Origin of the sequence: Stenotrophomonas sp. A3_2 (genome assembly GCF_036624925.1) — a bacterium.
In the GTDB taxonomy this organism is placed as follows: domain Bacteria; phylum Pseudomonadota; class Gammaproteobacteria; order Xanthomonadales; family Xanthomonadaceae; genus Stenotrophomonas; species Stenotrophomonas hibiscicola.
The window spans coordinates 1-55734 of record NZ_JAZKVY010000257.1 but is presented as its reverse complement, the minus strand read 5'-3'; the positions used below and the strand labels follow the sequence as shown (position 1 = coordinate 55734).

Below are 55734 nucleotides of genomic sequence, written 5' to 3'. Positions count from 1 at the left end.
GCCCGGTGGATATTGCCAGCACCAACATCACCGCGCTGCACACCTACGATTTCAACGACGCCTGGCAGTCCCGCGTGTCGGTCGGCCACAGCCGGTCGGTGATCGATGACAACGTCGCCTTCGCCTACGGTTGCTACTACGCCGTGCAATGCGCCGATGGCAGCGTGCCGGGCAACTACTTCGCGCCCAACGGCGACTACGACGTCTACGACTACCGCAGCCCGGACGATACCCGCCGCAACCAGCAGGCCCGTGCCGAGCTGCGTGGCCGTTTCGAGACCGGCAGCGTCGGCCATGAGCTGACCCTCGGCGCCGACTACTTCCGCCGCACCGTGGACAGGCGCCCGAGCGTCAACGAGTACGTCGGCACCACCAACATCCACGAGGCACCGGTGCCGGTGTTCGAGCCGTCGCCGAAGATGCCCGGCCCGTCCGCACGTCGCCTGGACAGCCGCCAGACCGCGTTCTTCGCGCTGGACCGGATGAGCTTCGGCGATGACTGGCAGTGGCTGGCGGGTGGCCGCTTCGTGCGCCTGGACGAGCGTGCCTACGACAAGCGTGGCACCCCACAGCGGCACAGCCGCCTGTCGCGCTTCCTGCCGCAGACCGCCGTGGTGTGGAAGGCCACCGACCAGCTCAATGCCTATGCCAGCTACGTGCGCGGCATTTCGTTGGGCCAGGAAGCGCCGTTCTGGACCAGCAACGCCGACACCTTCCTGCCGTCGGTGCAGTCGCGGCAGCTGGAAGTGGGCGTGAAGTACGTGCCGGTCGAAGCACTGACCCTGGGTGCAGCGGTGTTCCGCATCTCGCAGCCGTACCAGTACGCCAGGCCGGACAACAGCGACGTGGGCTACACCTTCGTCGAGGAAGGCACCCAGACCCACACCGGCCTGGAGCTGACCGCCAACGGCCAGCTGACCGACGCATTGCAGATCGTGGCCAGTGCCAGCGTGCTGCAGGCGCGTGCGCGCGACACCGGCACGCCGGCTTATGAAGGCCATCAGCTGGTGAATGTGCCGAAGGTGCGGGCCAACGTGCATGTGGCCTATGCGCTGCCGTTCGTGCAGGGCCTGGATGTCACTGGCGGCTGGCGTTATGCCGGTGCCAACGTCGCACGTGCCGAAGGCGGCGTGCGCGCACCGGACTACTCGGTGTTCGACGCTGGTCTGCGCTTCCAGCATCGCCTGCACGAGCGTGCGGTGACCTGGAACCTGTCGGTGGACAACGTGTTCAACCGCTTCTACTGGCGCGATACCGGCAGCAGCGGCGGTGACTACTACCTGTTCCCCGGCGCACCGCGACAGGCCCGCCTGTCGGTGACGTTCGCGCTGTGAGCGGCGTGATGCTCGAGTGGACCGCCGCACTGTGCAGCATCCTTGGCGTCTGGCTGATGGCCCGGCGCCGGCTGGTGGCGTGGCCGGTGGGCCTGCTGTCGGTGACGCTGTACGGGCTGGTATTCGCCGAGGCCAAGCTGTACTCGGATACCCTGCTGCAGGTCGCCTTCGGTGGCTTCCTGGTCTACGGCTGGCTCAACTGGCGGCAGCATGCCGCCGATGAGGGCAGCATCCGCATCGTGCCGCTGGCGCGCGGCAAGCTGCTGCGCGACCTGGCCATCGGCCTGTGTGGTGGCGTGGCGCTGGGTGCAGCCATGCACAGCTTCACTGATGCCGCCCTGCCGTGGTTGGACGCGCTGCTGACCGGCCTGAGCCTGGTCGGGCAGTGGTGGCAGGCGCGCCGCCACGTGGCCTGCTGGTGGGTGTGGATCGCGGTGGACGTGGTCTACGTGGGCGCGTACCTGTTCAAGTCGCTGCACGTGACCGCCGCGCTGTACGTGTTCTTCCTCGGCCTGGCCGTGTTCGGCCTGCGCGCATGGAGCACCGCCGCGCGCGAGCCACAGGTGGCAACGCAGTAGAGCCACGCCATGCGTGGCGGGCTACCGGTAGTCGCCAACCCGGGTTGGCGCGCGCCTGCCGACCAAGGTCGGCATCTACCCACCACATCCACGCATGGCGTGGATCTACTTCGGCTCCAGCACCAGCCCCAGCCGCAGCGGCTGGCGCATGTCGGCCGGCGGGGCTGCCTGCAACGGCGCGCCCTGCAGCGTCGCGCGCAGGTCGGCGTCGACCTGGGCATCGCCCAGGCTGTCGAATTCCAGCTTCGAGATGCGGCCATCCGCCGCGATCCACACGCTCACCGGCAGCGGCGTCGGTGCGTCCGGATGTGCCTGCAGCCATTCCAGCACGCGCTGCGCCTGCGGGTCCTGCTCCTGCTGCAGGCGCTGCTGCAGCTGGCCACCGACCGCAGCGGCGTAGGCCATCCAATGCGCAGGGGCTTCCTGCGCGGACACCGCCGCGCTCCCCAGTACCAGCGCACCGAACACCGCGGCCAGCGGCCGCCACCAGCGGCGTGCACCGGTTGTGTTCCTTGCCATCGCCATCGTCCGCCCCTGCGCTCTCATCCAACGGCTGATGGTCGGGGCGGTAGATGACAGGCAGATGGCGGCACAGTAGAGCCACGCCATGCGTGGCTGCTACGGGCAACGTGCGTACCATCCACGCGTGGCGTAGATCTACTGGAACAGAGCGGCCAGTAGCATGCGCAAGGACGAGAGCCGCGATCAGTCGCCCAGATCGGCCAGCACTTTGCGCGAGGGCGCGAAGAAGGTCACGCCGGTGGTGGCGGTGGAGAAATCGAGGATGCGGTCGTGCAGCGGCGCGGGATTGCCGATGAACATGCGCTCGAGCATCTTCTCGATCACCCACAGGCGGCGCGTGTAGCCGATGAAGTAGGTGCCGTACTCGCCACGGCCCGGGTTGGCGAACGGCATGTTGTCGCGCAGGATCTCGTGCTCGCCGTCGGCATCCTCGATGGTGCACAGCGTCTTGTGCGACTTCTGCGCATCGGCCGGCGCATCATCCAGCTCGATGTTGTCGTGCTTGGTGCGGCCGATGATCGCTTCCTGCGCCTCGGTCTTCTGCGCGCGCCAGGCGTTGAGGTTGTGCAGGTACTTCTGCACCACCACGTAGCTGCCGCCGGCATGCTCCGGGTCTTCCTCACCCACGATCGTGGCTTCCGGCAGCGACAGCCCTTCCGGGTTGGCGGTGCCATCGACGAAATCGAGCAGATCGCGGCCATCGAAATAACGGAAGCCAGCCACGTCATCGACCGCTTCCACCGCATCGCCGAAGGCCATCAGCAGGTTGCGCTCGAACGCCACGATCAGGTCCATGGTGCGTGCACGGATGTGGTACAGCAGGTCACCCGGCGTGGACACGGCGGTGTGGGTCGCGCCCTTGATCTCGCGGAACGGCTGCAGCTCACGCGGCGGCGTGGTGCCCACCAGCGGCTTCCACACGCGGTGACCAATGGCCACGTTGCAGGTGAAGGTGCGCTCGATCTCGCGGATGGCGGTGTTCTTGATCAGATCGTCGGTACTGGCCAGCACCTCGCGCGCCTTGGCGATCGACGCCACGTCGTCCTTCACCTTCAGCACCAGGAACGCCGCCGAATGGGTGAGTGGCGCGGTGATCTGCTGCGGCTCGTTGTCGAGCGTGTGGTTGAGGGCGGTGATCTGGGCGGGCTGGGTGTTCACGGTATTCCTGCGGGCTTGAGGCGGGCGCGTCGCGTGTGGCGATGTGCGGGCGATCATAGCGGAACCGCCTGACCGTGGACGGAGCGGTTCTCGTTCCGTCCACCAGCGAAGGTACGAAGACCTCAATCCACATCACTCCAGACCGCCAGCTCGTAGCCATCCAGGTCGCGGAAGTGGAAGCGGCGGCCGCCGGGAAATGCGAACACCGCCCGCACCACCTCGCCACCGGCAGCGACTACGCGCTGCTGCGCGTCGGACAGGTCCGCGCAATACACGATCACCAGCGGCCCTCCGTGGACACGCACCGGCACGTCGGCCACGAAGCCGCCCTTCAGGCGGCCATCGTCGAATTCGGTGTAGGCCGGGCCATAGTCGGTGAAGTGCCAACCGAACACCTCGCCGTAGAAGCGTTTGCTGCGGGCAATGTCGGCGACGTTGAATTCGATGTTGTCGATGCGGCGTTCGGCATCGCGGGATGCGGCGTGGCTCATGGCGTGGCTCCGTGTTGGGAGCCCCAGCTTCAATCAACGTGGCATCGCGGTCTTGAACGAAACGGCCATCATTGGCCCCATTCCAGGCGCAGCTCGCGTGCTGTCATGCTGGCAAGCTCACGTGCCTCGCGGCTGAGATGGGCCTGGTCGGCATAGCCGGCCTCGGCGGCCAGCATCGCCAGGGAGTGCTGCGGCAGCGCGCGGCTGTGGCGCAGAAAACGTTGCAGCCGCAGGATCCGTTCCAGCGTCTTGGCGCCGTAGCCGAACTGCGACTGGCTGAAGCGCCGCAGGCTGCGCGGACTCAGGCTCAGGCGTGCCGCCAGCGTATCCAGCGTGGCGTCACCAATGGCGAGCGCCTGGAACAGGGCATGTGCACGCTGCGCCGGGGTATCGAGCGCGGACGCACCCATATGCTGTTGCAGGCAGTGCGCCATCCGCTGCAGGCGCTGTGCAGGCGCGGTGTCACCAATGGAGGCCGCCGCCTTCCTCGCCCACGCGCCCTTCAGATCGGCCAGTGGCACGGCCTGGCCGATGATCCCGGCCAGGGGCAGGCCCAGCGCGGCCAATGCCTGGCCGGGACGGAAGCGTGCCCCCAGCACCTGCGCACCGGGTGCCAGCGCCGGGTGCGCGGCCACGCGGTCCGGGCCGACCACGAACAACGCACCGTCGCGCCAGAGGATATCCACGCAACCATCGGGCAGTACGGTGATGTGCCCATCGGCATCGTCAGGAAGCTGGCTCTGCCACAGCTGACCAAAGTGGCCGCGCAGCGGCGCAGGCGCCGGATGCTCCTGGTAGGCCGTGCCAGTACCTGCGAGGGGGGAAGAGTCGCCCATGCCGCATTGTCGCGCTACAGGGCCCATAAAAGTGAAGCCCGGCGCGAGGCCGGGCTTCGGTTGGCGTGTGGGAGAGAGAGAGAGAGAGTCACACGCCAGCACAACACGCACTAACGACAGGCGTTTGTTACCAGGCGAAGCGCGGGCCCACGAACCACTCGCGGTCGCCGGCCTTGGCCAGCTTCACTTCGCCGCTCAGGCCCCAGTTCTGGTTGAACTTGGCGGTGGCGCCGACACGGCCGTAGAACTCGCCGTCCGGGTTGTAACCGTGCTTCTTGCTGAAATCTTCGTAGCCGGCCATCACGTAGCCTTCCACGTACGGGTTGAACGCGGTGCGCACGCCCACTTCGGTGGAGTAACCGTTGAAGTCCAGGCCGCGCTTCTCGTCGTACTTCTGGTACGCAACACGGGCCACCAGGTCGGTGTTCGGTGCGATGCCGTAGTTGTAGCCGACACCCAGGCGCCACTGGTCGACGTCATTCTTGAACTTGTCGGTTTCCTGGGCGCTGTAGTCGCCAAAGACGTGGAAGTTCGGGTGCACCGCAACGGAACCCTTCACCTTCCAGCCATCGGCGTCGCCGCCCTTGGCATCGGTGTTCACGTAGCCGCCTTCAACGTAGTTGTACGACAGGCCATCGGTTGCCGATGCAGCGAACGGCAGGGCAGCCAGAAGACCCAGGGCAAGCAGCGAATTCTTGTTCATCGGGACACACCTTTAATTATTTTGGTTTCGTCGGCCGCCTCCCGGGAGGGGGAGAGAGAGGAGGCGATCGACAGGTGTGAATTATCCGTTAGGGGGTCTAATCAACCCTGAATATTGAACTGACTGGTATATAAATATGGGCGACGTTCAGGGAACTCCGCATGCCGCACACATAGACGGGCAACCATAGGTTTGCGTTTTGGCTGAACCTATGGTTGCGCAAGGGCTGAGAACCTATGGTTGCAGTGACTTAGGGGCAGAGCTGACGTCCGCGGCTGATTGGCCCTCGCCAACAGCCCAGGAGGCAAGCGCCGCCGTGACATCGGTCCAACCTTGTCGGTCCTTAACAAGTAAGGAGCCCCTTTAGGTGCCCTACGAGGGTTCGCGGGGAGTCGGACGAAGCATGCGGTTGGCCTTAGCGACTCAGGACTAGTAGTGGTCGACATCGCTAGAGTCTCGTCCGCTACGGGCCGTACGCTGACGCGCCTCGCTCCTCTTGAAGTTCACGGCTGCTTCATGCCAGAAGCTGACATCGCTAGGCTACCTCCGACGCTTCTCAGAGGCCTTAATATCAAGCCCGCCTTAACGCTGCATGCGGCTAAGACCGGCGGCACTCCATCTACTAAATGGGCCCTGCGTCGGGCCGGCATTGTGGAGCGCGTTGCCGAAGGGCTATGGAAGGTGCCGGACGACCTGGCCGAGCGTGGCCGCCAGTACGACGCGCAGCGCCTGGGCGGCGTGGCCGTGGAGCTGAAATCGCACTTGCCCATCGAGCGGCAGGCCCGCGTGATCGGGGCCACGTGGCTCGACCAGCAGTTGATCGGCGGCGGCTCGGGCCTGGGCGACCTAGGCTTTGGTGGCGAGGCCAGGCCATGCAACAGCGCGCCGACTTCCTGGCCGAACAGGCGCTGGCCGAGCGGCGCGGGCAGCGCGTGATCCTGGCGCGCAACCTGCTGGGCACGCTGCGCAACCGGGAACTGGCACAGGCCGCGAAGGACATTGCCGCTGAAACCGGCCTGGAGCATCGCCCGGTGGCCGACGGGCAGCGTGTGGCTGGCATCTACCGGCGCAGCGTCATGCTCGCCAGCGGGCGCTACGCGATGCTGGACGACGGCATGGGATTCAGGTTGGTGCCGTGGCGGCCGATGATCGAGCAGCGGCTGGGGCAGCATATCGCCGCCGTGGTGCGCGGTGGCGGCGTATCTTGGGAGCTTGGACGGCAGCGCGGGCCAAGTATTTCTTGAGACCCTTCATCTACTTGTCGAACGGCCGAGCGCCTTCATCAGCCCCGGCTTCTGGCTCGCAAAGGTGCCATAGAAGACCTCATTACCGATGAGCGTGATCGGAGCCACGCGCACGCCGGTTCGTGACTTGGCTTCCGCAGAAATCTTCGGGTCGGTCAGGTCGCGTTCTTCAAACACGATGCTCTGCTGGGACAGCCACTCCTTCAGCACCCGGCAGTCCGGGCAGGCTGGAGTGCTATAGATGATGATGCGCGGGGTGCTGGCTTGGTTCATGGTCGTGCCTTCACTTTCCCCGAGCGGCAAGCCAGCTCTTCATCATGGCGATCTCTCCTTCCTGCGCAGAGATAACCTCCTGAGCCAACTCGCGGACCTCCGGGTCCTTGCCGTACTGCAACGCCACCTTGGCCATGTCGATCGCGCCCTGGTGATGCGGGATCATGCCGCGCATAAAGTCCACATCGGCATCGCCGCTGAAGTCAATCATCATGTCGGCGTGCATGCGGTCATTGCCGGCACGGTAGGCGGTCGTCGAGGCGTCGCCCGAGCTGCCGGTCCCCGCCTGTTGGCCGCGTTCTCCAAGCCACTTATTCATCATGGCGATCTCGCCTTCCTGCGCAGAGATAACCTCCTCGGCCAACTTGCGGACCTCCGGGTCCTTGCCGTACTGCAACGCCACCTTGGCCATGTCGATCGCGCCCTGGTGGTGCGGGATCATGCCGCGCATGAAATCGACGTCGGCGTTTCCAGTGAACTGCGCTCCCATCCCCGCGTGCATCTGGTCGTTCACGGCGCGATACGCGGTCGTGGAAGGACTGTCATTGGCCGAGGCGCTGGAGGGCATCGCGTGCCCATGGTGACCTCCGCTCGCATTGGCCTGCATCACTTCACCCGACGGGACCACCTTCTTCTGAACGGCCCTCAGGCCGATGGCGACCACGACGGCGCCCGCAATGAACAACAGGCTGAACTTGTTGACTCTCATGAAAAACTCCTTGAATGAGGTTGATGGAGTCACTGTAGGGCCTCCCATTGTTGGAAGGTCAAGGCCCTCATTTCGCCGTTGATGCCGATGAAAACCCTCGGCGCAAGATCCAGTCCTTCACTTCCGCCGCCTACGACAACGCGCTGTCGAAGCTGCAGCGGTGGAGGCAGGTGATGTAGCGCCTGAGGTGACCGCTAGATGGAACACCTTCCGCATCGGCCCGATCAGCCCGGACCTAGCCGCACCGGCTTTCGCGCGGTCTGCCACAGCAGCGGCACCAAGATCAGCGCCAGGGCCGGGAAGATCATCCAGTTGACCGCCTGCCAGCCCGAGTTGTGCAGGATCGATCCCGCGAGGAACGACACGGCTGCCGTGGCGGCGAAGACGAAGAAATCGTTCATGCCCTGCGCCTTGCTGCGCTCGGCCGGGGTGTGGCAATCGGTGACCATCGCCGTCGCGCCAATGAAGCTGAAGTTCCAGCCGATGCCCAGCAGCGCCAGCGAGCCCCAGAAGTGGGACAGGCCGAGCCCGCCCAGGGCCACCACCCCGGAGGCGGCGAGCAGCACCATGCCCACGGCGGTCACGCGCTCCTTGCCGTAGCGCACCATCAGCCGCCCAGTGAAGAAGCTCGGCCCGAACATCGCCAGCAGGTGCCACTGGATTCCCAGGGCGGCGTTGTCCACCGAATGCCCGTGGTTGACCATCGCCACCGGCGCGGCGGTCATCACGAACGCCATCACCCCATAGGACACCACGCCTGCGGCCACGGCCAGCGCGTAGCGCGGCATCGCCAGGAGCTGCAGCACCGTGCGGCCGCTGTCGGCGGCGGCTTCGGCCGGGGTCTGGCGCGGCGTGCGCAGCATCAGCAAGATCGGCAGGGCGATCAGCGGCAGCAGCGCCTGGCTGAGGAAGCTGCCGACGTAGGGCGTGCCCGCTACCGCGTCGCGCGTGAAGATCACCAACTGCGGCCCGATGATGGCACCCGCGAGAGCCCCCACCATCACCCAGGAAATCGCCTTGGCCTTGAGCGCGTCCTCGGCGGTGTCGGCGGCTGCGAAGCGGTAGCTCTGCACATACGCGCCGTAGAAGCCCGCCAGGAAGGTGCCGGCGCAGAAGATCCAAAACGAGGCCAGCATGATGCCCAGCGCGGCGATCAGGCCCGAGGCCACGCCGAAGCCGACCCCGACCACGTATCCGTTGCGGCGGCCATGGCGCCGCATGATGAACGCCGCAGGCAAGGTGCCGATGGCAAGACCCAGGCCGAACAGGCTCACAGGCAAGGTGATCGAGGCCGAGTCCTTGGCAAGCTGCTGGCCGACCAGCCCGCCCAGCGACATCACGATGGGCGCGCTGGCGCCACCGAGCGCCTGCGCGGCGGTGAGAACGCCGATGTTTCGGCGCGTGATGCTCTGGTCGGTCATGGGCGGTCCTTCTTGTTCGTTTGTCTGGCCGGAATTATTACACACATGAATATATGTTCAGTTATTAGACCATGATTCGGCCATACGATGCTCATGAACCGCCGCAGCCTGGTCGCTCCTCGCAAATCTCCCGAGCGGCAGAAGAAACAGCCTGCCGTTCCAATGCGAGCAGGTGCTCTTTCACCCGGGTCAGTTGCGCCATGCGTTCCTCGACACAGGCGAGATGGTCCCGGACAGCCTGCGTCAGCAGCTCGGGTTCCGGGGACTCGCGATGCGTCCAGCCCAGCAAGTTGCGCATGTCATCCAGGCCGATGCCCGACGCGCGGTAGTTGCGAATCAGGTAAAGCCGCTCGACATGGGCCGGGCCATAGCGCCGGTAGTTGTTGCGGGACCGCTCGGGAGCGGGCAGCAGGCCCTCCCGTTCGTAGAACCTGATGTTCTCAGGGGCGTGCCGGTCAAGCGCGCGAGTTCACCAATCCTCATCCAGCTCTCCGCGCGCAGCGATGGGGGACGCCACCGCTGCGCGCCGGCCCTCATCCCGGCGACCGGGCGGGCTGCTGCGCCGTGGCGCCCGATTGCACCGTGTGCTCAGTCCAGCCGCCGCCCAGCGCCTTGTACAGATGGATGAGGTTGTTCAGCCGCGTCAGGCGCGTGCGCACCAGGGTCTGCTGCGTGCCGTAATGCGTGCGCTGCGCGTCGAGTACAGTGAGGTTGTTGTCCACGCCCTCCTGGAAGCGCTGCTCGGCCAGCTCGTAGGCCTTCTGGCTGGCCGCCACCAGGAGCTGCTCCGCGCGGATCTGCTCATCGAGCGTGCGCTTGCCCGCCAGGCCGTCGGCCACCTCGGCGAAGGCCGCCTGGATGGACTTCTCGTAGTTGGCGATCTCGATGCGCTTCTGTACGTGCGCCACGTCCAGGTTGGCGCGCAGCGCGCCGCCGCGGAAGATGGGCAGCGTGATCTGCGGCAGGAAGCTCCAGGCCCGCGAGCCCGAATCGAACAGGCCGTCCAGCGAAGCGCTGGCCGTGCCCGCCGAGCCCGTGAGGCTGATCATCGGGAAGAACGCGGCCCGCGCCGCGCCGATGTTGGCGTTGGCGCCGATCAGCATCTGCTCGGCGGCGCGGATGTCCGGCCGGCGCGCGAGCAGTTCGGACGGCAGGCCGCTCGGCAGGCCGGTCGGCACGATGTCGTCCGGCAGCGCCATGGCCTCGTCAAGCTGCCGGGACAGCTCCGGCGTCAGCGGCTGGCCCAACAGCAGCACCAGCGCGTTGCGGTCCTTGGCCGCCTGCCGCGTGTAGGCGGCATGGTTGGCCTCGGCGGTGCGCAGCGCGATCTCTGCGCGGCGCAGGTCGAGCTGCGTGGAGTTGCCCACTTCCACCAGTTGGGTGGTCAGCCCGTAGGAGCGCTTCTGCGTGGCGAGGGTGTCGCTCGTCAGGCGCAGCAGTTCCTGGTCGGCACGCAGCGTGAGGTAGGCGCTGGCCACCTCGGACACCAGGCTCATCTGCGTGGCGATGCGGGTCTCGTCGAGGGCCAGGTAGGACGCCAGCGCCCGGTCGCTGAGGCTGCGGACGCGGCCCCACAGGTCCAGTTCCCAGGCGGCCGTCACCCCGGCCACGTCGTAGCGCCGGAGCACGTCGCTTTGCCCCGTGGTGCTGAGGTCGGCCGGTGCGCGCTCTGACGCGCCGCGGGCGGAAACGCCCAGGTTCGGCAGCATCTCGGCACGCTGGATACGGTACAGCGCCTGAGCCGCCTCCACGTTGAGCGCGGCCTTGCGCATGTCGCGGTTGTTCTCCAGTGAAATGCCGATCAACTGCTGCAGCAGCGGGTCGCGGAAGAAGTCCCGCCAGCCGATCTCGGCCGTGATCGCGTCGTCGGGCGTCGCGGCCGCCGGTTCCACATAGGCCGCGCCCGAGGGATAAGCCGTGTCGATCGGCGATGCGGGCCGGTCATACTTCGGTGCCATGGAGCAGCCAGTCAACGCCGTCGCGAGGGCGAGCGGCGCCAGCGTCCTGGCGGGTCGTGTGAATGCGAAAGATGTTTTCATGTCGTATGTCCTCCTGGCCGTCATGCGTGCTGGTCGGTCATGCCGACACGGGCATGGCGCGCTTCGCGGCGCAGCGCCAGCTTGCGCACCACGACGTAGAACACCGGCGTCAGCACCAGGCCGAATACCGTCACGCCCAGCATGCCGGCGAACACCGCGATGCCCATGGCGTGGCGCATCTCGGCGCCCGCACTGCTGGCCAGCACCAGCGGCACCACGCCAGCGATGAAGGCGAACGACGTCATCAGGATCGGGCGCAGCCGCAAGCGCGCGGCTTCAAGCACGGCTGCCAGCGGATCGGCCCCTTCGCTTTCCTTCGCGCGGGCGAACTCCACGATCAGGATCGCGTTCTTGGCGGCCAGGCCGACCAGCACCACGAAACCGATCTGCGTGAAGATGTTGTTGTCCCCCCCAGAGAGCCAGACGCCGGCGATCGCCGAGAGCAGCGCCATGGGTGCAATCAGCAGCACAGCGAACGGCAGCGACCAACTGTTGTACTGGGCCGCCAGGAACAGGAAGGCGAGCAGCACCGCCAGCGCGAAGATATAGATAGCAGTATTGCCAACTCGCTTTTCCTGGAAAGTCAGGTCCGTCCATTCGTAGGTCATACCGTCCGGCAGCGATTCGCTCACGATCTTCTCAATCGCGGCGGTGGCCTGGCCGGATGAGTAGCCCGGCGCTGGCCCGCCGCTGATGTCGGCCGAGGGGAAGCCGTTGTAATGCATCACCCGGTCGGGGCCGGAACTGCGCTCGATGGTCGCGATCGCGCTCAGCGGGATCATGTCGCCCGCTGCATTGCGCACCTTGAGCATGCCTATGTCCTCAGCCTGCATGCGGAACTGCGCATCGGCTTGGGCCATTACCCGGTAGGTGCGACCGAAGCGGTTGAAGTCGTTGACGTAGAGCGAGCCAAGGTTGACCTGCAGGGTGTCGAACACCTCGGTCAGCGACACGCCCTGCGACTTGGCCTTCACCCGGTCGATGTCCACCTGCAACTGCGGCGCATTGGTCTGGAAGCTGGCGAGCATGTTCGCCAGCTCGGGCGCCTGCATGGCCTTGCCCATGATCTGGCCCTGTGCTTGTGCAAGCGCCTCGGGACCCAGGCCCGCCCGGTCCTCGATCTGCAGCTTAAAGCCGCCCATAGAACCCAGGCCCGGCACCGGCGGCGGCGGGAAGATGCCGACGAAGCCGTCCGGGATCTGGCTGAACTTGCCCATGAGCTTGCCCTGGATGGCGAAGGCCGACAGCGACGGGTCCTTGCGCTCATCGAAGGGCTTGAGCATGGCGAACATCAGCGCGGTGTTCGGCTGGTTCACCGGTCCATTGACCGACAGGCCCGGGAAGGCCACCACGCTCTCGACGCCCGGCTCAGCCAGTGCGATCTTGGTCATCTCCTTGACGACCGCCTCGGTGCGATCCAGCGAGGCGCCGGTCGGAAGCTGGGCGATGCCCACGAGGTAGTACTTGTCCTGGGCGGGCACGAAGCCCGCAGGCACCTTGTGGAAGCCCAGCCAGGTCAGGCTCAGGAAGCCGACGTAGAGCAGCAGCACGATGGCGCTGCCGCGCACCGCGCGGCGCACGCCCCCGACGTAGGAATTCGAGGCGCGGTCGAAGAAGCTGTTGAAGCGGCGGAAGAAGCCGCCGAACACGCCATCGATGATGCGCGTGACGCGATCGGGCTTGGTCGCGCCGTGGTGCGGCTTGAGCAGGATGGCGGCCAGCGCTGGCGACAGCGTAAGCGAGTTGATCGCCGACAGGATGGTCGAGAACGCGATGGTTAGCGCGAATTGGCGATAGAACTCGCCCTGCAGCCCCGACAGGAACGCCGAGGGGATGAAGACCGCTGCCAGCACCGAGGTGATGGCCAGGATCGGGCCAGTCACTTCATCCATCGCCTTGCGCGCCGCGTCCTTGGGTGATTCGCCCAGCGCTATGTGGCGCTCCACGTTCTCCACCACCACGATGGCGTCATCCACCACGATGCCGATGGACAGCACCAGTCCGAACAGCGACAGTGTGTTCAGCGAGAAACCGAACATGTGCATCACCGCGAACGTGCCGACCAGCGAGACCGGCACGGCGATCAGCGGGATGATCGACGCGCGCCAGGATTGCAGGAACAGCACCACCACGATCACCACCAGGAAGATGGCCTCCAGCAGCGTGACGGCGACGGACTGGAGCGAGGCGCGCACGAAGACCGTGGGGTCGTAGGCGACGCTATACTCAATGCCGTCGGGGAACTTGGCTTGAAGTCGGTCCATTGCCGCGCGCACCGCGCTAGACACATCCAGCGCGTTCGCGCCCGGGCTCTGGATGATCTGTATCCCCACCGCCGGCTCGCCATTGAGCAGGCTGCGCAAAGAGTAGGAATCGGCCCCCATCGAGATGCGGGCGACATCCCGCAGGCGAGTTACCTGGCCGTCGGCGCCCGTCTTCACGACGATCTCGCCGAATTGCTCCTCGCTCGACAGTCGGCCCAGAGTGTTGACCGTGACCTGGAACGCCGCCGAGGCATCCGGCTGCTGACCAACCGAACCAGCGGCAACCTGTATGTTCTGCTCGCGGATGGCGGCAACCACGTCGCTCGCGATCAGCCCACGAGCAGCGACCTTGGCGGGTTCGAGCCAGACCCGCATCGAATACTCCCCGGCGCCCCAGACTAGGACATCGCCGACGCCTGGCGTACGAGCCAGCTCATCCTTCACATGAAGTGTGGCGTAGTTGGAGACGTACAGCGGATCATATCGACCTCCAGGCGAAAGCAAATGCACCACCATGAGAACGTCCGGCGACGTTTTCTCGGTGACAACACCGATGCGCTGAACTTCAGGCGGTAGGCGCGGCAACGCCCGCGAGACCCGGTTTTGCACCTGGATCTGCGCAATGTCGGCGTTGATATGCTGCTCGAAGGAGACGGTGAGCACCATTTTCCCGTCGGTGGACATCTGAGACTGCATGTACATCATGCCTTCTACGCCGTTGATCGCCTGCTCCAGCGGTGATGCCACGGTATCGGCGATCACTTGCGGGTTGGCACCGGGATAGCTAGCGGTGACCTGCACCGTGGGAGGCGTGACCTGCGGGTATTCGCTCAGCGGCAGCTGGAAGTAGCTGATCGCGCCCGCGATCAGCATCAGCAGCGACAGGACGATGGCGAAGACCGGCCGGTTGATGAAGAAGCGGGGGAAATTCATTTGCGGGCCTCCGCCGAGCCGGCCGCGCCGTCAGCCTTGGCGGGGTCCGCGCCGCCGGCCTTGGCAGGCGCCGCAGCGGGAGCCGGAGCGTTTGCCGCAGCCTTGGTCGCGCCGGCCGCGCCTGCGGCCGGTGCCGCGGGCGCCTGCATGGGCACCATGCGCGGCGTGACCGCCATGCCGGGGCGCACGAGGCCCTTGATGATGATCTTCTCACCGGCCTGCAGGCCGCCGTTGATGACGCGCAGCCCGTCCACCACCGGCCCCAGTTCGATGGGCCGGTACTGGGCCTGGTTGTTCTCGCCCACAACCAGCACGTAGTTGCGCCCTTGGTCGGTGCCCACGGCCTGATCGTCGATCAGGACGGCCTCGCGCGCCGCGCCGGTGGACAGCTTGGCCCGGACGAACATGCCGGGTGCCATGCGCCCATCCGGATTGGGCACAACGGCGCGCACGCGGATCGTGCCGGTGCTTCGGTCAATGGTGTTGCCCACGAAGTCGAGCGCGCCCCTGTGCGGGAAACCCTTGTCCGTGGTCAGCCCGACCTGCACGGGCAGCGAGGCCTTGCCGCCGGCGTCCGCAGCGGGCCGCGAGCGGCTCACGACGTTGAGGTACGTGGCTTCGTCGATGTCGAAGTACACGTGCAGCGGGTCGATGGACACGACCGTGGTCAGCAGCGTGGCCGCGCCGGCGACACCGCCGCTGACCAGGTTGCCCTCGGTCACGAGCACGCGGTCAACGCGCCCGGCGATGGGCGCCGTGACGCGGGCGTAGGACAGATCCAGCCGCGCCGCAGCGACGGCGGCCTTGGCCGCTTGCACCTGGGCCTGGCGCGCACTGCGCGCGGAGACGGCATCGTCGTAGGTCTTGCGCGCGACAGCGCCGGTCGCCACCAGGCGCTCGGCGCGGTCGAAGTCGGCCTGGGCCTGACTGGCCAGCACCTCGGCCTGTTGCAGTTGCGCCGCAGCCGTGTCGAGCGAGACCTGGAACGGCCGGGGGTCGATCTGGAACAGCAGTTGTCCCTTGCGCACCAGTCTGCCCTCGGGGACGCTCACAGCATCGACGGCGCCGCCGACCCGCGAGCGCAGCTCGACGGTCTTGGGCGCGGCCAGGAAGCCGGTGTACTCGGCCGATGGCGCGACCGTGCGGGTGATGACCTCGGCCACGGGCACCTGCGGCGCCATCGGCGCGTCCGCCGGGGGTGCCGCGGCCTTGCTCTCGTCCTTGGCGTCGCGGGCGGCAATCGCTATGCCCCCGACGGCTGCGATGAGGCCTGCCACCACAACGATTCTGATTTTTTTACGCATGGAAGTGCCCCTTTCTTGGATGCAGGACTCCGGCCCTTCCGAAGCGCTCTGCAGAAATTTGTGTGGAGGCTGGGCGTTACAACGAAGGCAAGGTCAAGCCCTTTGGGTTGCCCTAGCGGGCAGGCTGCATGGACAAGGTGGTGGGGAACCCCGCGTCGTCGCCGTGGCCACTCCGACATCCAGCTCACGAATGCCGTTATGCGGTTGAACCGGTCGGTCTTGTGGGTGATTGCGAGCGCGGGAGGCTCAGGCGTCCAAGCTGCCGCCGCCCATTGCTGTGCCTGCGCGGCATCCCGGCGCCCAGGCAGGGCCCGCGATTTAGGCTGTTGCGCCCAGGCCGCATCGAGGACGTCCTTGAGGCTAACCGGCGGCGTGGGTACCGGCGCCTCGCAACCTGCCATTCGCCTGGGTGCTTGGGCCTGGTCAGTCGTCGGCTTTGTCCTCGGAAATGTGGACCGCCATGTCCTGCAGCACCTGGCTGACGTGCTGGTCCGCGATGCTGTAGAAGATGTGCTTGGCTTGGCGTTCGCCGCGCACGAGGCGCGCTCCGCGCAGCAGCCGCAGGTGATGGCTGACCAGAGACTGCGACAGGTCGAGCGCTTCGGCGATGTCCCCCACGGCGACCGAGCCATGCATGCACTGCAGCAGGATCTTCAATCGCGATTGGTCGCCCAGCAGGCGGAAGGTCTCGGCCAGAACAGCGACGTCACTTTGCGACATTGCGAGGGCATCGGTCGCCGCGTCGTGGCTGGTGGTCGAGCATTGCGAGGTGTCGGCGCTGGTGGTTTCGCGGGACGTCATGGATGCAAATCCTCAAGTGGAGTGCGAGCCGGCTCGCGCGGCCTCAATGCCTGTGACCAGGAGCGGAATGGTCGTGGTCATGGCCGTGGCTGTGCCCGCCGCCATGCTTGTGATTGCCATGATCATGGCCGCTGTGGTCATGACCGCTGTGATCGTGGCCGCTGTGGTCCTGACGCTCCGACGTGGGCTGCAAGCTGCAGACGTTCTCGTCGGTGCCCGAGTTCCAGTCGATCCCGACCGTGGCGTGTTCGATGCTGAATTGCTCTCGAAGCACCGCTTCGACGCGTTTGACCACGGCGCGTGCTTCCTCGTCCACGTTGGGGCGAACGTGCAGCGTGGCCATCGTGCGCCCGGAGGTGAGCTGCCACACGTGAACGTGGCTGACGGCCGCCAGGCCCGGCACGGCGCCCATCAGGCCTTGCTCCACCTTTTCCGGCGAAGCATCCTCCGGCGCGCCTTCCAGCAGGATGTGGATCGACTTGGCGAGCAGCTTCCATGCGCTGCGCAGGATCAGCGCCGCCACCAGGACCGACAGGATGGGATCTATCGGCGTCCAGCCCGTGAGGTAGATGACGATCGCAGCGACGATGGCGCCGACCGAGCCGAGCAGGTCGCCCATCACGTGCAGGATGGCCCCCTTCACGTTGACGTGATCGGTCTCTCCGCGGGTCATGATCCACAGCACGAGCACGTTCACCAGCAGGCCGAGCACGGCGACGATCATCATCGGGCCGGCCAGGATCACGGGCGGCGCCTGCAGCCGCTCCCACGCCTCGTAGGCGATCCAGGCGACGATCGCGAACAGGGTCACGGCGTTCAGGAAACCGGCGATGACCTCGAAGCGCAGGTAGCCGAAGGTGCGCTTGCTGTCGGCCGCGCGGCGGCCGAACCGGAATGCTGCGTAGGCCAGTGCGAGCGCCGCGGCGTCGGTCAGCATGTGGCCCGCGTCGGCCAGCAAGGCCAGCGAGCCCGACAGCACGCCTCCGACGGCCTCCACAACCATGAAGCCGAAGATCAGGAAAAAGGACAGCAGGACCTTGCGCTCGTTGGCGCTGGTCACGGTCGGGGTGTGGTCATGATCATGGTCGTGATCGTGACCATGGTCATGGTCATGGTCATGTGCGTGGGATTGGGACATGGGGCCTCGGGAAACTGGGTCTTTGACTGTGGCTCAAAATATAACACATGAATATGTGTTCATGTGAATTGATTTGCACATTTGTGTCCGCGTCTCACCACGGCCGGGATGCCGCTCCGGGCAATTGCCTTAGCCTGGCTCGGCGACCATTCCCCACGCTTGGCAAGCAGCCGTTGATCTAACATCCAGTGGCAATATCCCCCCTGGGGGGATATGATTTCAGCATGGAAGACATGCATAAGCACACCACCCATCCCGACCTGGTGAAGCGGCTCAAGCGCGCCGAGGGGCATCTGCGGCACGTCATCGGGATGATCGAAGGGGGAGAAACCTGCCTCGACATCGCCCGCCAGCTCGCGGCGGTGGAAAGCGCGGTGACGGCGGCCAAGCGCGTCCTGATCCACGACCACATCGACCACTGCCTGTCCCATGACGAGGACTCCGTTCTGACCGAAATGAAGGCGCTGACCAAACTGCTCTGAGGCCGTCCGATGCTCTCCGTGCTGAAGAACCGCACCTACCGCCACCTGTTCACCGCCCAGGTGATCGCGCTCGTCGGCTCCGGCCTGATGACGGTGGCGCTCGGCCTGCTGGCCTACGAGCTGGCCGGCGCGGATGCAGGCGCGGTGCTCGGGACGGCGCTGGCCATCAAGATGCTGGCGTACGCGGGGGTCGCGCCGGTCGCGCAGGCCTTCGCCGACCGGCTCCCGCGGCGCTCGCTGCTCGTGGCGCTGGACCTCGTGCGAGCGGCCGTCGCGCTGTCCCTGCCCTTCGTCACCGAGGTCTGGCAGATCTACCTGCTGATCTTCGTTCTGCAGGCGGCGTCCGCCGGCTTCACGCCGACCTTCCAGGCCACCATCCCGGACATCCTTCCCGACGAAGAGGACTACACGAAGGCGCTGTCGCTGTCCCGGCTGGCCTACGACCTGGAAAGCCTGATTTCCCCGATGCTGGCCGCCGCGCTGCTGACCGTCATCAACTTTCACAACCTGTTCGCAGGAACGGTGCTCGGTTTCCTCGTTTCAGCCGCTCTCGTGGTCAGCGTGCGGTTGCCCACGTCCGTCCCCGGCCGGCGCCGCGGCATCTGGGAGCGAACGACGCGCGGCACGCGCATCTACCTCGCCACGCCACGCCTGCGGGGCCTGCTGGCGATCAGCCTGGCCGTCTCGGCGGCAGGCGCGATGGTGTTCGTGAACACGGTGGTGCTCGTGAAGGCGCGTTTCGGCCTGGGCGAAGTCGAGGTGGCGTGGGCACTGGCGGCGTTCGGAGGCGGCTCGATGGTGGCCGCCTTCGTCTTGCCGTCCCTACTGGAGAAAGTAGCCGACCGACCCGCGATGCTCACCGGCGCCGCTGTCCTCGTCGTGGGCACGGCGATCGGCGCACTGCTGCCGAGCTATGTGCTGTTGCTGCCGCTGTGGCTGGTGATCGGCTTTGGCTACAGCGTGGCGCAGACGCCATCCGGCCGTCTTCTGCGCCGCTCGGCCCACGCCGAGGACCGTCCAGCGATCTTCGCGGCCCACTTCGCGCTGTCGCACGCCTGCTGGCTCATCTGCTACCCGCTGGCCGGACGCTTCGGCGCGGCCACGGGGCTGCAATCGACGTTCGTCGTCATGTCCTTGATCGGCCTGGCTGGCGTGGCGCTGGCGCTTCGGCTGTGGCCGGCCAGCGACCCGTCGGACTTGGCCCATGACCATCCGAACCTGTCGGCGGATCACCCCCACTTGCGTCAGCACGCGAACCAAGGCGGGCACCATCACGTGCTGGTCGTGGATGACTTGCACCGGATCTGACCGAAAGGATAGGCCTCACGGGACGCGGTAAGGGCTGTTTCGCACCAAGGCTAGTCGTCGCTGTTGTCCTCAACGATGTGGATGGCCATGTCCAGCAGCACCTGGCTCACGTGCTTGTCCGCTACCTCATAGAAGATCTGCTTGGACTGGCGCACGCCCCTGACCAGACGGGCTCCACGCAACAGTCGAAGGTGATGGCTGACCAACGACTGCGAGAGTTCGACGGCTTCCGCGATGTCGCTTACCGACGTGGACCCCTTCATGCAGCACAGCATGACCTTGAGCCGCGACGGATCGCCCAGGAGCCGGAAAGTCTCGGCCAGGATGGTCACGTCATTCTGTGACAGGGAGGCCAGATCGGTGCTTGGGCCCTTCGGTGGGGCACTGACTGGTTTGCGTGGAGTCATCTCTCAAAAATTCCTACCCTCGAACGGCTGTTCGTGCCCTTCAGGATCAACGAGGCTGCGACCGCTTGAGCGCGCGCACAGCCCGGGACCAGGGCGAGCCTGGCGACCAAGGCCCCTCGTTTCCCCCGTGCGCCGGGCCATTTCTGAAACCTGACAGTACCCGAAAAAAGCGCTTGACCTTCCCACGATGGTAAACCCCAAGCTCCCCCCGTGTCGAATATCAACTATGGGAAACAACCATGAGCATGCCAATAACGAGTGATGCTCGTGCCACCGCAGCAGCGATCAGCCTACCCATCGAGGGCATGACCTGCGCGAGCTGCGTCGGCCGAGTCGAGGCCGCCCTGGCCAAGGTGCCGGGCGTGGACAGCGTTTCCGTCAATCTCGCCAACGAGCGGGCGGACATCCGCCTGGCCGGTCCTGTCGATCGCATCGCGTTGATCCAGGCGGTCGAGAAGGTCGGCTACGACGTGCCGGCTGGCACCGTCGAACTGGCGGTCGAGGGCATGACCTGCGCCTCCTGCGTGGGCCGCGTCGAGAAGGCACTCAAGGCCGTGCCCGGCGTCACCGAGGCCACGGTCAACCTCGCGACCGAGCGTGCCACCGTGCGCGGCGTGGCCGCCGTGGCGGACCTGATCGCGGCCATCGAGAAGGTCGGCTACGAGGCCAACCCGGTGGATACCGGCGCGCAGGCCGACGAGGAAGCCGCCGAGAAGAAGGACGCCGAGCGCGCCGAACTCAAGCGCGACCTGACCCTGGCCGCCGTGCTGGCGCTGCCTGTGTTCGTGCTCGAAATGGGCTCGCACATGATTCCCGGCATGCATGAGTGGGTGGCTTCCACCATCGGCATCCAGCAGAGTTGGTATCTGCAGTTCGTGCTGACCCTGCTGGTGCTCGCCATTCCGGGCTGGCGCTTCTACGAGAAGGGCTTCCCGGCGCTGTTCCGCCTGGGTCCCGACATGAACTCGCTGGTCGCGGTCGGCACGGCCGCGGCCTTCGGCTATTCGATGGTCGCCACATTCGCGCCCAGTCTGCTGCCGGCCGGCACGGTGAACGTGTACTACGAGGCGGCCGCCGTCATCGTGGCGCTGATCCTGCTGGGCCGCTTTCTTGAGGCACGGGCCAAGGGCCGCACCTCCGAGGCCATCAAGCGCCTGGTCGGCCTGCAGGCCAAGGAGGCGCACGTGCTGCGCGACGGCCGCATCGTGGACATCCCGATCAACGACGTGGCGCAGGGCGACATCGTGGAAGTGCGCCCCGGCGAGCGCGTGCCGGTCGATGGTGAAGTGACCGAGGGCCGCAGCTTCGTGGACGAGTCGATGATCACCGGCGAGCCGATTCCCGTGGAAAAGGCGGAAGGCAGCACCGTGGTCGGCGGCACCGTCAACCAGAAGGGTGCGCTGACGCTGCGTGCCACCGCCGTGGGCGGTCAGACCATGCTGGCGCAGATCATCCGCATGGTCGAGCAGGCGCAAGGTTCCAAGCTGCCGATCCAGGCCGTGGTGGACAAGGTGACACTGTGGTTCGTGCCCGCCGTCATGCTGGCCGCCGTGCTGACCTTCTTGGTCTGGCTGGTGTTCGGCCCGTCGCCCGCGCTGTCCTTCGCGCTGGTCAATGCCGTGGCGGTGCTGATCATTGCCTGCCCGTGCGCCATGGGTCTGGCGACGCCGACCTCCATCATGGTCGGCACGGGCCGCGGCGCCGAGATGGGCGTACTGTTCCGCAAGGGTGAAGCCCTGCAACTGCTCAAGGACGCCAAGGTGGTGGCCGTGGACAAGACCGGCACGCTGACCGAGGGCCGCCCGGTCCTGACCGACCTGGAGATTGCCGACGGCTTTGACCGCAACCAGGTGCTGGCGAAGGTCGCCTCTGTCGAATCGCGCTCGGAGCATCCGATCGCACGCGCCATCGTCGAGTCGGCCGTGGAAGGTGGCATCGCGCTGCCGACGATGACCGACTTCGATTCGGTCACGGGCATGGGTGTGCGTGCCACCGTGGACGGCGCGCGTGTCGAGGTCGGTGCCGATCGCTTCATGCGTGAGCTGGGGTTGGACGTGAGCGGCTTCGCTCGCACGGCCGAGCGCCTGGGCAATGAGGGCAAGTCGCCGCTGTACGCCGCGATCGACGGCCGACTGGCCGCCATCATCGCGGTGGCCGATCCGATCAAGTCCAGCACGCCCGCGGCCATTGCCGCGCTGCACCAGCTCGGCCTGAAGGTGGCGATGATCACCGGCGACAACGCGCGTACCGCGCAGGCCATCGCCAAGCAACTGGGCATCGACGAGGTGGTGGCCGAAGTGCTGCCCGAGGGCAAGGTCGAAGCCGTGCGCCGCTTAAAGGCCACCCACGGCCAGATCGGCTACGTGGGTGACGGCATTAACGATGCGCCGGCGCTGGCCGAGGCCGACGTGGGCCTGGCGATCGGCACCGGCACCGACGTGGCGGTGGAGTCGGCCGACGTGGTGCTGATGTCCGGCAACCTGCAGGGTGTGCCCAACGCCATCGCGCTGTCCAAGGCCACCATCGGCAACATCCGCCAGAACCTGTTCTGGGCGTTTGGCTACAACACGGCCCTGATCCCGGTAGCTGCTGGCGTCCTATACCCCGCATACGGTGTGCTGCTGTCCCCAATTTTCGCGGCCGGAGCGATGGCGCTGTCCAGCGTGTTCGTGCTCGGCAACGCGCTGCGCCTGCGCCGCTTCCAGCCGCCGCTGGCGGCGGATACCGCTCATTGAGAAAGGAGGAACACCATGAACATCGGTGAAGCATCCAAGGCCTCGAAGGTCTCGGCCAAGATGATCCGCTACTACGAGCAGATCGGCTTGATTCCCCCGGCCGACCGGAACGATTCGGGCTACCGCGCCTATAGCCAGGACGACGTACACCGGCTGCACTTCATCCGGCGTGCGCGCGACCTCGGCTTCTCGGTGGCCGAGATCACGGACCTGCTGGGACTGTGGAACGACAAGTCGCGCCAGAGTGCCGACGTCAAGCGCCTGGCGCAGCAGCACATCTCCGAGCTGGACCGGCGCATCGCGAGCATGTTGGAGATGGCCGAGACGCTCAAGGCGCTGATCCGGTGCTGCGCCGGCGACGAACGGCCCGACTGCCCGATCCTGCACACGCTGGAGCAACTCGATACCAGCGACGACGAGCCCGAAGCGCGCACCGGCGCCGTGCCACGGCGTACAAGTGGCAACGCAGCGGCAACGAAGCCGCGTGCGCACTGAGCAGCCGGGAGAGACATGCCCAAGATCACCGTCTTGCCCCATCCTGAACTGGCGCCCGAGGGTGCCGAGCTGAACGTGCCGGTCGGCACCTCGATCTGCGAGGCGCTGCTAGACAACGGCATCGAGATCGAACATGCCTGCGACATGAGCTGCGCCTGCACGACCTGCCACTGCATCGTGCGCAAGGGGTTCGATTCCCTCAACGAGGTCGAGGAGTGCGAGGACGACCTGCTTGACCGGGCCTGGGGGCTAGAGGCGCAATCGCGCCTGAGCTGCCAGGCCATCGTGGCGAACGAGGACCTGACCGTCGAGATCCCGAAATACACGATCAACCATGCCAAGGAGAACCACTAGGACCCAGCGTGCCGCCGCGGGCGCGCCGGCCTGCGGCGGGGTTGCTCTGGCAGACGGAGGACTGACGGCGTTGCAGCCTGACGACCGACCCGCGAGCCAGATGTCTACACCCCCTTGCACCACCGCCGGTTAGGCTGGAAATGTCGTCAAAGTCCTTCAATCCGTGATAGTCGGCGCTGCGGCCGGCCCATGAAAAGTCCCACAGGAGAAGTCCAGCATGTCTGCGCCCAAACAAGCCACGCTCTACCGGATGGTCATGCCCGGCCATACCTGCCCCTACGGGCTGAAGTCGCTCGATCTGCTCAACCGCAAGGGCTACGAGGTCGAGGACAAACACTTGGCGAGCCGCGAGCAGACGGATGCGTTCAAGAAGGAGCATGGCGTCGAGACCACGCCCCAGGTCTTCATAAACGGGCGGCGCGTGGGCGGCTACGACGACCTGCGCAAATTCTTCGGCATGTCCGTGAAGGACAAGAACGCCGTGACCTACATCCCTGTGATCGCGCTGTTCGCCATGGCGGCCGCGATGGCGCTGGCGGCGAGCTGGGCGGCCTTCGGCCAGCTCTGGAGCATTCAGGCGGCAGAGTGGTTCGTGGCCTTTGCCATGTGTCTCCTGGCGCTGCAGAAGCTCAAGGACGTGGACGGCTTCGCGACGATGTTCCTCAACTACGACCTGCTGGCCAAGCGCTGGGTTCGGTATGCCTATTTCTACCCGTTCGCGGAGGCCATCGCAGGCGTCCTGATGGTCGCGGGCGTGGGGATGTGGGTGTCGATTCCGTTGGCGCTGTTCATCGGGACCGTCGGGGCCGTGTCGGTTTTCAAGGCGGTCTATGTCGATCGCCGGGAACTCAAGTGCGCCTGTGTGGGCGGGGACAGCAACGTGCCGCTGGGCTTTGTGTCCCTGACCGAGAACCTGATGATGGTGGCGATGGCCCTGTGGATGTGGGCCAAGGTCGCCTACCTTGGGATGCACTGAGCGCCGCGCCAGGTACGGCACAGCGCACGTGCTCGCATCGGTTGTCCTGTGTGCAGGCCGGCCACGACGCGGTGTTACTACGCGCGCGGCGGGAAGCCAGCTTCGCTCAGGGCCGCGGCGATCTGCTCTTGCGAGGCCGAGGTCTGGACCTCGACACGGCGGGTCGGCGGGTCCGTGACGATCTTAGCGTTGGGGTCGATCGTTTGGATCGTTTTCGTAACGGTGCGGGCGCAGCCGCCGCAGGTCATGTCTTCGAGATGGAATTGCATGGAAAACTCCTTTCGGGTTTGGGTGTTTGAAGTCTGGTCCTTGCCAAGGTTGGAAGGTCAAGCGCTATTTGCATCCCCGCTACACCAATCGGCCGAATGCTCATAGGGGCAAGGCCGTGGTGCTCTTTACCCGATCCAGCACGAAGCTTGTCTTGCAGTCCTGCACGCTGGGGTGCTTGAGCAGCGTGTCGAGCACGAAGCGAGAGTAGTGAGCCATGTTCTTGACGACCACCCGCAGCAGATAAGGCGTGTCCAAATCCAGCATCGTCGCCGCCGCCTTGGCGTCCTGGCTGTCGCCGGACGCGGCCGACCAGCGCGAGGCAGCCATCGCCAAGCGATTGGATCGGCTGTCGCGCCAAGCCGAGCGCATGGAGCGCGATCAGAACATCGCCATCGAAACGCTGGCGCTGTTCATCCGCTACTACCTCACCGTCAGCACGCCGGTTCCCGAAGCGCACCAAGACGCGGCCCGCGCGCAGGGCAAGGCGCGATTCGAGCAGTTCACCGAGCAGCTTGGCCGCCACCTGATGCGCGGGCGCAGCCTGGTGCGTGACGTGGTGGAGGAACTGCACCCCGACCCGATGCGGATGGAGGACGCAGCGGCAGCCGCTCAAGCACGGGAGCGTGCGTCATGAGCGCCGTTCCCCAATCCATGAGCGCCACGTCGCTCGACCGGCGCATCCAGATGCTGCGCACGGCAATGGGGCCGCTGATCGCCACCGCGCTCGAAGACCCCGACGTCGTGGAAATCATGCTCAACCCGGACCGCACCCTTTGGGTGGATCGCCTGTCTGTAGCCACCTCGCATCCATGGCAGTGTTCGCTTCGGGTCGAATAGGGGCCCTAGCATTCCTGATCGCGTCGTCGGCGCCAGCTCGTCTGCTTTCGGCCGGAACCTACGCGTATGCTAGCAATCACAGTCCACAAAACCTTGTGGCGATTCAACTTGAATGAACTGCTATGCGCCAGCTTTGGATTGAAGACGAGTGATGTGGTCGAAGGCAGCGAGTTTCGCCTCCGCTTGAGACTTGTAGTTGCGGCGAGCGTGCAGGACAGTTGAGTCGTCTAGCGCAGCCAAGGTACAGGCCCATTCTCCGCCGCGCGGGTAAACGGTAATGCGGAATCCATCCGAAGTGATATGCGGATTCCCCTTTGCCGAAACTTTCCACGCACGCGCAGTCCAACGCTTGCGCTTTGCTGCGCTGCTTTTCATAGAGGCTTCACGGGCTCGCGAGGCCGCCAGGTCGCCTTCCATGTGGCCGGCACATACACACCCAACCTCGAGAACGTTCGGGTAATCTGGGTGCTCCATGTGATGGACGTAGCGGATGGTTTGCGACTCGCACATCTCGCAATCGATCTGCGGCTCTCCAAGATCCTCAATATCTACGCAAGTCCAGCCGCGATGCGGCACTCCGGCTACAGACCACTTGCCTCGCCTATGCGCGACCAGCTCTTATTCTGTCAGAGGATTAGTTACTGCCATAGACCCTGACTACCTAGTAGCCGGACCCTAGAGTCCGGTCAAATGAATTATTCACAGCGCACCTTGTGGCAGGCTATCCCCTGATACCGCTCGATCTTATGTCCGCTGCGTCCGGGTATCAAGCACATGCATACCCCCACCACGAACAGGGCGGGAGCGAGCCCTTCAGCGGAGGTCTCCCTGGAGTCGAAACTGGAGGCTAGCATCGCTCGGGCCGAAACCTGCCTCAGTGCCCGCTTCTGGCCAGAACCGGACGTTCTGCACGAGTAGCGAGCATGTCTGCAGAGAGATGGCGGTTAGGTGGTCGGGTCCCGACGCTGTACCTTACTTGGCTCCAGCGGGCTGATCCGACGAAGCGGTGGTTGGGGCCTCGGCCAGTTCAGGCGAAATGAAGTTGGCATGCACCAAGGCAAGCTGCCCACCTTCAGCAGCGTAGTACTCGGTGACCCCGCAGTTGGGCACATCGCCTTCGCGGTCAAGGTCGAGGATGGCATCCTCGTCCATGCCTTCTAGAAGGTATCGCATGCAATTCACAATCACTTGGTGCGCGACGATCATCACGCGTGCACCGGCGTGGTTCCGTTGGAGATCCCCGACAACGCCGCGTAGCCGCAAGATGACATCACACCAGCTTTCTCCGCCCGGTGGGCGAAAGTAGAACTTTCCGACCAGCCGTCTCTGCGCGGCCAGTTCCGGGAAGGTAGCGACGATGCCACTGGAGGTGTAGCGGTCCAGAACGCCGAACTCCTTCTCACGCAGGCGCTCATCAATGATTAGACGGTGGCCAGGGCCAAGCGCGTCGGCCACGGCTTGGGCGGTCTGCCTTGCACGCATGTATGGAGAAGTCAGCACGATTTGCGGGCGTTGGTGCTCGGCAAGTCCCAGTACCCAAGCACCCAGTGCTTGCGACTGGCGCTCCCCCAGCGAGGAGAGAGGCACGTCCGCGTCGCGGTGTTCCAACTCGATTAAGGTGATGTTATTTGCCTCAGCGTGGTCTCGCGCAACGTTTCCGGCGCTTTGGCCATGCCGTACCACCCAGATCCGCTCTGGCCACCGCGCGGCAACCCCCTCCATCGCACTGTTCTGCTGCATATCAATCTCCCGCTTATCTGTCCGGGCGTTGTAGCGGGCATAAAGTCCTGCAAACGACTGGGTTGAGACATGGTTGAGACCTTGTCGACGACCGAGCCACCTTATCCCCGCTTGACGAAAAGCCGATGTCCGCTGCAAGCGCTCCCTTTCGCAGCGAAGCGCTATGCCTTTGCCTAAGCCTCCACATCGCGCATTGTTAGCGCCGTTTCAAGGCCGGTTTAGTGTCGGCTGCATCGGGCACATGCGCGGCGCAAGAAGGAAGTTCTGTATGTCATTGGGGGAGAGCGCGACACTGTCATAGCATTCGAATTGACTGCACCCCAAGCGAAACCTTTCAACTTTGAAGTCTTCCCGAGCTGCTTCAATGCCCTCCCCCAAGCGAGAGCTGAGCTAGTCGCTCATCGATTCTTAACCGCGCCAGATCCAACCCCGTGTCATCGTTGGCGTAGGGTGAGCCAAACAACGGGACCTCTACCCACCAGCATTCCTGACCGGGGTGTACGTAAGGCGCATGATCGTCTAGCAGAAGGGCCTCCCCGGCGTGAGATGTAACAAATCGCAGGTCCTTAGTTGGTCCGTACCATGAAACGTAGTGAAGCTTCCCAAACCAGCTCGGGGCCACACCCTCCGCTACGAGAAGCCTACAGATTTCTCGCACTCTTGACTCCGGAACAGTCGTAAAGAGTACTAGCTGACTGAACTTGATCCGCATCGCTTCCAGGAACGCGAACAGGCCAGGGCGTGGGATCTGGCTGACCGCATTTGAGATCAGCGTTCCTTCTAGGTCCATTGCAAGAATGGTTGGTCTCATACATCCCTCTGATCTTTAGCCAGACCTGCACGAAAGTCAGACCGCTTCAGGTGCGCATGAACAACAGTCAGCAGTACGACCGTATTCCAGCGTCCATGGTAAATGGCACCCCTTGCCTAGGTGCTGACGTGCTGCCCATCCAAGTAAGATCGCACATCCCGAAGTTCGCGCAAGCCTCCGCGACAAATAAAATCCAGCACGGTGTTACCAGCAAACATGGGCGCCATGTTAGGTCGCCTTATCCAGCCATCCGCCTGAATGGGGTCAGGCAGAAGGATATGAAGAGCTTTGTAAATGCCGAGTAGATAGCTAATCCGCACCAGGACCTCGGCATCGATATGCTCGTAGGCCCCTCGCGCCCATGCCTCATAAAAAGCATCGGGTGGGCTTCCAAGCAAAGCTCTCTGCTGAGGTCCGGACAGTTGCCATCGCGCAGCGAGGTTGAAGAACGCTCTCAATGCTGAGCCTGAAAGCTCTTCGCGACTGAGCTCATCTGTAGGGATGGTCATCATGTACTCATCTTCCAATCAACCTCCCTTAGAGGCACATCGTGGCGCAGCACAACCCCACGCCTACAGGTGCGCCGACATCTCTTTCAACAGTCGGCAGCATGCCCATGCTAGCGCAATCCACAAACTGTATTGCGTACTAAATCATCTGACATGCCAGCCGCTGTAGCAGCATGCATATCAGATGATCTGATACGTGATCAGATAATCTGCGCCCCACAAGCAAGAAGATGTGCTCGCTGTTTGCAATATGAAAGAGAGTGAGTGATGCTCGCCTACATGGTGCCCTTGTCGATACAAACGCTAGCACTTCGCGCAACGACTCCTGACCAGCTCGCCGAGCAGGTGGCGGAGGAGTACGGGCTCTATGTCCGGCTCTCAGAAGTGTGGATGCTGCTTGGCTACAACAGCATCAGCGCGGCCAGGCGCGCGGCGTATGACAACCGCCTGGGAATAGCAACCTCGACCATTCCCGGCAGGAAGGGGCGCATGATCCGATCCAGGGATCTCGCCCAATGGTTGTTCAATGCATCACGCGGCGCAGATCCCGTAACCAGTCGGCGGACCGCTCAATGATCCCAATCTGCCCATGGAGGTCCTCCAGATGAGCTAAGAAGACTCTCTGGGGCAGAAAAGACAAACCCCGGCTGGCAGGCCGGGGTCTGTTTAAGGCGCAGCGATGAGAACCGCTATGCCGAATCTACCCCCTTACCCCGATAAGAATCAACCCCTAGGCATTCCGGGAGGGAGGCGGCTGCCCGCCTCCCAGTAGATAGGCAGGGTTCCATGAATCAAGAAGAACTGGCCCAGCGTCTGCGGGAGCATGAGGGCCTAACTGTCGAACAGCGACAGCACATCCTTGAGATGGCTAGCTCGAGTCCAGCGCGGAAGCCAGGAAAAGGCGCGCTGAACAACGTTGTGACCCACTTCAACTCAGTCAAGTGTGGCCAGCTCATCACGCTGGAGAGTCATACCGTTGAACATATGTTCGCGCTGACTCTGGAGCTGGATCCGGATGTGCTTGGCTACTTCCCGCAGGTTGCCTGTAAGGGAGTGAGACTTGGCAATCATGTAAGGAGCGGCACCTTGGATTTTCTGGTCGTCCGCACCCGTCGCATTGAGCTGGTCGAATGCAAGGCCGGCTCCGCTCGTGACAGCTTGCTTGCGGCAAAGTCCGGTGAATGGGTCGACGTCGATGGAAATCTTCAGAACCTTGCCTATGGCCCTTGGGCAAGGCAGCGCGGCATGGAGCACGTCCTGTGGCTCAGTCCCTCCCGCGTCGACACGCCACTCCGGAACCTACAGGTCATCTATAACGAGGTGCGTATGGTACCCGCCAACGAGGCTCAAGCCTTGGGCAGACGCATCCATGCGCATCTCGCCGACGGCCCCAAGAGCCTCGATTGGATGATCGAGACTATCGAGGGATTCAACGTGAGCCAAGCGGCGCTTCTGCTTGGAACCCGCTGGGCCTTCGGTCCAGTTGAGCATGTTCCGCTCACGGACACGAGCAACTTCTTTTTGACCTTGAGTCAGGCTCAGGCTATTGAGATAGGAAGCAACTTCTTTGAGGTTGCCAGGCACTCTCGCAATCAACTGAACTCTGCGTTCGCAACGGCGACGCTAGTCGACGCCACCAACGCCGAAAAGCGGCTCGCATTGATTCAATCCGCGCATGCGAAGGGTACAGCCGTCCCCAAACACCTGCGTGAGATAGCGCGGAAGGTGATCGAGGCGCGAAGCAGAGGTGACAACGAACTCGAGCAGTGCCTTACCAGGTTTCATGCAAGCGGAAACCGAATGAGCCGGCTTACCCCCGTTCAGGAGAAGCGGACGGCTGAGGCAATTCGCGCATACGCCGCAGGCAAGTATTCACAGAAGAAGGACGCATACGCTGCGCTCAAGGAGGCCTGTGAATCTGACGGCGAGTCGCCACAGAGCCGCCAGGCCTTCGAACGCAGGCTCGCTGATCCGCGCCTGGAGCTGCGTAAGGTCCTTGCAACGCAGGGAATGCGTGGCTACCAAAAGCAAAGGCCGCGCTCGGACGCGCGCGACCGGTCGGGTACAGCCTTAGCTAAACATGCAGTCCTGCACGTGGACAGTACCAAAGTCGACGTGAGGGTGGTGAGCGACGATGGAATGGAAGCAAGCGCAGAGTCCCCTCTGATTTATCTAGGGACAGATGAGGCGACTGATCTGCCGATGGCGCATTCCATTGTCTTCGGGCCAGCACGGCGCGATGGTTTGGCCATCCTGATACGTGACTACGTCCGCAGACATGGACGACTGTTCAACAGCATCTTTGTCGATCGAGGAACGGAGAATCAGTCACACTTTCTCATTGCTCTGGCTTTGCGATATCAGTTCTCAATCCATATCTGCCCAACGGCAGGTTCGAGGTTCAACTCGGACGTAGAACGCTACTTTGGAAGGTTCAATTCCCAGGTCAGCCATGAGCTTGTCGGTAGCACCGATCCCGACAAGGCGGGCCGAGGCGTGGATGGGAAGTTCAAGAGCTACAAAACTGCCAAGCACCGCTTTGAAACCGTTCATACGGTTGCCAGGGAAACGCTTTATGAGCACTTCCCGAGCGTCCCTGTACAAGGCTTCGCAAGTCCGGCCGAACGGGCAGCCCACGCAGATCTTCTCTTTCCTAGTGCCGGCCTGCACGCATTGGTTGACGAAGAATTCCTCTTCAGAACCGCGATCCCGCACAGCAATAACAAGTATGTACCCGGACGAGGGTTCGAGGTGAATGGTCGGTACTTTCACTCCAATGAACTGAGGGAGCTCGACGCGTCATTCGATGTTGAGCAGCTTCGAACAGACCCGGAGGACCCGAGCTTCATCTGGGTTAGGACGAATCGTGGACTGTTCAAGGCGTTCTGCAACTTGATCGGGCCTCTAGCTAATTCCACCCTGATTGAGCGGTCATTCAGAGGTATGTATGACCAGCTCTACGCGCCATCGCTCCGCGAAGCAAAGCAGAGCGCGAGGCACGCTCAGGCGATGCGTACGGCAGCCGCGAACGCGAAGCCCAACACCGCGGCTCAACCCAAGCCGGGGGAGGCGGACTCCAGTAGCCTCCCTTCTCAATCAAATGACGCTCTTGACGAGATCGCTCTGCGCGGAATCAAGAAGCGAGCGATGGATGACTTTGACGATATTGAGTCGCCGTAGCTTGTGCAATTGGGGGCAAGCCCGCGCCAGTCATTCAAATTCACAGGAACCGATAGTGGACAGCAACTCTGGAATTCCTTTTGTGAATCATAGCCGCATGAGGACGGCTTACTCCGAACTCTTGAATGCCATCCAAGGTGCGCGCCCAGGTACGTTCGTCTGGGCATTGGCTCCTTCTGGCTCGGGCAAGAGTGAGATCAGACAAGCTATTCTTCCCGTCCTTGCCGGGAAGCAGAGCCTCTGGCCAGCTGGCACGCTTCCTTTGATATCGGTGCGTGCAATGGCCAATGATCGGGGAAAGTTCAACTCCAAGGATCTCACGCTGCGCCTCCATCACGCTGTGGTGGAACCAGACTTCGGCTGGCTGGAGAACAAGGACCGATCGGTCAGTACTGATGCGCACCATGTCCAGGCGGAGGCAGAGGTAAACAATCAGCTGTGGAGGAGAGTGAGGGCAACGCAGTCGCAGCCGAGATTGCAGCACAGCTTCGAATCTGTGGCGAAACAACGTCAACTTAAGTACATCTTCCTGGAAGAAGCGGCAACCTTGACGATGGTGCATCTTCATCAAACCAGCTATGGGTACATGTCGAACCTTGTGCGACTGATTGAAGAAATCGGCTGCGTCATAGTGATGCTGGCTACCCACACTGCGGAGAGTTTGTGGGCGGGACACCCCGACGTCTGGAATCGATCCCGGTTCGTCTACATCCGGCCGTATAACCTGAAGAATTCCCAAGACGAGCGGGATTTCGTTGCAGTGCTGAAGGGTATCGGGCAGAGCTTCAACCTGTCCGATCCCAAGCTCCTCGTTAAGAATACTGATTTGATGTACGCCAATGGTGCTGGCGTGTTCGGCCCCACTATCGACGTCGTCCATAGGGCTGAGCTCCGCCGAAAGAATGAGGGAGCGAACAGCATCACTGAAGCGCACTTGCACGCCAGCTCCTCAAGCGAGAAGGAGCTTGGAACCGTGTGGAGCAGCGTGCTGGCCTTCAACAAGCTTGCGGATCAGAGGCCCTTGAATGGTGAGAAGAGAATTGCTGACTTCCTGAAGCGCATGGGTACGGGGGAGTAGAGCGAAAATGACTACGGCACACATGCGGTATCGGTGGACAGCACTGCCGCCAATTGCACCGATCGACGGAGCCACCGCCCAGACTGAGTCACTTGGAGGGTACTTCCAGAGGATGTGCGAAACGACCGGGTTTACAAAGACACACCTCGCAGGAGTGCTTGACAAAGTTGCGGGTCAGCCAAGAAATGGACTGAGTGAGCGAAATAGCTTCGTGGGACCAGGGCAGGTGAGCCTTAACCGCGCGCGCGCGCTAGAGCAGCTGACTAACCAACGCCTGGTCGGCTGCACGCTCTCGCCTTTCATTAATGTCCTGCAGATGCGGGATGGCGGCCTTGCTGGCATCAATCGCCGCTGGTGTCCTGAGTGCCTGCTGGAGGCTGGCGAGAGTAACGGTCTAAGTGAGAGGCTCATCTGGAACTTCCTTCACTACTCGCATTGCTCCTTGCACTCAGTCAGAATCATTGATCGCTGCCAAGAATGCGGCAACAGTCAACAGTTGCGAAGGGGCAACGCGGCCTCGTGCGCCTATTGCGGTTGCAGCCTAGCGCGCGCAACCACGCACGAGAGGCCGAGCGCACTTCAGTCCTGGGCCAACGCCTCGATCGAGGACGTCGTACGCTGGACCGCAACCAACCCTGATGTGGTTATTCCTGCGGAGAACTATCAACGTTTCTTTGATGGGCTCCTTCAAGATGGGACATTGGATAGGCTGAAGATCGTTCATAACAGGTTCTGGAGGGATGCAATTCGCTTCAGACGAACTACTACCACTTTCAGAACGCTACTCAACCTATCCGCCATCAAATCTGTTGACATTATCGGAATTTTGACCGAACCAGTTCCGGCCTCATCGACTTCATTGTTTCCAAGCCATGAGGTGGACGGTGAGATCGCCTTTGATCTAGAGGACTGGGGGGCTCAGGCGAGGAAATTCGAAGTCGTGCTCCACGCGCTCTGCAAGGCCAATACGCGTGTCTTCCCTAGCCAGCAGTTCCTTAGCTTATTGTTGGTTTCTAAACGAAAAAGTTCTATCCACCGTGCGCCGTCATTCAGCGTCTACCTAGATCTTCAGAGGCAACCTGGCCAGGACCTTCTTGCGGGTCGGAACATGGCGAGCAGAATTATGGCCCTGTCCATGACCCTGCTTAAGAGCGGCATGCGCGAGCGGGGCGTAGCAAGTGAAGTTCTGAAGAGATTCGCCATTTCGGCAGAGATCGCTAGAGAGTGCGCCCGGACCGCAGTTGTTATTACAAAGGCCATGCGCTCTCCGGCCTTCCGAGCTTCCGGTGATCCCTTCCCGTGCCGCTGAAGAAGGCCAGAAGAAGACATCACTTCCCTGCGCAGCCGAGCGGGTTGTTCAACCGCGGGGTTCTACCCCGATATCACGGACGGTTCTAAAAGAGCTGCAACCTTCTGGTCCTGCCTGGCGACCCTTCGTCGCATCCTTGGGTTATGGCGTCGCTCTATGTAGTCAAACGCATCCGCTCGTGCTGCATACTTTGTGGCGCAGTTCGTTCGATAGATCCGCTCACGCTTGAGTGGCCCAAAGAGGGCTTCGCAGGCCGCGTTGTCGCCACAATGACCCACAGCGCTCATCGAGCAGATCAGCCCGTTAGCCGCTAGATGCCCTTGGTAGTCGGGCTGCGGAACTGGCTGCCTCAACCCGAATGCAGGATTACCTCATCGCTTCCTTGACGCTGCCACACCGCCATCTGCACAGCCCGGGTCACCATCTGGCGATCCTGTCGATCGTGTATTGACCAGCCCACGATGCGCTGGTCGTACAGATGCAGCTTGCCCTGTCGGGTCTTGATCTCGGTAATATCTGTCACCCACTCGGTTTCCGGCTCCAGCGCGAGAAAATCGCGTTCAAGCAGTTTGACCACGCCCGGCGCTGTCATGGCCGGAGTTGCGCACCGCCCGCGACGCTTGCGCTGGGGCCAGCCCTGCAGGCCGTCGGCGGCCATCAGGCGCGCATCCGTCAGTCATGAGAGCGTGGCCTGAATGACAGGCTTTGAAATTCCGAGAACACTGCAAATTCGATTGGTGGCCACAGCCCAGTTTCCAGATATGAGAAGTTGATTGACTCAGGGCAGCCGATGGGCAGCACCGCTGGAAGAGAAGGCTACGCCAGGCCGTTCCCGAAAGAATTGGCGATCCGGGGACATCAGTGTTACGAATTGCAATAACAAACTGTTGTCCTTCATGAGGGCCGTCGCCAATCAAACTCCGCCACCATGTACAAGCGCCATCACTGCATTGACCGAATAGGGCCTGCCACTTCATCGCGCGTCGGTGCGCTGAAAGGCACTGCTACCAGACGTACCCCCCTGCCTTCGCTTGGGGGACGGATCCGACGTCGCCCCTTACTTGCCTGAGGGGCCGGGGAACCAAAAGGCGATGCGCGTACGAGGGTTGCCGGAACGTCCAATTCCCCTGATTTGATTAGAATCTGCCCAGGTAGATAGGGGCTGTCAGCCGGCCATCGTCGTGCTGCAGCTAGGGACAGGAGGCGGCTACGCCGCCATGAGCACAAGGAGACATCAGGGTGTACTTGGCAGAGCTGTCTATCTCGAACTTCCGCAAGATCAACAACGCAGTACTGCACTTCCAAAGTGGACTGAACGTTCTGGTTGGTGCGAATAACGCGGGCAAGACCGCCATTGTCGATGCGTTGAGGTCTCTCCTTGCCGGGCACGATGAACCGTATCCGCGGTTGGACTCGGACGATATTCATCGGCCGAAGACAGGATCGCCTAGCGGCAACATCGTGTTCAAGTACATCTTCCGAGGGTTGAGCCCCGATGATGAAGCTGACTTCATGACTGCCCTGAAACCTGCCAAGGACGGGCAGATGGAGGCGCATATCACCATCAGCTTCTCCGAGGCGGATAAGACGGGGCGACTTAGAGCGAAGCGCTGGTGCGGAGACCATGATGATGTCGGCTTGACAACGGACATGATGGAGAACCTTCGTGGCGTCTATCTACAGCCCCTGCGCGATGCTTCTCAGGCTCTTAGACCCGGCCGCACAAGCCAGCTGTCCCGACTGTTTCAGCTGCTCGTTGATGACGATGGCAAGATCGAGATCAATAAGGCACTGAAGCTGCTGGATGATGAGCTCAAGACGAAAGCGCCGATTGTGAGCACCCATAAGGCGATAACCACTCGCCATTCCGAGATGTTGGGGCCACAGCTGTCCCAGCTGCTCGAGCTGGGGGTTAGCGTCAGCGATTTCCAACGCCTGGCTTCGCGTCTCTCCCTTACCGTTGATCTGTTCGAGCTTGAGCAAAACGGGCTCGGATTCAACAATCTGATCTTCATGGCGGTCGTTCTCAGCGAGCTGACCAAGAACCCGCAAGCCAGCTATCGAGGCCTGATCATTGAGGAGCCCGAGGCACATCTGCATCCCCAATTGCAGGCTGTGCTCCTGGGATACTTTGAGACCATCAAGGCAGTGGACAAAGAGAAGCCTGTCCAGCTGTTCGTTACCAGCCACTCACCCAACTTTGCCAGCATCGCCAACCTCGACAGTCTCACCTGTCTTGTCGACACCGGAATCAGGGTGGAGACTTTTTTTCCCCGAGACATCAAGTTTTCTGTCGGAAAGCGTGAGAAGCTTGAGCGCTATTTGGACGTCACTCGGGCTGAGCTCTTCTTTGCACGCCGCGCAATCCTGGTCGAGGGCGCTGCGGAATTGGTCCTTGTCAGTGTGCTCGCCGAGAAGTGCGGTCGCGATCTACGTAAGCATGGGGTAAGCCTCATCAGCGTTGAAGGCCTCAACTTCGACTCATTCATTCCACTGTTCGGCGAGAAGGCGCTGAAGATTCCTGTTTCCGTGCTTACGGATGCAGACCCAACAGGTCCGAGTGAAGAGGATGAAGAGGAAGAGGGCGATGGCAGCGCAGAAGCGGACGACCATGCGCCGGAAGATGGGACCTCTAGTGGAAAGAAGAAGGCGGCTCCTGTCTACCCTTCGATCGGCGACAAGGTGCAGGTGTCCGCCAATACCTTGAGTATGCTCAAGTTCGAGGATTCATATCTCAAGATCTTCCATGGGCTAAAGACGCTTGAGTATGACTTGGCCTTGTACGCCAGCAATCGCAAGATCATGCTTGCGGCGCTTAAGGAGCTACACCCGAAGATCTCTGCGAACCTGGAGAAGAAGGTAGACGCCGCTACGGGAGATGCAGAGAAGGCTCGCGTACTGTTCAGCGGAATGTTCGAGCGGAAGAACGGAAACGTCCAGAAGGGGCGCTTTGCACAAGCTTTGGCGTACCTGATCGCCAAGGCGAAAAAGGAAGAATTCACTGTTCCGGAGTACATCCAGTCTGCAGTCGAACACGCTTGTCAGCTTGGCCCGAAGAAGGCTGAAGACGAATGAGCACGGATACTACTCCTTCAGCTGAACAGCGTGAGATCATCACGGCACCATTGCATCCGATGTCGGTCATCGCTTGCGCGGGAAGTGGGAAGACCTTCACGGCTGTACGCAGGCTGGCCCACATACGTCAATGCCTCGGTGATCACCGGGGCCGGGTTGCGCTCCTGTCCTTCTCGAACATCGCCGTGGAGACCTTCAGGCGCGAGTACCAGGCACTCGCAATGGGATCGCTCAAGATCCCGTCCCACCAGCGTGTCGAGATCGACACATTGGACGGGTTCATTACGACAAATATTCTGCGACCCCACGCCCATCGGACGATGGGGTGTACCACGACCCCGTTCTTGCTATCAGGGAGCGAGTCATTCCTTTTAGGAAAGGACTATCGCTTCTGGGTGGAATCGCCGAGAACCGATAACTACCCAGTGCCCCAAGGGCATATCCATCGCGTTGTCATAGGCCCTTCTGGGGCTGAAACGGGCTTTTTCTATCAGAACTCCGGCATGCTGGCGAGGATCAACAATGGCCCAAAGGTTGCCGCAGCCTTGGGAAAACTGGGGGCTTACACCCATGAGCTGGCCCGCTACTGGGTCGACCTTACCCTCCGCGAACAACCCGAGATCCTCCGAGTCCTTGCGCGTCGCTATCCCCATATCCTCATTGATGAAGCCCAGGATATCGGCATCCTGCACCAGGTGATCATTGAGAGGCTCAGCCAAGCAGGCTCTCAGATTTCCCTTATTGGGGATCCCAATCAAGGCATCTACGAGTTCATGGGCGCGACCGGCTCGTTCCTGTCCAGCTACCACAGCAAACCCGGTGTTTCTGCGGCCGCCCTGACGAGGAACTATCGGTCCGTACCGGCCGTACTCGATCTCGCCAACGCAATCTCGGCGCGCACGGACGATCCGGATAGGACAGCGCCACCTACGCTCCACGGGGCCTACTTCGTTCCGTACACGACTGCCGATACGAAAAAGGTCGTGGCGGCCTTCCAGGCAACACTGGTCTCCGCTGGGTTGGACCCAGCACGCTCCGCCGTGCTCTGCCGCGCACGCAAGTGGGCCAACGAGCTGGCTGGGCATGGGGGTGCGCCTGGCGTGGGAACGACCAAGATCCTTGCCCAGGCAGCGATGGCGCGCGATATCCACTCCGACTACTCAACAGCATTCAGACTCGTGGCAACTGCCATCATGGGTTTGATCGACAACGCGCCCAAGGGCATCGTTGCTCGCCTGACTCAGCCTGTCAGGTACCCAGAGGAACGAGCACTTCGTCGTGTCATCTGGGCTTTTACGCGAGATCCGGTCTCGGGCCTGCCCAGCGCGGCGCTGCCCGCTATTAGCGATTGGCAGCCGGCAATGTTGCAACGTGTAAGGGTCCTGATGACCAATCTGAGCACAGCCCACGGTCTCAACCATACATCGTCCACGCTCGGTGCTCGGCTCTCGAAGAGGAGTTTGCCCGGCTCACCGCTAATGAGCCCGCCTGACCTAGGTGCCGATCAGCCCTTGCGGGTCAGAATCAGTACCGTGCATCAGGTCAAGGGCGAAAGCCTGGATGCCGTCCTCTACATGGCAACGAAACCGCATGTATCTGCACTGCTAGGCGGAGGTTCCACCGAGGACGGGCGAATCGGGTACGTGGCTGTGACCCGGGCAAGGGATCTGCTGTGGTTGGCTGTCCCTGTAACAGCTTTGAAGAGCCTTCGTGCCGATCTCCATGCAAAGGGCTTCAAGGACGCAACCGCTACGGCTGCAGCCCCAACGGCCGGACAGGGCAACGGTTCCCCCTGAATGGGCGCATTGGATAGCAACCCAACGCGGCACTGGAATCAACGTCAGCGCAGGAGATGAAGCTGAATGGGAGCAAGCATAGGTTTTCGCTAGATCGGACTTGAATACGTTTCCCTTGATGGAACTGGGTTCCTGCCGGTCAGCGGGGAGACTATGAGTGCTTGGCAACCATAGTTGCGCCAATGGATGCAGGAAATTTGCTCAACCTATGGTTGCGGATGGCGACAAACCTTTGGTTGCCCGTCTACACATCCGCCGCGTCACCGCTGTTGCGGGGACGTGCCCGTCGTAGGGTGCGCGAGCTGCTGCTCATCATCCTTGCGATGATGCTGCAGGCGGCCGAGCGCAGCCAGCCTCCTGCGCGCATCGTGATTCAGACGGACGATGTCACGCGTTTCTTCCATGTGCTGGATGCCAGCGCTGGAAAGCCGAGTGCCGACGATCTGCAGCGCAGCTATCTGGATGCTGGCACAGACGCTCTGCGCAGCTTCACCGACAGCCGTATCGGCTCGATGGAGCGGCTGGCCAGGGCCATCCAGGACACGCCGGCATTGTTTGCGAAAGCGAGAACCTGCGCGACAGCATTGCCATCGATCCGCATGCGCGTCGCCGCTGCCGTCGATCAGCTGGGCACCTTGTTGCCGTCTGCGGCGCTTTCGCCGGTCACCGTACTGGTGGGCCGCGGCAACAGTGGTGGCGTGACCGCCGAAGCAGGCGTGGTCATTGGACTGCAAGCGCTGTGCGACGCCGACTGGATGAGGCCGATGTCGGCGACCGTTTCGTGCACCTGATTGCCCATGAGTACGTGCACGAGCAACAGCCAGGTGCACGCGTGGAAGTCGAGCAGCCCACCCTGCTCTATCAGGCGCTGCTGGAAGCCAGCCGGTGGCGGCCCGCGTGCGCTGGCATCGAGGCGGTGCCGACGGGCTTTCGATGAAATCCGCTTCATGCTGATGAATACGTGCTTCTGAACAGGCACAAGGCAAGCCGGCCGATGCACGTCCGCCCGCGTGATCCTGCTTGTTAAGTTTTGTTGATCGAACGTCTTCACAGCGCTTCCACGTCTTCCAATTCCAGCTGAAAGCACGGGCTAGCGCCGGGAACAAACGCCGCTATATTCCAGCTTCCCCAGACGAAGGAGGGAGTTGGAAATGAAACTGACCAAGCAGCACATCAACGCAGCACGCGCCATCACCGTCGCCATCGTGGCCACCGTAAGCCTCGGCGCTTGCGCCACCTACAAGGACGAGTTCGCAACCATCAACTCGCGCCTCGATCAGCTCGACGTAAAGGTGCAGGGCGCTGCCCAGAGTGCCGAGTCCGCCAACCAGTCGGCGCAGCAGGCCAACCAGCGTCTGGACCAGATCGAAGGCCGCGTACAGCAGCTTGAAAGGGCACCGGCCGGTCGCAAGCCGCGCGGCTGATAGCTCTCTCACCCTTTGAATTGATCCACCTCTGTATCGGGAACCAGTGGCCTTCGCCGGCCACTGGCATCCTTCCACCCAGAATTGCATTGCAAGGAGCCGTCCCATTCGTACCTCCTCCTCCCCTGCACGCCGCGTCTTCCATGCCGCACTGGCGTTGGCACTGGCCGTTGCGTGCAGCGGCGCAGCCAGCGCCAAGGGCAAGGACAAGGAAGCGCCTGAACAACGCATTGCCGCCGTTGATGAACTTCCGCCCGACCAGAGCGTGTCCGAAACAGTGATCGAGCTGGCCGGCTGGGTGGTCGCCAGCAAGGACAACCAGGGCTATCCGTTTGCGGTCATGGACAAGGCGGCGGCGCAGGTTCTGGTGTTCGGCGGTGACGGCAAGCTGCGCGGCGCAGCACCGGCGCTGTTTGGGTCGGCGATCGGCGACCACTCCGCACCGGGCGTCGCCAAGCTCGCACTGAGCGCGATTCCCGGCCACGACCGCACCACGCCTGCCGGCCGCTTCATTGGCGGTTACGGCCCGTCCGACGATGCCGGACGCGTGCTGTGGGTGGACTACGATTCCGCGGTTTCAATGCACCCGCTGCCGCCGGGCAGCCCGAAGGAAAAGCGTGCCGAACGACTGGCATCGCCCACGCCGGACGACAACCGCGTCACCCACGGTTGCATCAACGTCTCGCCTGCGTTCTACGAGCAGATCGTGCACTCCACGTTCGAGAAGGGCGGTGTGTTCTACATCCTGCCGGACAAGGATTCGATCGCGAAAACCTTCCCGGAGTTCGCACAGAGCCGTGGGAATGCGAAGGAAGAAGACGAGAAGGGCGCGCGGCGCGCAAGCAAATAGAGCGCGTTTGCGTAGCGGAACTCAGGAGGCGGTAGCGCCAGCAGCCTGCGCCAATGCGGCCGCGAGCGCGTCGCCCTTCCTCTCGCTGTAGCGGTCCACCAGGTAGTCCGACCGCCCTCGCGTCAGCAGCGTGAACTTCACCAGCTCTTCCATCACGTCCACCACCCGGTCGTAGTACGGCGAGGGTTTCATCCGGCCGTCGTCATCGAATTCCTGCCAGGCCTTGGCCACCGATGACTGGTTGGGGATGGTCAGCATGCGCATCCAGCGACCGAGCACGCGCAACGTGTTGACGGTGTTGAACGACTGCGAGCCGCCGCTCACCTGCATCACCGCCAGCGTCCTGCCCTGCGTGGGCCGCACGCTGCCATCTTCCAGCGGCAACCAGTCGATCTGGTTCTTGAACACGCCGGTGACCGTGCCGTGCCGCTCGGGGCTGACCCAGACCTGGCCTTCCGACCACTGCGACCACGCACGCAACCGCTGCACTTCAGGGTGGCTCGTGTCCACGCTGTCCAGCATGGGCAGCGCATGCGGATCGAACACGCGGGTCTCGCACCCCAGGTGGCGCAGCAATCGTTCGGCTTCCAGCGCCAGCTTGCGGCTGAACGACTGCGGCCGCAGCGAGCCGTAGAGCAGGAGGATGCGTGGCGGCCCCAGATCTGCGGCGGCGAGCTGGCGGTGATCGGGCTGGGGCAGCGAGGCGTCTACCAGGTTCGGCAGGTGGGCACTTGTGATTGGCTTATTCATTCGACTATTCTAGAAATATGGAAACGTTAAACGCAATCACCGCCCTCACCGCGCTCGGTCATGCCACCCGCCTGGCTTCTTTCCGCCTGCTGGTGGAGGCTGGCCCGGCAGGGCGCATGGCGGGCGACATCGCCACGGCCCTGCAGGTGCCCCCAGCCACGCTCAGCTTCCACCTGAAGGAGCTGGTGCAGGCCGGGCTGGTGGAGAGCGAAAGCCAGGGCCGCCATGTCTGCTATCGCGCCAACTTCGATGCGATGAACGGCTTGATCCAGTACCTGACGCACAATTGCTGCGCGGGTTCGCTGGACCAGCAGTGCGCGGTAAGCGAACCGGCCTGCAGGTGCTGAGATGAAGCCAGACCCCGTGATTCGTGCCGGCACACGCGACGACCTGTCCTGCATCCGAGACCTTCTGCAGCGGGCGCAGTTGCCCGTGGCCGATCTGGAAAGCAGCGAGGTCGTGTTTCTCGTCGCAGACCTCGACGGCGTCCCCGTGGGCGCCGTTGGATTGCAGGTTTTCGGCGCCTCGGCGCTGCTCCGCTCCCTGGTGGTGTCTGATGACCGACGCGGCACCGGCCTTGGACGCGCATTGCTGGCAGCGGCCGAAGAGATGGCCCACCGTATGCAGGTCAGGGAACTGGTGCTGCTGACAACATCGGCAGGCTCGTGGTTCGCGCGGCACGGCTATGCCGGATGCGATCGCGCGCAGATAGCGGAGGCGATCCGCAGCTCTGCCGAGTTCACCCGTCTCTGTCCGGGCAGCGCGCTTTGCATGTCCAAGCCACTCACTGACCACGGAAGCCACATGACCCGTAATGTCCTGTTCCTCTGCACCGGCAACAGCGCCCGCAGCGTGCTTGCTGAAGCCACCCTGCGCGCCTGGGGCGGCGATCGCTTCAGCGCATTCAGTGCGGGCAGCCAGCCCACTGGCCAGATCAACCCCTTCGCGCTGGCCCAGTTGCAGGCCGAAGGAATGCCCATTGAAGGGCTGCGCAGCAAGTCGTGGGATGAGTTCGTGGATGCACCCCCGATGGACCTGGTGATCACCGTGTGCGATTCAGCCGCAGCGGAGGCCTGCCCGGTGGTGTTCGGTGATTTCATCCGCGGCCACTGGGGCCTGCCCGATCCGGCGGCCGTAGCGGGTAGCGATGCCGACAAGGCCGCGGCATTCGCGCAGGCCCATGCCATCGTGAAGCTGCGACTGCGTGCATTGCTCGCCTTGCCTGACTCATTGTGGTCCGACCGCGAAGCGCTGCAGCACGCGCTGGATCAGATTGGGCAGTTGCAGCCGACCGACAGCATGCCGTGACTTCCCGCATGAATCTGTTCGAACGCCACCTGACGCTTTGGGTCGGGCTTTGCATTGCGGTCGGCACGCTGCTGGGCCACTTCCTACCCGGTGCTTTTGCCGCGCTGGCATCCGCAGAGATCGCCAAGGTCAACCTGCCGGTTGCGGTACTGATCTGGCTGATGATCATCCCGATGCTGCTGAAGGTCGACTTCACTGCGATGCGCCAGTTGCAGCAGCACTGGAAGGGCATCGGCGTGACGCTGTTCATCAACTGGGCGGTGAAGCCGTTCTCAATGGCGCTGCTGGGCTGGCTGTTCCTGCGCCATGCCTTCGCCGACTGGTTGCCCGCAGCACAGATCGACAGCTACATCGCCGGGCTGATCCTGCTGGCGGCCGCGCCCTGCACCGCCATGGTGTTCGTCTGGAGCAACCTGTGCCGTGGCGATGCCAACTTCACCTTGAGCCAGGTGGCGTTGAACGACGCGATCATGGTGGTGGCCTACGCGCCGGTGGTTGCACTGCTGCTGGGCCTGTCGGCGATCACCGTGCCGTGGGATACCCTGCTGCTGTCCGTTGGCCTCTACATCGTGGTGCCGGTGCTGCTGGCTGCGTTGCTGCGGCGCTGGATCCTGATGCATCGTGGCGAGGCGGCGTTGCAGCGGGTGCTTCGCCATCTGGGGCCCGTCTCGTTGTGCGCGCTGCTGCTCACACTGGTGCTGCTGTTCGGCTTCCAGGGCCAGCAGATCGTGAAGCAACCGCTGGTGATCGCACTGATTGCGGTGCCGATCCTGATCCAGGTCTATTTCACTTCCGGCCTGGCCTACCTGCTCAATCGTCGCCTGGGCGTGGCGCATTGCGTGGCCGGCCCTTCAGCACTGATTGGTGCCAGCAACTTCTTCGAACTGGCGGTTGCCACCGCGGTGGGGCTGTTCGGCGTGCATTCGGGGGCTGCGCTGGCGACGGTAGTTGGTGTGCTGATCGAGGTGCCGGTCATGTTGTCTGTGGTGCGGATCGTGAACCGTACTCAAGCCTGGTACGAGAGACGCGAAGAGCACTGACACACCGGAGTGCGCCGAAGTCGATTTACGTTCTTCGCCCCGCACTGTCGTCATCGGCCTGGTGGAGTGCCCGTACGCCACGTCATCAACTTCGACCCAGGTCGCATATTCCCCATGCCGCTACGGACGTTGCGGCGCCTGCGTCTGCGACGGCTTAACAGCATGCAAAAATGCCAAAAGCGTCTTTGATCCAGCGTTGAATGCAACTCTTCTGATTGGCGTTGCGCAGCGACGGCGGTACAGATGGTGGGCCGCCGGAAAATGGGTGGCCGGGCCTCGAAAACCCGTTAGATCACGAACGTTGTTTGCGCTTGCCAGCCGGCGTCACCCCGCGTGGCGCCGGCTGGCATTCCGTCTGCCGGCTATGGCGGGCGGAGCGTGGAGGCCTTGCGCCTGCCGGTCTTGTTCGTGATCTCCCGGTTTTCGAGCCACGTCTCCGCCCGCCACCTTTGCGTGGCGGCTACCGTCTGTCCTGCACGGAGCACTGCCATGACCTCACCGGACTTCCCCCGCCTGCATCCGCATCGCTCGTCCGCCACTGGCGGTGAGCCCTCAGAGCACGCGGCTGCGACCGACCCGAACGCCTTCATCGCCACGCTTCACCGCATCGGCAAAGGCGCGGCCGCCGATGGCCAACCCTGGCCGGAGCGTCACCAGATGCCGGGCCGTTGCATGGCGCTGGCCGATGCGGACTGCGCACTGGCCGGCCAGCGTGTGACGCTGGAGCTGCTGCTGGCGGCCGAACGCGTGCGCCAGAACGGCACGGAGGCCGAGTACGTGGGCGACCGGGTGATGGAAGGGCTGATCATGGCGTGCCTGACGATGAACGCACAGGCCAGCGCGCGCATGCAGCCGGACGGGTGACGCCGGCGCCACATCACTCGCAGAGCGCGCTGTCTTCCTTCAACGCGGCATCCTGCAGTGGCTGGCGCTGTTCGATCTGCTCACGCTGTTCCGCCGTCGGCTCGCCCAGCCACCACACACGGCAGCGCGCGGTAAGACGGCCGACCATCTTCGCCTGCGTGGGTGAGTACAGCATCGCCAACGCGGTGCCGGGGCAGTCGTGGGCCTGGCAGGCGGTGTAGAACCACCACGGCTCGCCCTGCAGCACTACCAGCTCGCCAGGGCCGCTGGGTCCGCTCAACAGGCGCTTGCGCAGCGACGGCATATCCTTGTCAGTGGATTCGGCGTCCTGCGTGCCCTTCATCAGCGCATCGAACGCGGCCAGCACCTTCGGGTCCTTGCGGCCGCAGTCGTCCACGGTGCTGCCGCCGACCAGGGTGAAGAAGTGGGTCGCCAGCGGATTGTCCGCGCAGGTCAGTTCGCCGCCGGCGCCCGGGTCTTCCGGTTCGCCCTCGCTGTCCCACACCGCGGGGTCCACGCTGTCTTCGATTGACGGTTCCTTCTCGACCACCGTGGCCGTGGCGGCCGGAGCTTCGGTGGTTGGTGCTGGCGCCGCAGCAGGCGCGGCCTCGCCAGTCTTCTCCGGTGCCTGTCCGCAGGCTGCCAGCAGCGCGGCCATCATCGCCATCCCTGTGATTCGCATCTTCATCGCGTGTCCTTGTCTGATCTGCGCTGCATCCACCGAATCGGCGGCCGCGTGATTCTAACCAGCGGCGCGCTAGGATGCGTCTGAAGCCTTCCCATCATCGCCAGGGCCTGGACGCATGCGCCGCACACGACTCGCCATGATCTTCTGCAGTGCCCTGCTGCTGGCATTGCCGGCAATTGCCCACGATGCAGAAAACGCGAAGCCTGCGCAGCCTCTCCCGGACGCAGCCCTGCCCGCACCGCTGGACCGTGTGCTGCGCAACTACGAGCAGGCGTGGCGCGGGGGTGATGCCAGGGCACTGGCTGCGCTCTTCGCCGAGGATGGCTTTGTGCTGCAGAGCAACCAGCCACCCGTGCGCGGGCGCACTGCGATCGAGGCTGCATATGCCGGACAGGGCGGCAGTCCGTTGCGGTTGCGTGCCTTGGCGTATGCGGTGGAAGGGAACACGGGTTACATCATCGGTGCGTACAGCTACGGCAACAACGTGGGCGATACCGGCAAGTTCACGCTCACGCTGAAGCGTGAGCGTGATGGGCCGTGGCTGATCTTTTCGGACATGGACAACAGCAACGCGCCGCCGCGGGCGCGGTGATGAATGCCGCCGGGCATGGCCCGGCGCTACCGGGCACCAACCAAGGTTGGCCGCTACCAGAAGCGGGATCCGTCCTGGATCCACACCATGCGTGGATGAGGCGCACAAGAAAAAACCCCGGCACCTGGCCGGGGTTTTTCGATTCACTTGAACAGCGTGTCCGGATACTCCGGTTTCTGTTCCCGCGCCAGCAGTGCGCGCAAGCCTTCTTCCGGGGTCTGCTCGCCATGCAGCACGGCACGCACACCGTCGGAGATCGGCAGGTCGATGCCATGGCGGCGCGCCTGTCGCATCACTTCGTCGGCAGTCTGCACCGACTCGACCACCTGGCCGATCTCGCGCACGGCATCCTGCAGCGTCTGGCCGCGGCCCAGGGCCAGGCCCAGGCGGCGGTTGCGCGACAGGTCGCCGGTGCAGGTCAGCACCAGATCGCCCAGGCCGGCCAGGCCCATCAGCGTTTCCGGCTTGGCGCCGATCGCAGCGGCCAGGCGCAGCATTTCGTTGAGGCCGCGGGTGATCAGGCCGGCACGGGCGTTCAGGCCCAACTGCATGCCATCGGCCACGCCGGTGGCCACCGCCAGCACGTTCTTCATCGCGCCGCCCAGCTCGGCACCGACCATGTCGTCGCCGGTGTAGGCGCGGAACGCCGGGCCATGCATCGCCTCGGCCACCGTCTGCGCGAACTCGGGCACGTCGCCGTGCACGGTGATCGCGGTCGGCAGGCCCTGGGTCACTTCCTTGGCGAACGACGGGCCGGTGACCACGGCCAGCGGCACGTCCTCGCCCAGCACTTCGCGCGCCACTTCGTGCAGGAAGCGGCCCGAACCGGGCTCAAAGCCCTTGGTGGCCCAGGCCACGCCGGCACCGGCCGGGCGCAGCGGCGCCAGCGCGCGCACGGTTTCGCCGAAGGCATGCGAGGGGGTCACCACCAGGATCCAGGCCGCGCCCTCCACCGCCGACGCCAGGTCGGTAGTGGCACGCAGGCTGTCCGGCAGCGGGATGCCCGGCAGGTAACGCGGGTTCTCGTGGCGCTGGTCGATGGCGTCGACCACGGCAGCATCGCGCCCCCACAGCACGGTCGGGTGACCGTGCCGTGCGAGCAGGCTGGCCAGCGCGGTTCCCCAGGAACCGGCGCCCAGCACGGCGATCTTGTCAGCGGGAGTGCTCATCCGTGACGTCGCGGCAGGAATCAGGCGTTGCCGGCCGGCTCGGAGTCAGCCAGCGACGGTGCGTCGCCCTGCTCCTGGCGCTGGCGCAGGGTTTCTGCGTACAGGCCTTCGAAGTTGATCGGCTGCAGGAAGAACGGCGGGAAGCCGCCGGCCTGGATCAGGTCGCTGATCAGCTGGCGCACGTACGGGAACAGGATGTTCGGGCACTGGGTGCCGAGCAGCACGTCGATCGACTGCGGGTCCAGGCCGACCAGGCCGAACACGCCGGCCTGCTTCACTTCGGCCACGTAGGCGGTGCGCTCACCGGCCTGGCAGGTGAGGGTCACGGCCAGCACGACTTCGAAGGCGTTCTCACCCAGGCGCTGCACCTGCTGGTTCAGGTTCAGCTGCAGCTCCGGCTGCACCTGGTCATTGAAGATGGTCGGGGCGTTCGGCGACTCGAAGGAGACGTCCTTGACGTAGATCTTCTCGACGGTGAAAGCGGGGCCGGTGGCGGCATCGACCGGCGCAGCAGCGCCGTTGGTGATCTCTTCGGACATTTCCAGTAACTCCAATGAATGCAATGAAAACGATGGTCGAATTACTGCGATGGGGGCGGGATCAGGCCCATACAAGGCCGGATCCGCCACCTGCGGCAATCAGTTGCGGCCCTTGACCAGCGGCAGCTCGGCCTGCTGCCAGGCAGGAATGCCGCCGTCGAGCACGTAGACCTTCTCGAAGCCGGCCTTCTTCAGCGCCTTGGCGGCGGTTTCCGAGGCGTTGCCGCTGCGGCACACCAGCACCACCGGCGACTGCCTGGCGTTGGCCACCAGCTTGTGCTCCGGGCCGAAGGCACTGGCCTGGGCGTTGCGGCTGCCGGCAATGTGGCCCTTCTCGAAGTCACCGCTGGCCGACAGGTCGACCACCACCGTGCCGCCCGCGTTGATCAGCTGGGTCAGTTCGGCGGGCTTGATGCCCTTGAAGCCCCGGAACAGGCGGCGGATCTCGGTGACGATGATGGCCACGGTCAGGCCGACCAGGGCCGCGGACAGCATCGGGTTTCGGCCTGCAAAGGCCAGCAACTCTTCGTAATTCACTCAGGTCACGGGTCGATTAAGCGGGCGCCGATTGTCGCACAAGCCGGACGCGGCCCGTCACTGCCCCTTCCACAGGTCCGGCAGGCCGGCTGTCTGCCACCACCGCTTGGCCTCCGGGTCCCAGCGCCAGCGCTCGACCACGACCACGGTGCGCTCGGCCTGGGTGTTCTGGTTGATCACCCCGATTTCGACACGGCGCTCGACCAGGCCGCCATCCAGCGCGGCGCTGCTGCGCTCGCGATAGGACGACACGCGCAGCTGTGCGTAGCGGTTGAGCTCGAACTCGGTCGGCGGCTTTTCCTTGCGCAGCTTGGGGTCCAGATAGCCGATCGCATCGTCCATGCTGCCCCAGCGGATGGTGGCGCCGTAGGCGATCTGGGTCTCTTCCAGCAACTTGCGCTGCTTGCGGCTGAGGTCGTCGGCCGAAGCCACGGCGCTGACCAGCAGCAGGGAACACATCAGGAACTGGATGAGGCGGCGCATCGGTGGTTTCCCCAGGACGTCAGCCTGCCATCCTACCCTTTGGCGAAGGCAACGAAGCGACCGCTGAACTCGGCGGCCGGCTTGCCATCGGCGCCGGGCTGGGTGGCGATGATGCTGATGCGGGCCTTGCGGCGCTGGCGGAAGGTATTCAGGAAGGCATCCCAGCCGCTGGCTTCGGCCGCTTCGGCATGGGCATGCAGGTCTTCGTAGACCGGGGCCAGGTAGCGCAGGTTGCTGTCGGCCACGTAGACCTCGGCATCGTGGCCGGCCAGGCGCAGGCGCAGGCTGACCAATGCCCAGCCGGACAGGGTCAGCACCGAGGCCAGGCTGCCACCGAAGGCGTTGCCCTTGTCGTTGACGTTGGCGGCCAGCGGCGCGGTGATGCGCAGCACGCCATCGGCATAGCCATCGAGCTGGATCTGCATGGCGCGCACCGCCGGCATGCAGTCCAGCACGTCCTGCAGGGCGGCCAGCGAGGAAGTCAGAGCATCAACGGACATCGGAGCAGCGACCACGACAACGAAGGGCCCGCATAATGCAGGCAATGGCCGACCATACGATACCCACTGGCGCCGCCGGTTCCGAGCCGGGCTGGACCTTCATTTCGCTGCGACCGCAGGGCCAGAATTCCGCGCTGCGCCGCGCCGTTGCTGGGCTGGGCGGGCATGTGGTGGCCCTGCCGCCCTGGCGCCTGCAGCGCTTGAACGGCATGCCAGTGGTGCGTCAGCTGCAACGCGCGCTGAACTGCGACCGGGTGGTGTTCACCAGCCCGGCCGCGGTTACCGCGGCCGCCACCCTGCTGCCGCTGGCCAAGGCGCAACGCAGCCCGTGGCTGACCGTGGGCGAAGGCACCGCGCGCGCGCTGCGGGAGCACGGCGTCGCCGGGGTGCATGCGCCGCAGCGGATGGACAGCGAGGGGCTGCTGGCGCTGCCGGTGCTGGCGGACGTCCGCGGCCTGCGCATCGGACTGGTCACCGCGCCCGGCGGACGCGGCCTGATTGCTGCACACCTGCAGACCGCCGGCGCCGCGATCGAACGTGCCGATGTCTACCAGCGTCGCCTGCTGCGGCTTTCGCCCCGCACGCTGGCGCGATTGGCGCATTCAGCGCAGCCGTGGGTGCTGGCGGTCAGCAGTGGCGAGGCGCTGCTGCATTTCTGGCAGCAGCTTCCGCCGACTTGGCAGCAGCGCCTGCGGGCGTCTGCCCGCGTGGTGGTTGCCAGCGACCGCCTCGGCGAACAGGCGCGGTCGCTCGGCCTGCGGCACATCTCACGCAGCGCCGGCCCCGCTGCTGCGCAGCTGGTGGCCGCTGCACACGCCACGCTCACCGTCCCGGCAGCGAACTGAACAGGGACGTGGATCACGCTTGCCGCTGTGGTCGGCAACAGTGATGCTGTGCACCATGCGGCCTGCCGGACCCTGACCGGCGACGTTGCCGACAAGGAAGCCCCATGAACGAGACTCCGCCCGTTTCCCCGCCCCGTAGACCCGTGCGCTGGTTGCTGCCGCTGGCCGCTGCGGTCGTGCTTGGCGCGGGCGGCTATGCCGGCTGGTACGTCTGGCAGCAGCAACAGCATGAGCAGGAAGCGCAGGCACAGACCACGGCCGTCCAGCTGAAGGGCCTGGAGGCCACGCTGGATGCGCTGCGTCGTGACCAGCGCGCAACCAGCCAGCGCCTGCAGGACGCGGCCACCACCAACCGCGTGCTGCGCGACGAGATGCTGGGCCTCTCCCAGCGCAGCGCGTTGCTGGAAGAGAACCTGGCCAAGCTGGCCGACAGCGCCAACCAGGGCCGCCAGGCGGTACAGCGCGATGAGGCCGAACTGCTGCTGACCCAGGCGGCGCAACGGCTGAATTATGCCGACGACGTGGAGGGCGCACGCCGCCTGTACGCACAGGCGGCCACCGCACTGGCCGAACTGCCCGACGCTGATGGCCTGAACCTGCGCCAGGCGCTGGTGCAGGAGCGCGAGGCACTGGACGCGCTCGGCAGCGGCCCGCGCGTGCAGTCGCTGCAGCGTCTGGATGCTGTGGCCCGGGCGCTGCAGGGCCTACCGTCACAGATCACCGGCACGACCGGCGGCAATGCTGCCAAGCCGTGGTGGCAGGCCACCCTGGCCCCGTTCGTGGACATCACCCCCAGCCGCCAGAACGGCCCACTGACGGCCGCCGAACAGCGCAACGCCGACGATGCACTGCAGCTGGAACTGACGCTGGCACGTGCCGCCATCGAGCGTGGCGACCGCGCGGGCCGCAACTCCGCCCTGGACCGGGTGGAACACTGGGCACAGCGACGCTGGCCGGATTCACCGGCCCTGCGCGCGCAACGTGCTGAACTGAAGGCCTTGCGCGAACTTCCCCTGCAGGCCAACGACGCTGTCCTTGGCAGCACCCTGCAACAACTGCGCACCCAGACCGACCGGAGGTAAGCCCGCATGAAACCCCTGCAATCCCTGGTCGTGCTGTTGCTGGCCGTGGCCATCGGCGTGGTCGCCGCGCAATGGCTCGGCGCCGATGACCTGAACCGCTTCGGCGAGGTGACCCTGCGCTACGGCGGCTACGACTATCACAGCAACCTGCCGAAGGTAGCGCTGCTGGCGGTGATCACGGTCCTGGTGCTGTGGCTGCTGTGGAGCCTGATCGCTGCACCGTTCCGTGCCTGGGGCCGCTACCGCCGCAAGCAGGGCAGGGTGCGCCTGATCGACGGCCTGCAGGCCTACGAGCATGGCCAGTGGCAGCGTGCCGAGAAACTGCTGGACGGTGCGGCCAAGGACCCGGAGGTGAGCGCGGTGGCGCTGGCCAATGCGGTGCGCAGCGCACAGGCGCGCGCCGACGGCCCCGCCGGTGAAGCACTGCTGCAGCGCCTGGGCGAAAGCGATGCCACGCTGCAGGCGCTGCTGCGCGCCGAACAGCTGTTGGCGCGCGACCTGCCGGTGGATGCGATCAACGCATTGGACGTAGCCGCGATCCAGCCGCTGCCGCCGCGCGGCCTGTGGCTGCGTACCGAAGCGCTGGCGCGTGCCGGCCGCGCACACGAGGCCTATGGCCAGCTGGGTGCGCTGCGCCAGAGCAAGGTACTGCCGGCCGAATCAAACAGCGAACTGGAAGCCCGCCTGGCCGCACAGGCGCTGCTGGAAGCGGCCGACGTCAACGCATTGGCCGCACAGTGGGAAGCCACGCCGAAGGCGCTGCGGCCGACCCCGGACGTGGTGGGCGCCTATGCCAGCCGCGCGGTGGCCCTGAACTGGGATGAGCCGGCGCTGCTGGCGCTGGAACAGGCGCTGGACCAGCGCTGGGACGACGAACTGGTGGCGCTGTACGGCCGCCTGCCGGCCGAGCGCCTGGCCACCCGCCAGGCCAACCTGGCGCGCTGGCGCAATGTGCATGATGGCTCGGCCGCACTGCATCTGGCGCAGGGCCGCGTGGCCCTGGCCCAGCAGCAGTGGGATGCCGCCGATACGTTCCTGCACGAGGCCATCGCCGCCGGCGCCGGTGCCCCGGCGTGGGAGGCACTGGGTGAACTGTTCGCGCAGCGTGGCGAACACGCGCTGGCGGCACAGTGCCTGGCCAATGCGCTGCGCCTGCAGCGCGGCGAGGACAGCGTGGAACTGGTACGCGGCAGCGAAGCGCCGCTGCGTGCCACGGTGGAAGAGCAGCCGATCGCGGTACAGCCCCCGGTATATGACGCCAACGAAGAGCGCGACGAATTCGGCAACCCGCGGTTGCCGTGAAGCGTGCCGACCAACGGTTGGCACCCACCGGAGAAAAAGAACGCCGCCCACCGGGCGGCGTTTTCATATGTGGAACCCGGTAGTCGCAGCGATCAGCGTTCGACGATCGCCACCACGCCCATGCCGCCGGCGGTGCAGATCGACACCAGCGCGCGGCCACCGCCGCGTTCGGCCAGCTGCTTGGCGGCGGTAGCGATCACGCGTGCGCCGGTGGCGGCGAACGGGTGGCCGGTGGCCAGCGACGAACCCAGCAGGTTGATCTTGTCCGGGTCGATGCGGCCCAGCGGTGCATCCAGGCCCAGGCGGTTGCGGCAGTAATCCTCGCTCTCCCACGCACGCAGGGTGCACAGCACCTGCGCGGCGAAGGCCTCGTGGATCTCGTAGATGTCGAAGTCCTGCAGGGTCAGGCCATTGCGCTTGAGCATCTCCGGCACGGCCACGGTCGGTGCCATCAGCAGGCCTTCGCCATGCACGAAGTCCACCGCAGAGACATGCGCATCGCGCAGATAGGCCTGCGGCTCATGGCCGTGCGCACGTGCCCACTCTTCGCTGGCCAGCAGTACCGCAGCGGCACCATCGGTCAGCGGGGTGGAGTTGGCGGCGGTGAGCGTGCCACGGCCGGAGACCTTGTCGAACGCCGGCTTCAGCGTCGCCAGCTTTTCCAGCGAGGTATCCGGGCGCAGGATGTTGTCACGCTCGACGCCACGGAACGGTGCGATCAGGTCGTTGAAGAATCCGCGCTCATAGGCGGCAGCCAGCTTCTTGTGCGAGGACACCGCCCACTCGTCCTGCGAGTCGCGCGAGATGTTCCACTCCTTGGCCATGTCCTCGCAGTGGTCGCCCATGCTCTTGCCGGTGCGCGGCTCGGCCACGCCCGGGAACTCGGGCTTGAGCTCGGAGAACTTGAAGCCAGCGGTGAGTGCGCGGATCTTGTCGCCGGTGCTCTTGGCGCGGTTGGCGGCCAGCAGGCGTGCACGCAGCTTCTTGCCGTAGACGATCGGCACGTCGGAGGTGGTGTCCGAACCACCACCGATGCCCGATTCAATCTGGCCCAGCGCGATCTTGTTGGCCACGGTGATGATGCTGTCCAGCGAGGTACCGCAGGCGCGCTGCAGGGTGATGCCCGGGGTCAGCGGCGACAGGCCGGAGGACAGCGTGGCTTCGCGGCCCAGGTTCCAGTCGCTGGAGTGCTTGATCACCGCACCCATTGCCACTTCACCCAGCTGCTGGCCATGCAGGCCGAACCGTTCGACCAGCGCACCCAGCGTACGGACCGACATGCCGAGGTTGCCGACATCCGAATACGCGGTGTTCTGGCGACAGAACGGAATGCGGACGCCACCGAGGATGGCGACGGGACGAGCGTTGGGCATGGAGATACCTGGCATGGATGAGGGTGTCTGCAACATGGCCTGCACGGCGGAGCAGGCATAATGGAGCCAAGTGTAGCTGCCGCCCTGTGATGGGCCAACCGTGGAACCATGAGCAAACCCGACCCCGCGATGAATGCCCTTGGCGTGCTGGCCCTGGAACTGGCCGGCGGTGAAATCCCCCGCCAGGCGGTGCTCAGCGCAGAACAGGCCGGTGAACTGGCCGAACGCGTCGGCCGTGACCTGTCCAAGCTGGTGCCACAGGTAGCCGAGCTGGACCTGGTGTTCGCCGCCGCCCATTTCGACCCGGCCGAAGTGCTGCGCCCGGGCTGGCCGATCCATCGCCGCCTGGAAGAACTGCAGATGCGTGCTCCGGGCCGCAACCAGGGCCCGCGCCTGCTGGCCTTCGGTACCGATGCCGAGGGTGACGTGCCGCTGCCGTTCCAGGCCGATGCCAGCCTGGTTGGCGGTGGCCTGCGCGTGGTGCCGTTCCTGCTGACCGGCAGCGATGTGGCCACCACCAACGCGGTCGCGCATGCGCTGGAAGACACCTTGCTCGCCAACGGCATGGCGCATGCCGACACCGCGCTGATGGCGCAGAACAGCTTCGGTGCGCGGATCGAACACGCACGCTACTTCACCGTGAACGATCTGGCCGCGATGATGTCGATGCAGTACGACAACCAGGGCCTGGCCGCGCTGTGGCCGCTGATCGAGACCGCGATCATGGCGCCGGGCGAGGACGAGTGGCTCAATGCCGCGCCCGAGCCGCTGCTGCGCTATACGCACGGCGAAGCACGCATGGCACTGTTCGACCCGGCCGGTTGGTGCGCGCACTACAACCACAGCAAGAACGATTGCGACCGCCTGAAGGGCATCTACGAACAGTTCCTGATGCGCCAGCGGCAGATGGCTGCGGTGCTGGAGGCACACGGCGTGCCGGTGCTGTTCGTGCACTGCGAGGCCGGGCAGGACGCGCGCGAGTTGCTGGCGCGCTGATCTGCGGATACGCACCGCCGGGCATGGCCCGGCGCTACCGTGCAATTGCGTTTCGCCGGGGCGCGACCGCCGTGCGTATTGCTGTAGCGCCGCGCCCCTGCTCGGCTCAGGTCCCCCGAAGAGCAGCCGAGCCTGGGCTCGGCTCGACAGGCAGCGATGCCAAGAAACACGCCGGCTTGCGCCGGCGGTTTCCGTTTACATCAAAAACGTCCTTACGGGGCCGTGTGGCTCAACGCACACCCCACGCGCGGCCCCGCGGTTGCGGTCCGCTGGGACGGGTAG

General features: G+C 64.2%; 52 protein-coding genes and 7 pseudogenes (1 of these 59 only partly in view). 30 read left to right on the top strand and 29 right to left on the bottom strand.

Going from position 1 to position 55734, the window contains the following annotated elements; translation table 11 throughout:
• Both R5H29_RS11705 and pnuC read left to right on the top strand, forming a co-directional pair.
• A protein-coding gene (locus R5H29_RS11705; protein ID WP_332329205.1) for a TonB-dependent siderophore receptor crosses the window boundary here: on the top strand, positions 1–1334 show its 3' portion. Its footprint begins 856 nt before the window's first position; only the last 1334 of its 2190 coding nucleotides appear in the window; the start codon falls outside the window, past its left edge; the stop codon is at positions 1332–1334.
• 8 nt (positions 1335–1342) lie between these two features.
• Positions 1343–1912: a nicotinamide riboside transporter PnuC gene (pnuC, locus tag R5H29_RS11700; RefSeq protein ID WP_332329204.1), complete on the top strand. Its 570-nt coding sequence runs from the start codon at positions 1343–1345 to the stop codon at positions 1910–1912.
• A gap of 105 nt (positions 1913–2017) precedes the next feature.
• Here the strand turns inward: pnuC and R5H29_RS11695 are convergent, their stop codons facing one another.
• From R5H29_RS11695 to R5H29_RS11675, 5 genes are all read right to left on the bottom strand, one after another.
• Positions 2018–2437 carry a hypothetical protein gene (locus tag R5H29_RS11695; protein ID WP_164144806.1) on the bottom strand — a complete coding sequence of 140 codons (420 nt, stop codon included), beginning with the start codon at positions 2435–2437 and terminating at the stop codon, positions 2018–2020.
• Positions 2438–2617: 180 nt separating this feature from the next.
• Positions 2618–3592 (bottom strand): Dyp-type peroxidase, encoded by a 975-nt coding sequence (locus R5H29_RS11690; protein ID WP_332329203.1) that lies wholly within the window; start codon positions 3590–3592, stop codon positions 2618–2620.
• A 122-nt stretch (positions 3593–3714) separates the two neighbouring features.
• On the bottom strand, positions 3715–4083 hold the full coding sequence (locus R5H29_RS11685; RefSeq protein WP_111104914.1) for a VOC family protein: 369 nt from the start codon (positions 4081–4083) through the stop codon (positions 3715–3717).
• Between the two features lie 68 nt (positions 4084–4151).
• Complete coding sequence (locus R5H29_RS11680) at positions 4152–4919, bottom strand: DUF6597 domain-containing transcriptional factor (protein ID WP_332329202.1); 768 nt, start codon at positions 4917–4919, stop codon at positions 4152–4154.
• Between the two features lie 127 nt (positions 4920–5046).
• Positions 5047–5622, bottom strand: coding sequence for an Ax21 family protein (locus R5H29_RS11675; RefSeq protein ID WP_332329201.1), 576 nt, complete (start codon positions 5620–5622; stop codon positions 5047–5049).
• A 630-nt stretch (positions 5623–6252) separates the two neighbouring features.
• Here R5H29_RS11675 and R5H29_RS11670 point away from each other — a divergent pair.
• A pseudogene (locus R5H29_RS11670) lies at positions 6253–6866 on the top strand (DUF3363 domain-containing protein); the annotation flags it as partial.
• A 6-nt stretch (positions 6867–6872) separates the two neighbouring features.
• Here R5H29_RS11670 and R5H29_RS11665 read toward each other — a convergent pair.
• The 10 genes and pseudogenes from R5H29_RS11665 to R5H29_RS11620 form a co-directional block, all read right to left on the bottom strand.
• Positions 6873–7139, bottom strand: a complete 267-nt coding sequence (locus R5H29_RS11665) for a glutaredoxin family protein (protein ID WP_008786730.1) — start codon at positions 7137–7139, stop codon at positions 6873–6875.
• Between the two features lie 10 nt (positions 7140–7149).
• Complete coding sequence (locus R5H29_RS11660; protein ID WP_071228802.1) at positions 7150–7848, bottom strand: DUF305 domain-containing protein; 699 nt, start codon at positions 7846–7848, stop codon at positions 7150–7152.
• A gap of 224 nt (positions 7849–8072) precedes the next feature.
• The gene (locus R5H29_RS11655; protein WP_049462200.1) at positions 8073–9269 is read right to left on the bottom strand and encodes an MFS transporter; all 1197 of its coding nucleotides are present in this window, start codon (positions 9267–9269) and stop codon (positions 8073–8075) included.
• 91 nt (positions 9270–9360) lie between these two features.
• A complete protein-coding gene (locus tag R5H29_RS11650; protein ID WP_239684303.1) occupies positions 9361–9567 on the bottom strand; it encodes a hypothetical protein in 207 nt (68 codons plus the stop codon).
• A gap of 45 nt (positions 9568–9612) precedes the next feature.
• Positions 9613–9678 (bottom strand): annotated as a pseudogene (locus R5H29_RS11645) (MerR family transcriptional regulator); the annotation flags it as partial.
• 124 nt (positions 9679–9802) lie between these two features.
• Positions 9803–11308 carry an efflux transporter outer membrane subunit gene (locus R5H29_RS11640; RefSeq protein WP_049462201.1) on the bottom strand — a complete coding sequence of 502 codons (1506 nt, stop codon included), beginning with the start codon at positions 11306–11308 and terminating at the stop codon, positions 9803–9805.
• 20 nt (positions 11309–11328) lie between these two features.
• On the bottom strand, positions 11329–14505 hold the full coding sequence (locus R5H29_RS11635; RefSeq protein ID WP_049462202.1) for an efflux RND transporter permease subunit: 3177 nt from the start codon (positions 14503–14505) through the stop codon (positions 11329–11331).
• Entirely contained in the window at positions 14502–15809 is a 1308-nt protein-coding gene (locus R5H29_RS11630; RefSeq protein ID WP_049462203.1) for an efflux RND transporter periplasmic adaptor subunit, read from the bottom strand. The genes R5H29_RS11635 and R5H29_RS11630 overlap by 4 nt, the downstream gene beginning before the upstream one ends.
• A 423-nt stretch (positions 15810–16232) precedes the next feature.
• Positions 16233–16610, bottom strand: coding sequence for a helix-turn-helix transcriptional regulator (locus R5H29_RS11625; protein ID WP_049462204.1), 378 nt, complete (start codon positions 16608–16610; stop codon positions 16233–16235).
• Positions 16611–16653: 43 nt separating this feature from the next.
• On the bottom strand, positions 16654–17748 hold the full coding sequence (locus R5H29_RS11620; protein WP_332329200.1) for a cation diffusion facilitator family transporter: 1095 nt from the start codon (positions 17746–17748) through the stop codon (positions 16654–16656).
• Positions 17749–17972: 224 nt separating this feature from the next.
• Here R5H29_RS11620 and R5H29_RS11615 point away from each other — a divergent pair, with 224 nt between their 5' ends.
• Both R5H29_RS11615 and R5H29_RS11610 read left to right on the top strand, forming a co-directional pair.
• A complete protein-coding gene (locus R5H29_RS11615) occupies positions 17973–18230 on the top strand; it encodes a metal-sensing transcriptional repressor (protein WP_019396551.1) in 258 nt (85 codons plus the stop codon).
• Positions 18231–18239: 9 nt separating this feature from the next.
• On the top strand, positions 18240–19538 hold the full coding sequence (locus tag R5H29_RS11610) for an MFS transporter (protein ID WP_049462206.1): 1299 nt from the start codon (positions 18240–18242) through the stop codon (positions 19536–19538).
• 50 nt (positions 19539–19588) lie between these two features.
• Here the strand turns inward: R5H29_RS11610 and R5H29_RS11605 are convergent, their stop codons facing one another.
• Positions 19589–19945, bottom strand: a complete 357-nt coding sequence (locus R5H29_RS11605; protein ID WP_049462207.1) for a metalloregulator ArsR/SmtB family transcription factor — start codon at positions 19943–19945, stop codon at positions 19589–19591.
• A gap of 239 nt (positions 19946–20184) precedes the next feature.
• On the opposite strand from R5H29_RS11605, the gene R5H29_RS11600 reads away from it, so the two are divergent.
• From R5H29_RS11600 to R5H29_RS11585, 4 genes are all read left to right on the top strand, one after another.
• Positions 20185–22680, top strand: coding sequence for a heavy metal translocating P-type ATPase (locus tag R5H29_RS11600; protein ID WP_049462208.1), 2496 nt, complete (start codon positions 20185–20187; stop codon positions 22678–22680).
• Positions 22681–22695: 15 nt separating this feature from the next.
• Complete coding sequence (gene cueR, locus R5H29_RS11595; RefSeq protein WP_049462209.1) at positions 22696–23175, top strand: Cu(I)-responsive transcriptional regulator; 480 nt, start codon at positions 22696–22698, stop codon at positions 23173–23175.
• Positions 23176–23190: 15 nt separating this feature from the next.
• Positions 23191–23529, top strand: a complete 339-nt coding sequence (gene fdx / locus R5H29_RS11590; RefSeq protein WP_008786744.1) for an ISC system 2Fe-2S type ferredoxin — start codon at positions 23191–23193, stop codon at positions 23527–23529.
• A 217-nt stretch (positions 23530–23746) separates the two neighbouring features.
• Entirely contained in the window at positions 23747–24505 is a 759-nt protein-coding gene (locus tag R5H29_RS11585) for a MauE/DoxX family redox-associated membrane protein (protein WP_049462210.1), read from the top strand.
• Between the two features lie 77 nt (positions 24506–24582).
• Here R5H29_RS11585 and R5H29_RS11580 read toward each other — a convergent pair whose 3' ends face one another.
• Positions 24583–24774 (bottom strand): heavy-metal-associated domain-containing protein, encoded by a 192-nt coding sequence (locus R5H29_RS11580; protein WP_049462211.1) that lies wholly within the window; start codon positions 24772–24774, stop codon positions 24583–24585.
• A 100-nt stretch (positions 24775–24874) separates the two neighbouring features.
• Positions 24875–24991 carry an Lrp/AsnC ligand binding domain-containing protein gene (locus R5H29_RS11575; protein ID WP_239684509.1) on the bottom strand — a complete coding sequence of 39 codons (117 nt, stop codon included), beginning with the start codon at positions 24989–24991 and terminating at the stop codon, positions 24875–24877.
• Between the two features lie 28 nt (positions 24992–25019).
• Between R5H29_RS11575 and R5H29_RS11570 the strand changes: the two are divergent.
• A pseudogene (locus R5H29_RS11570) lies at positions 25020–25409 on the top strand (CopG family transcriptional regulator); the annotation flags it as partial.
• Positions 25406–25567, top strand: a pseudogene (locus tag R5H29_RS11565) (P-type conjugative transfer ATPase TrbB); the annotation flags it as partial. The pseudogenes R5H29_RS11570 and R5H29_RS11565, both read left to right, overlap by 4 nt.
• A 1017-nt stretch (positions 25568–26584) precedes the next feature.
• Here R5H29_RS11565 and R5H29_RS11560 read toward each other — a convergent pair.
• Together R5H29_RS11560 and R5H29_RS11555 are read right to left on the bottom strand one after the other, a co-directional pair.
• Positions 26585–27352, bottom strand: a complete 768-nt coding sequence (locus R5H29_RS11560) for a histidine phosphatase family protein (RefSeq protein ID WP_134950774.1) — start codon at positions 27350–27352, stop codon at positions 26585–26587.
• Positions 27353–28279: 927 nt separating this feature from the next.
• Positions 28280–28690: a hypothetical protein gene (locus tag R5H29_RS11555; protein WP_332329199.1), complete on the bottom strand. Its 411-nt coding sequence runs from the start codon at positions 28688–28690 to the stop codon at positions 28280–28282.
• A gap of 249 nt (positions 28691–28939) precedes the next feature.
• Here R5H29_RS11555 and R5H29_RS11550 point away from each other — a divergent pair, with 249 nt between their 5' ends.
• The 4 genes from R5H29_RS11550 (at position 28940) to R5H29_RS11535 (ending at position 34239) form a co-directional block, all read left to right on the top strand.
• Positions 28940–29248, top strand: a complete 309-nt coding sequence (locus R5H29_RS11550; RefSeq protein WP_049462213.1) for a hypothetical protein — start codon at positions 28940–28942, stop codon at positions 29246–29248.
• A gap of 210 nt (positions 29249–29458) precedes the next feature.
• Positions 29459–31852, top strand: coding sequence for a transposase (locus tag R5H29_RS11545; protein ID WP_239684304.1), 2394 nt, complete (start codon positions 29459–29461; stop codon positions 31850–31852).
• Positions 31853–31907: 55 nt separating this feature from the next.
• On the top strand, positions 31908–32930 hold the full coding sequence (locus R5H29_RS11540; RefSeq protein WP_332329198.1) for a transposition helper protein: 1023 nt from the start codon (positions 31908–31910) through the stop codon (positions 32928–32930).
• Between the two features lie 7 nt (positions 32931–32937).
• Entirely contained in the window at positions 32938–34239 is a 1302-nt protein-coding gene (locus tag R5H29_RS11535; RefSeq protein WP_080356541.1) for a TniQ family protein, read from the top strand.
• Positions 34240–34301: 62 nt separating this feature from the next.
• Here the strand turns inward: R5H29_RS11535 and R5H29_RS11530 are convergent.
• Positions 34302–34906 (bottom strand): annotated as a pseudogene (locus R5H29_RS11530) (IS3 family transposase); the annotation flags it as partial.
• Positions 34907–35478: 572 nt separating this feature from the next.
• On the opposite strand from R5H29_RS11530, the gene R5H29_RS11525 reads away from it, so the two are divergent.
• The 5 genes and pseudogenes from R5H29_RS11525 (at position 35479) to R5H29_RS11505 (ending at position 41384) form a co-directional block, all read left to right on the top strand.
• Positions 35479–37314 carry an ATP-dependent endonuclease gene (locus tag R5H29_RS11525; protein ID WP_049462214.1) on the top strand — a complete coding sequence of 612 codons (1836 nt, stop codon included), beginning with the start codon at positions 35479–35481 and terminating at the stop codon, positions 37312–37314.
• A complete protein-coding gene (locus R5H29_RS11520; RefSeq protein WP_049462215.1) occupies positions 37311–39110 on the top strand; it encodes a UvrD-helicase domain-containing protein in 1800 nt (599 codons plus the stop codon). Before R5H29_RS11525 ends, R5H29_RS11520 begins: the two co-directional genes overlap by 4 nt.
• A gap of 293 nt (positions 39111–39403) precedes the next feature.
• Positions 39404–39987: pseudogene (locus tag R5H29_RS11515) on the top strand (lytic murein transglycosylase); the annotation flags it as partial.
• A 274-nt stretch (positions 39988–40261) separates the two neighbouring features.
• On the top strand, positions 40262–40534 hold the full coding sequence (locus R5H29_RS11510; protein ID WP_005407606.1) for a hypothetical protein: 273 nt from the start codon (positions 40262–40264) through the stop codon (positions 40532–40534).
• Positions 40535–40691: 157 nt separating this feature from the next.
• Positions 40692–41384, top strand: a complete 693-nt coding sequence (locus R5H29_RS11505) for a L,D-transpeptidase (RefSeq protein WP_134729755.1) — start codon at positions 40692–40694, stop codon at positions 41382–41384.
• Between the two features lie 21 nt (positions 41385–41405).
• Here the strand turns inward: R5H29_RS11505 and arsH are convergent, their stop codons facing one another.
• The gene (gene arsH, locus R5H29_RS11500; protein ID WP_332329197.1) at positions 41406–42134 is read right to left on the bottom strand and encodes an arsenical resistance protein ArsH; all 729 of its coding nucleotides are present in this window, start codon (positions 42132–42134) and stop codon (positions 41406–41408) included.
• 17 nt (positions 42135–42151) lie between these two features.
• Here arsH and R5H29_RS11495 point away from each other — a divergent pair, with 17 nt between their 5' ends.
• From R5H29_RS11495 to R5H29_RS11475, 5 genes and pseudogenes are all read left to right on the top strand, one after another.
• Positions 42152–42481, top strand: a complete 330-nt coding sequence (locus R5H29_RS11495; protein WP_308305750.1) for a metalloregulator ArsR/SmtB family transcription factor — start codon at positions 42152–42154, stop codon at positions 42479–42481.
• 1 nt (position 42482) lies between these two features.
• Positions 42483–42902, top strand: a pseudogene (gene arsN2 / locus R5H29_RS11490) (arsenic resistance N-acetyltransferase ArsN2); the annotation flags it as partial.
• Positions 42903–42938: 36 nt separating this feature from the next.
• A complete protein-coding gene (locus R5H29_RS11485; protein WP_332329214.1) occupies positions 42939–43442 on the top strand; it encodes an arsenate reductase ArsC in 504 nt (167 codons plus the stop codon).
• An 8-nt stretch (positions 43443–43450) separates the two neighbouring features.
• The gene (arsB, locus tag R5H29_RS11480; RefSeq protein ID WP_019661918.1) at positions 43451–44482 is read left to right on the top strand and encodes an ACR3 family arsenite efflux transporter; all 1032 of its coding nucleotides are present in this window, start codon (positions 43451–43453) and stop codon (positions 44480–44482) included.
• A gap of 489 nt (positions 44483–44971) precedes the next feature.
• Positions 44972–45346, top strand: coding sequence for a hypothetical protein (locus R5H29_RS11475; protein WP_069138124.1), 375 nt, complete (start codon positions 44972–44974; stop codon positions 45344–45346).
• A gap of 13 nt (positions 45347–45359) precedes the next feature.
• Here the strand turns inward: R5H29_RS11475 and R5H29_RS11470 are convergent, their stop codons facing one another.
• Positions 45360–46034, bottom strand: coding sequence for an Ivy family c-type lysozyme inhibitor (locus R5H29_RS11470; protein ID WP_111097751.1), 675 nt, complete (start codon positions 46032–46034; stop codon positions 45360–45362).
• Between the two features lie 136 nt (positions 46035–46170).
• On the opposite strand from R5H29_RS11470, the gene R5H29_RS11465 reads away from it, so the two are divergent.
• Positions 46171–46626: a DUF4440 domain-containing protein gene (locus R5H29_RS11465; RefSeq protein WP_019661921.1), complete on the top strand. Its 456-nt coding sequence runs from the start codon at positions 46171–46173 to the stop codon at positions 46624–46626.
• Positions 46627–46769: 143 nt separating this feature from the next.
• On the opposite strand, the gene R5H29_RS11460 is transcribed toward R5H29_RS11465, so the two are convergent.
• The 5 genes from R5H29_RS11460 to R5H29_RS11440 all read right to left on the bottom strand — a co-directional run bounded on the left by R5H29_RS11460 (position 46770) and on the right by R5H29_RS11440 (position 49854).
• On the bottom strand, positions 46770–47795 hold the full coding sequence (locus tag R5H29_RS11460; RefSeq protein WP_019661922.1) for an NAD(P)H-dependent glycerol-3-phosphate dehydrogenase: 1026 nt from the start codon (positions 47793–47795) through the stop codon (positions 46770–46772).
• 20 nt (positions 47796–47815) lie between these two features.
• Entirely contained in the window at positions 47816–48334 is a 519-nt protein-coding gene (gene secB / locus R5H29_RS11455; protein ID WP_005407596.1) for a protein-export chaperone SecB, read from the bottom strand.
• A gap of 99 nt (positions 48335–48433) precedes the next feature.
• Complete coding sequence (locus R5H29_RS11450) at positions 48434–48871, bottom strand: rhodanese-like domain-containing protein (protein ID WP_058980222.1); 438 nt, start codon at positions 48869–48871, stop codon at positions 48434–48436.
• 57 nt (positions 48872–48928) lie between these two features.
• Complete coding sequence (locus tag R5H29_RS11445) at positions 48929–49354, bottom strand: hypothetical protein (RefSeq protein WP_058980224.1); 426 nt, start codon at positions 49352–49354, stop codon at positions 48929–48931.
• Positions 49355–49386: 32 nt separating this feature from the next.
• Positions 49387–49854 carry a YiiD C-terminal domain-containing protein gene (locus R5H29_RS11440; RefSeq protein WP_008266702.1) on the bottom strand — a complete coding sequence of 156 codons (468 nt, stop codon included), beginning with the start codon at positions 49852–49854 and terminating at the stop codon, positions 49387–49389.
• A 35-nt stretch (positions 49855–49889) separates the two neighbouring features.
• Between R5H29_RS11440 and R5H29_RS11435 the strand changes: the two genes are divergently transcribed.
• From R5H29_RS11435 to R5H29_RS11425, 3 genes are all read left to right on the top strand, one after another.
• Positions 49890–50699, top strand: a complete 810-nt coding sequence (locus tag R5H29_RS11435) for a uroporphyrinogen-III synthase (RefSeq protein WP_155028778.1) — start codon at positions 49890–49892, stop codon at positions 50697–50699.
• Between the two features lie 104 nt (positions 50700–50803).
• Positions 50804–51781 (top strand): uroporphyrinogen-III C-methyltransferase, encoded by a 978-nt coding sequence (locus R5H29_RS11430; RefSeq protein WP_164144797.1) that lies wholly within the window; start codon positions 50804–50806, stop codon positions 51779–51781.
• 6 nt (positions 51782–51787) lie between these two features.
• Positions 51788–53083 carry a heme biosynthesis HemY N-terminal domain-containing protein gene (locus tag R5H29_RS11425; protein WP_019661926.1) on the top strand — a complete coding sequence of 432 codons (1296 nt, stop codon included), beginning with the start codon at positions 51788–51790 and terminating at the stop codon, positions 53081–53083.
• 92 nt (positions 53084–53175) lie between these two features.
• Here R5H29_RS11425 and R5H29_RS11420 read toward each other — a convergent pair whose 3' ends face one another.
• Positions 53176–54471, bottom strand: coding sequence for an acetyl-CoA C-acetyltransferase (locus R5H29_RS11420; RefSeq protein ID WP_099551602.1), 1296 nt, complete (start codon positions 54469–54471; stop codon positions 53176–53178).
• Positions 54472–54564: 93 nt separating this feature from the next.
• Between R5H29_RS11420 and R5H29_RS11415 the strand changes: the two genes are divergently transcribed.
• Positions 54565–55452, top strand: coding sequence for a hypothetical protein (locus R5H29_RS11415; protein ID WP_019661928.1), 888 nt, complete (start codon positions 54565–54567; stop codon positions 55450–55452).
• The last annotated feature ends 282 nt before the right edge of the window (positions 55453–55734 follow it).

Excerpts from the sequence above, each read along its gene's own strand:
- cueR (WP_049462209.1), top strand. The coding sequence starts at position 22,696 with ATGAACATCGGTGAAGCATCCAAGGCCTCGAAGGTCTCGGCCAAGATG.
- R5H29_RS11435 (WP_155028778.1), top strand. The coding sequence starts at position 49,890 with ATGCAGGCAATGGCCGACCATACGATACCCACTGGCGCCGCCGGTTCC.
- R5H29_RS11495 (WP_308305750.1), top strand. The coding sequence starts at position 42,152 with ATGGAAACGTTAAACGCAATCACCGCCCTCACCGCGCTCGGTCATGCC.
- R5H29_RS11640 (WP_049462201.1), bottom strand. The coding sequence starts at position 11,308 with ATGAAAACATCTTTCGCATTCACACGACCCGCCAGGACGCTGGCGCCG.
- R5H29_RS11615 (WP_019396551.1), top strand. The coding sequence starts at position 17,973 with ATGGAAGACATGCATAAGCACACCACCCATCCCGACCTGGTGAAGCGG.
- R5H29_RS11665 (WP_008786730.1), bottom strand. The coding sequence starts at position 7,139 with ATGAACCAAGCCAGCACCCCGCGCATCATCATCTATAGCACTCCAGCC.
- R5H29_RS11460 (WP_019661922.1), bottom strand. The coding sequence starts at position 47,795 with ATGAGCACTCCCGCTGACAAGATCGCCGTGCTGGGCGCCGGTTCCTGG.
- R5H29_RS11650 (WP_239684303.1), bottom strand. The coding sequence starts at position 9,567 with ATGCGCAACTTGCTGGGCTGGACGCATCGCGAGTCCCCGGAACCCGAG.
- R5H29_RS11560 (WP_134950774.1), bottom strand. The coding sequence starts at position 27,352 with ATGCAGCAGAACAGTGCGATGGAGGGGGTTGCCGCGCGGTGGCCAGAG.
- R5H29_RS11660 (WP_071228802.1), bottom strand. The coding sequence starts at position 7,848 with ATGAGAGTCAACAAGTTCAGCCTGTTGTTCATTGCGGGCGCCGTCGTG.
- arsH (WP_332329197.1), bottom strand. The coding sequence starts at position 42,134 with ATGAATAAGCCAATCACAAGTGCCCACCTGCCGAACCTGGTAGACGCC.
- R5H29_RS11475 (WP_069138124.1), top strand. The coding sequence starts at position 44,972 with ATGACCTCACCGGACTTCCCCCGCCTGCATCCGCATCGCTCGTCCGCC.
- arsB (WP_019661918.1), top strand. The coding sequence starts at position 43,451 with ATGAATCTGTTCGAACGCCACCTGACGCTTTGGGTCGGGCTTTGCATT.
- R5H29_RS11655 (WP_049462200.1), bottom strand. The coding sequence starts at position 9,269 with ATGACCGACCAGAGCATCACGCGCCGAAACATCGGCGTTCTCACCGCC.
- R5H29_RS11535 (WP_080356541.1), top strand. The coding sequence starts at position 32,938 with ATGACTACGGCACACATGCGGTATCGGTGGACAGCACTGCCGCCAATT.
- R5H29_RS11545 (WP_239684304.1), top strand. The coding sequence starts at position 29,459 with ATGAATCAAGAAGAACTGGCCCAGCGTCTGCGGGAGCATGAGGGCCTA.
- R5H29_RS11520 (WP_049462215.1), top strand. The coding sequence starts at position 37,311 with ATGAGCACGGATACTACTCCTTCAGCTGAACAGCGTGAGATCATCACG.
- R5H29_RS11510 (WP_005407606.1), top strand. The coding sequence starts at position 40,262 with ATGAAACTGACCAAGCAGCACATCAACGCAGCACGCGCCATCACCGTC.
- R5H29_RS11415 (WP_019661928.1), top strand. The coding sequence starts at position 54,565 with ATGAGCAAACCCGACCCCGCGATGAATGCCCTTGGCGTGCTGGCCCTG.
- secB (WP_005407596.1), bottom strand. The coding sequence starts at position 48,334 with ATGTCCGAAGAGATCACCAACGGCGCTGCTGCGCCGGTCGATGCCGCC.
- R5H29_RS11695 (WP_164144806.1), bottom strand. The coding sequence starts at position 2,437 with ATGGCGATGGCAAGGAACACAACCGGTGCACGCCGCTGGTGGCGGCCG.
- R5H29_RS11610 (WP_049462206.1), top strand. The coding sequence starts at position 18,240 with ATGCTCTCCGTGCTGAAGAACCGCACCTACCGCCACCTGTTCACCGCC.
- R5H29_RS11605 (WP_049462207.1), bottom strand. The coding sequence starts at position 19,945 with ATGACTCCACGCAAACCAGTCAGTGCCCCACCGAAGGGCCCAAGCACC.
- R5H29_RS11630 (WP_049462203.1), bottom strand. The coding sequence starts at position 15,809 with ATGCGTAAAAAAATCAGAATCGTTGTGGTGGCAGGCCTCATCGCAGCC.
- R5H29_RS11440 (WP_008266702.1), bottom strand. The coding sequence starts at position 49,854 with ATGTCCGTTGATGCTCTGACTTCCTCGCTGGCCGCCCTGCAGGACGTG.
- R5H29_RS11620 (WP_332329200.1), bottom strand. The coding sequence starts at position 17,748 with ATGTCCCAATCCCACGCACATGACCATGACCATGACCATGGTCACGAT.
- R5H29_RS11550 (WP_049462213.1), top strand. The coding sequence starts at position 28,940 with ATGCTCGCCTACATGGTGCCCTTGTCGATACAAACGCTAGCACTTCGC.
- R5H29_RS11425 (WP_019661926.1), top strand. The coding sequence starts at position 51,788 with ATGAAACCCCTGCAATCCCTGGTCGTGCTGTTGCTGGCCGTGGCCATC.
- R5H29_RS11430 (WP_164144797.1), top strand. The coding sequence starts at position 50,804 with ATGAACGAGACTCCGCCCGTTTCCCCGCCCCGTAGACCCGTGCGCTGG.
- R5H29_RS11600 (WP_049462208.1), top strand. The coding sequence starts at position 20,185 with ATGAGCATGCCAATAACGAGTGATGCTCGTGCCACCGCAGCAGCGATC.
- R5H29_RS11585 (WP_049462210.1), top strand. The coding sequence starts at position 23,747 with ATGTCTGCGCCCAAACAAGCCACGCTCTACCGGATGGTCATGCCCGGC.
- R5H29_RS11685 (WP_111104914.1), bottom strand. The coding sequence starts at position 4,083 with ATGAGCCACGCCGCATCCCGCGATGCCGAACGCCGCATCGACAACATC.
- fdx (WP_008786744.1), top strand. The coding sequence starts at position 23,191 with ATGCCCAAGATCACCGTCTTGCCCCATCCTGAACTGGCGCCCGAGGGT.
- R5H29_RS11680 (WP_332329202.1), bottom strand. The coding sequence starts at position 4,919 with ATGGGCGACTCTTCCCCCCTCGCAGGTACTGGCACGGCCTACCAGGAG.
- R5H29_RS11675 (WP_332329201.1), bottom strand. The coding sequence starts at position 5,622 with ATGAACAAGAATTCGCTGCTTGCCCTGGGTCTTCTGGCTGCCCTGCCG.
- pnuC (WP_332329204.1), top strand. The coding sequence starts at position 1,343 with ATGCTCGAGTGGACCGCCGCACTGTGCAGCATCCTTGGCGTCTGGCTG.
- R5H29_RS11580 (WP_049462211.1), bottom strand. The coding sequence starts at position 24,774 with ATGCAATTCCATCTCGAAGACATGACCTGCGGCGGCTGCGCCCGCACC.
- R5H29_RS11575 (WP_239684509.1), bottom strand. The coding sequence starts at position 24,991 with ATGGCTCACTACTCTCGCTTCGTGCTCGACACGCTGCTCAAGCACCCC.
- R5H29_RS11635 (WP_049462202.1), bottom strand. The coding sequence starts at position 14,505 with ATGAATTTCCCCCGCTTCTTCATCAACCGGCCGGTCTTCGCCATCGTC.
- R5H29_RS11465 (WP_019661921.1), top strand. The coding sequence starts at position 46,171 with ATGATCTTCTGCAGTGCCCTGCTGCTGGCATTGCCGGCAATTGCCCAC.
- R5H29_RS11420 (WP_099551602.1), bottom strand. The coding sequence starts at position 54,471 with ATGCCAGGTATCTCCATGCCCAACGCTCGTCCCGTCGCCATCCTCGGT.
- R5H29_RS11445 (WP_058980224.1), bottom strand. The coding sequence starts at position 49,354 with ATGCGCCGCCTCATCCAGTTCCTGATGTGTTCCCTGCTGCTGGTCAGC.
- R5H29_RS11485 (WP_332329214.1), top strand. The coding sequence starts at position 42,939 with ATGACCCGTAATGTCCTGTTCCTCTGCACCGGCAACAGCGCCCGCAGC.
- R5H29_RS11625 (WP_049462204.1), bottom strand. The coding sequence starts at position 16,610 with ATGACGTCCCGCGAAACCACCAGCGCCGACACCTCGCAATGCTCGACC.
- R5H29_RS11470 (WP_111097751.1), bottom strand. The coding sequence starts at position 46,034 with ATGAAGATGCGAATCACAGGGATGGCGATGATGGCCGCGCTGCTGGCA.